The following is a 57,671-nucleotide window of genomic DNA, read 5'->3' as shown; positions in this document are numbered from 1 at the left end:
GAGCCGGGCCTTGGTGTCGGCGGTGTTGAGCGCGGCGGTCAGCTCGGGGGTGAGCTTGCCCTGTTCGGCGATCGAGGAGATGATCGCCTCGCGGCGGGCGTCGAGCTCACGGAGGTAGCCCAGCCGCTCGTCGAGCGCTCGCAACTTGGCATCGTCAAGGCTGCCGGTCACCTCCTTGCGGTACCGGGCGATGAACGGGACCGTCGACCCCTCGTCGAGCATCGCGACGGTCGCGATGACCTGATGCTCGCCGATCTGCAGTTCCTCGGCGATCCGGGCGGTGACGGGTTTGACACCGGGAACCGGGGAAGCCTGTTGGGTGGACGCACTGTTGCCTGTGGCGCTCGAACTCACCCGCGCCACACTACAGAAGCGCCACGACAACCGGCGGACTGCCACCACCGGCCTGTCGAGGCCTGGAAGTCACAGGCTTTCGATGACCTCACGGAACTCCGGCGAATGATAGAACGGCACGAACTGGCGTCTTAGGATCCCGTCGAGCAGGCCTCGCTCGTCGAGGTGAGCGATGATCGGCAGCCCGAATCGCATGCCTTCCTCGACCAGGTCGTCGCGTTCGATGCCCAGATCGGAGATCAGGTCGACCAGCGAGGTGTCGCCGTACTTGTCAAAGAAGTGGTCGACGCCCTCACCGAGCAGGGTCCGGAAATAGTCGGTGTCGCGGAACGCCTTCCAGAATTCGAACACCACGACCACGAAGTCCTCGACGTCGTCGGCGGTCACCAGTTCCCGGAAGCTCCCGACGGAGTCCTGGGACCGGTTGCGCCACAGTTCGTGGGCTGATCCCACCAGCGCGGTGTCCGGCTCCTCCCCCGCCGACCGCAAGACGAAGGCCGCGCCGGTGCGCGTCAGTTTCCCCACCCCGGACTCGATGACAGGCAGCACCGGCGTCGCCAGCCGCGCCAGGACTCCCGCCAGCATTCCCCGCATCCCCGGGTCGGACGATGATCGTCCATGCTCCACAGCGGAATCGACGGCGTGCGTGATGACTTCGACGCACACGTCGACGGTGACCGGGCTGTCGATGACCTCGCGCACGACCCGCCGCACCACGTCCATGTCGCCGATGGCCTGGGTCAGTTCGTCGAAGGTCTTGGTGTCGAGCACATCCGTCAGCCGCACATCGTCGTTGATCGAATGCCGGTACAGCCGTCCGGCGATCTCGCCGACCAGCTCCGGGATGGAACCCTCCAGCGGCATGTTGACGGCGAACTTGATCGCGGTGTCCTTGATCATCTGCGGGGTGACGACCTCACCCAGCGTCAGGTCGGACGCGTCGCGCAGCGCTTCGTCGACCTCGTCGACGATGAAGGCCTCGAAGTGTTCGGGGTCCAGCAGTATCCGTTTGCTGAACGCGACCTGGGCGTCGATGAGCCGCTCGGCGAGATCATCCGTCATGTGACCAGGGTGACATACCGGCCCGGACACCTCACGCCGGCGACACGTCGCGGCATGGCGGGTCAAACGCGCAACACGGTGGGGCCGAGCACCTCATAGCTCTTGGCCTCGGCGAAGCCCAGCTCGCTACCGGTGACGATGGCCTCGAAGTCCGGGACGTCGGCGAAGCGGCAGAAGTTGCTGAGCCCGAACTTCGAGTGCGCGGCCACCAGAATCGATCTGCGTGACACGGCGACGGCGGTGCTCTTGACCGCCGCCACCGCCGGGTCCGAGGTGGTCAGCCCGTTCTCCCGGGATATCGCGTTGGTGCCGATGAACGCGACATCGATCACCAGGCCGCGCAGCATCTCGACCGCCCAATGGTCGACGGTCGCCAGGGTGCGGCCGCGCATCCGGCCGCCCAGCAGCAGCACCGTCGCCGTCGAGCTGTGCGCCAGGGCCTCGGCGGCCAACAGCGACGAGGTGACCACCGTCAACCGCTGGTCGGCGAGTTGCTGCGCGATGAGGCGGGGTGTGAATCCTTCGTCCAGATAGACGGTTTCGGCACCGTGCAACAATCCGACGGCGGCGTGGGCGATGCGCTGCTTCTGTGCCAGATCGACCTGGCTGCGGAATTCCAGCCCCGATTCGAAGGCCGCGGTTTCCGCGGGCACCGCCCCGCCGTGCACACGCTTGAGGAGCCGTCGCGCGGCCAGCGCCTTCAGGTCACGGCGAATGGTCTCGCTCGCCACATCGAGTTCCTCGGCGAGCGAGACCACTTCCACCCGGCCTCGCGTGCGGGCCAATTCGACGATCCGGTGCTGTCGTGTCTCGGAATCCACCGACGTCACGGTACCCGCCGAACCCTCACCACACCCGACTGCTCACGTCGCGGACGGTCAGCCCCTCACTCGTCACCGCCCGCGAGAATTGCCTGGATCTCCTCCGGGCTCTGCGCCGAACGCAGCCTGGCGACGTCGTCCTTGTTGAGGAAGACCTGGGCGATCGTGTTGAGCAGCGCCAGATGGTCCTTGCCGGCACCGGCGATACCCACCACGAATTCGGCCTGCTTGCCGTTCCAGTCGACGGGCTCGTCGTAGCGGACGAACGACATCGCGGTCCGGTTGATCGCACCCTTGGCCTCGTTGGTGCCGTGCGGGATGGCCAGGCCGTTGCCCATGAACGTCGACACCGAACGCTCCCGTTCGTGCATCGCCGCCACGTACGATTCCTCCACCGCACCTGCCGCGACCAGGAGCCGTCCGGCCTCCTCGATGGCGTCGTCGAGGGTGGTCGAGGTTCCCTGCAGCACAATCGAGTTCAGCGACAGGATGTCGTTCTGCGTCGCCGTCGCCGTTGCCGCAGCCCCGGCCGACCCGGCCTTGGGCGCCTCGTGCTTGCCCGCGGTGTGCGCCGGTGCGGCCGATTCAGGTGCCGGCGCCTCCGAAGCCGCCTGTCCCCCGCCCGAATTGGTCTCCTTCAGCGTCTCGACGATCTCGTCGTACCGCGGGCTGCCCATGAAGTTGTCCACGGACACATGCATCGCCGACGGGGTGCGCTGTTTGGCGCGTTCGGTGAGGTCCCGGTGCGTCACCACCAGGTCGAAGGTGTCGGTGAGGTTGGAAATCGCCTTATTCACCACGGTGACGTCACCGAATCCGGCCTGCTGCACCTTCTTCCGCAGCACCGAGGCACCCATCGCCGACGATCCCATGCCGGCATCGCAGGCGAACACGATGTTCTTGATCGGGCCCGCCGCCGCACCACCGGTGAGCGACGCGGCCACCGAGGACTTCTTGCCCTTCATCGATTCCATCGACGCGGTGGCCGCCGACAGATCGCCGTCGTCGTCGCCCTTGTCGGTCTTGAGCAGGAGCGAGGCCACGGCGAACGAGACCGCGGTGGCGATGACCACCGACAACGTGACACCGAGGTAGCTGTCGCTCGCGGTCTGCGCGTACACCGAGATGATCGACCCGGGTGCGGCCGGCGCACGCAGACCTGAGTTGAAGATGACGTTGGTGAACACACCGGCCATGCCGCCGAGCAGGGTGGCCGCGAGCAGCTTCGGCTTCATCAGCACGTACGGAAAGTAGATCTCGTGGATACCGCCGAAGAAGTGGATGAGCGCCGCGCCGGGTGCCGACGACTTGGCCATACCTTTGCCGAACACCATGAACGCCAACAGAAGCCCGAGACCGGGGCCGGGGTTGGCCTCGAGCAGGAACAGGATCGACTTGCCGTCTTCGAGCGCCTGGTTGGTGCCGATCGGGGTGAGCACGCCATGGTTGATGGCGTTGTTGAGGAACAGGATCTTGGCGGGCTCGATGAGGATGGATGTGAGCGGCAGCAGATCGTGGTCGACGAGGAAGTCGACGGCGTCACCCGCCCAGTCGGTGAGGTGCTCGACGATCGGACCGATGCCGAAGAAGCCGATGATCGACAGGATCATGCCGCTGATACCGGCGGAGAAGTTGTCGACCAGCATCTCGAAGCCGGGTTTGATCTTGCCTTCCCACAGCTTGTCGAGGTGTTTGATGGTCCAGCCGCCGAGGGGTCCCATCATCATGGCACCGAGGAACATGGGAACCTCGGCGCCCGCGACGACGCCCATGGTGGCGATGGCGCCGACCACACCACCGCGGACGTCGTAGATCATCTTGCCGCCGGTGTAGCCGATGAGCAGGGGCAGCAGGTAGGTGATCATCGGGCTGACGATTCCGCCGTCGGAGAAGTCTCCCCAGCCGCCTATATGGGCGACCCAGCTGCCCGGCTTGTCCAGTGAGCTGAAGATGCCGGTGATCCAGCCTGTTTCGATGAACAGTGCGGTGAGCAGGCCCCAGGCGATGAACGCGCCGATATTGGGCATGACCATGTTCGACAGAGCCGTGCCGAGCTTCTGTACGCGGACACGCAGCCCGGGCCCCTTGGCGGGTTCCCGGGTTCCGGCGTCCTGGGACGTCGTGGTGGGTGCTGACACTTGATTCTCCTCCGATTCTTCCCGACGTGATACCAGTCACATACGACCAAGTATGCCCATATGCCGGGCATCAGGGCAAGCATTCGGGCATATCTGGGCGGTTATGCGAGTGGATTTATGCCCGTTCGAGGTTTACAGTGGTTGAGAACACATTCATGCATCCGCATGTCCAACACCTGCCAACACGAGAGGATCACCCCAGATGAAGGCACTGCGCTTCTACGCACCCGAGGACGTCCGGCTGGAAGATGTTCCCGAGCCCGGCTGCGCCCCCGACGAGGTCAAGATCAAGGTGCGCAACTGTTCCACCTGCGGCACGGACGTGAAGATCTTCTACAACGGTCACCAGAACCTGACACCGCCGCGCATCACCGGCCACGAGGTCGCCGGCGAGATCGTCGAGGTGGGCGCCGACGTCAACGCCACATACCGAAGCAATTGGCAGGTCGGAGACCGGGTGCAGGTGATCGCGGCTGTGCCGTGCGGTGACTGCCACGAATGCCGCAAGGGCTGGATGGCGGTGTGCCAGAACCAGACCTCGGTCGGCTACCAGTACGACGGCGGTTTCGCCGAGTACATGATCGTGCCCCGTCAGGTCCTCAAGGTCGACGGCCTCAACCGCATCCCCGACAATGTGGGCTTCGATGAGGCGTCGGCGGCAGAGCCCTTCGCCTGCGCCATCAACGCCCAGGAACTCCTCGGCATCGAGGAGGGCGACACCGTGGTGGTGTTCGGCGCCGGACCGATCGGCTGCATGCACATCCGCATCGCCCGCGGCGTCCACAAGGCCGGTCCGGTCTACCTCGTCGACGTCAACGCCGAACGCCTCCAGATGTCGGCCGACGCGGTGCAGCCCGACGAGATCATCAACGGCGCCGAAGTCGACGTCATCGAACGGGTCATGGAGCTGACCGGTGGCCGCGGAGCCGACGTGGTGATCACCGCGACGGCCGCGAATGTGGCTCAGGAACAGGCGATCTCGATGGCCGCCCGCAACGGCCGCATCTCCTTCTTCGGCGGCCTGCCCAAGACCGACCCCACCATCACCTGCGACTCCAACCTGGTTCACTACCGCCAACTGCACATCCACGGCGCCAACGGTTCGGCGCCCGAACACAACAAGCGGGCGCTGGAATACATCTCCACCGGTCAGGTGCCCGTCAAGGACCTCATCACCCGCCACATCCCCCTCGAGGACGTGCTCGATGCCTTCCAGATCGTCAAGAAGGGCGAGGCCATCAAGGTGACGGTGGAACCGTCGCACGCGTCCTGACGGATCCCGGACCAGGCGCTACTGGAGCGCCTGGTACACGCCACCATCGACGGGTAACGCGACCCCGGTGATGTACCGCGCCTGATCGGAACACAGGAACGCCGCCGCCGCACCGAAGTCCTCGGGCCTCCCGAGGACGCGGCTCGGTATCTGCGCGATCTCCTCGTCCAGTCCCTCGCCGTAGACGCCGCGCACCCGGCCGGTCTCATGAAGGCCCGGCTGGATCGAGTTGACGGTGATGCCGTCGGCGGCGACCTCGCGCGCAAGGGTTTTGAGAAAACCGGTGGCACCGGCGCGTGCGGTGTTCGACAGGATAAGGTTGGCGATCGGCTGGCGCACCGAGATCGACGTGATGGCGACGATCCGCCCCCAGCCGCCGCGCCGCATCGCCGGCACCGCTGCCGCGCACATGCGCACCACGCTCAACAGGTTGAGCTCCAATGCCTTCGGATAATCATCGAGCCGGGCAGTCGCGAAGGTGCCTGCCGGCGGGCCGGGTGCGTTGGTGACCAGAATGTCCAAGCCGCCCATCAACTCCACGGACTCGGTGACGAATCGCTCCCCCGCCATCGGATGGGTGAGATCGGTGACGATCCACCGTGTTCCGTTGCCCAGTCTGGCGGCCGCCTGTTCGGCCCGCCCGGCGTCGTGCCCGCAGATCGTCACCTCAGCTCCTTCGGCGACGAGGGCCTGGGCGGTGGCGAAGCCCAGACCACTGGTCGCCGATGCCACAGCAGCCCTCCGGCCGGTCAATCCGAGATCCATTCCGCCTCCCTGGAGAACACAACTTCTATAGTCGTTACAACATTAACGTCTTAGGAGTGTCTCATGTCCCAGAATCCGGAACTGCCCACCGCAGTCATCGCGTCGGGGGGGATCGTGCATGACTTCCCCGCCTCGTCGGCCGAGCTGGCCACAGTCCTCGCCGAATGCGGCTTCACCGACATCACCGTGACCGACGACGTCGACGCCCTGTTCTCCGGTCTCCCCGGGCGATCCGGCCGGCCGCTCGTGGTGATGAACATGCTGCGCTTCCGGATGGAACTCGATCGTTATGCGCACCTGCGTGACGAATGGGCACTGACGCTCAGCGCGAACGCCCGGACCGGCCTCACTGACCATGTCCGTGGCGGCGGCGGACTCCTGGCCATGCACGGTGCCGCCATTTGTTTCGATGATTGGCCGGAGTGGCGGGATCTCCTCGGCGGCAGGTGGGAATGGGACCGGTCATGCCACCCTCCCTACGGGCCGATGGCCGTCACCGTCCGCACCGACACTTCCCCGGTTGTCGCGGGCATCGGCGATTTCGACATCGACGACGAGGCCTACGGCTTCCTCGATCTCGCCACCGATGTGACAGGGCTGGCGTTCTCGGCACATGGCGGAGCCGAACACCCGCTGTTGTGGACCCGCCGGGTCGGGCGGGGCCGCGTCGCCTACGACGCCCTGGGGCACGATGTGGCCTCGCTCCGCCTTCCGCAACACCGCACCATCGTCTCCCGCGCCGCGCTGTGGGCCGCCGGAGCAGACTCGTCATTGCCTTCCTGACCAATAGGCGTTACCGTACTAACGTCGCTAAGTATGATCTGGCTCACACCCCAGTGACCCGTCGATTCCCTTCTCAGCTCAGGAGCACACCGATGATCAGTTCACAGACCCGCCTCTTCATCGACGGGACATGGGTGACACCCCAGTCGTCGCAGACGATTCCGGTCATCAGCCCGGTCACTGAGGAGGAGATCGCCACCATCCCCGACGGTGGTGCCGCCGATATCGACGCCGCGGTGGCCGCGGCCCGTGCGGCTTTCGACTCCGGGCCGTGGCCACGGATGTCGCACCGCGAGCGGGCCGAAATGCTCAAGCGGGTCGCCGACGAACTCGACAAGCGGACCGATGACATGGCCGAGGCGATGGTCGCCGAGATGGGTTCACCGATCACCCAGGCCAAGTTCGGCCAGGTGCCTGTCACTTCGGAACTGCTGCGGTACTACGCCGAGAATGTCGATTCCTACGAGTGGGAGACGCGCCGGCCCACCTACAACGCACTCAACGACGGTTTCGACGTGATGGTGCAGCAGGCGCCGTACGGCGTGGTTGCCGCCATTCCGCCGTGGAACGGCCCGCAGATCTGCGGGATGATGAAGTACGCCCCCGCCCTGCTCACCGGTTGCACGATTGTGGTCAAGCCGTCCCCGGAGGCAAGCCTGAACTACGTGGGCTTCGCCGAGGCATTCGAGGCCGCGGGCATTCCGAACGGCGTGTTCAACGTGGTCACCGGCGGCGTGGAGACCAGCAAGTATCTGGTATCTCACCCCGATGTCGACAAGGTGGCGTTCACCGGCAGCGTGGAGGTGGGCCGGTCGATCGGTGAGGCGTGCGCGACGCTGATGCGCCCGGTCACCCTGGAACTCGGTGGCAAATCCGCCGCGATCATCCGCGACGACGCCGACCTCGACGACGCGATCGAACGGCTCCTCGGCCAGATGTTCTTTGTCTCAGGCCAGGCCTGCAACGCGCCGAGCCGCATCCTCGCCTCGGCCAACCGCTACGAGGAGGTGGTGGACGCGTTCGTCACCGCCGTCGACAAACTGCCCCTGGGGCTGCCCACCGAGCCCGACACCGTCGTCGGGCCGATGGCCAACCAGGCGCAGAAGGAACGCGTGCAGCGCTACGTCGAGGTCGGTAAACAGGAGGGTGCCAAGGTCGCACTCGGCGGCGGCGTGCCCGAGGGGTTCGACAAGGGCTGGTTCGTCGACAAGACCGTGTTCCGTGATGTCGACAACTCCATGCGGATCGCGCAGGAGGAGATCTTCGGCCCGGTGCTGTGCATCATCAAGTACGAGGACGACGAGGACGCTCTGCGCATCGCCAACGATTCGTCCCTCGGTCTGGCCGGCAGTGTCTGGACCGCTGACGTGCAGAAGGGCTACGAGATGGCCGGCGCACTGCGCTCGGGTGCGCTCGGCGTGAACAACCACGGCTTCGACCCGGCCACTCCCCTTGCCGGACGCAAGAATTCGGGTATCGGCTGCGAACGCGGACTCGAAGCCGTCTACGACTACGTCACCCCACGCGCCATCCTGGTGCCGTCAGAGGCCGAGGTGTCGGCCCCGTACATCATCTGACGGTGCATCGAAGTGATTGCTGAACACACCATGGGATCGCAAGGAGAGCCGATGACAACGACCGAACACAGACATCTCTTGGTCGCCGGGCCACACGCACTGACACTGGTCGCAGGCGACGCCGGAACAGACCCCGCCGAAGACGGCGTGGTGGTCGACATCAGATACTGTGGAATCTGCGCGACCGATACCCACGGTTACCAAGCGGCCGTGCTACCGCAGGCGGTGTTCGGACACGAATGGACCGGCACCGTGTCGGCAGTCGGTTCCCAGGTCTCGCATGTCACCGTCGGGCAACGAGTCGCGGTTGCGGTCGGACCCGCATGCGGCACATGTAGTTACTGCGTGGCCGGGCATACCACACACTGCGAGGCCGTCCTCGCCGAAGCGATGGGCATAGCCGACGACGCACCATCGCACGGCGGATTCGCCACTCGCATCAGGGTTTCCGGCCGCCGGGTGATTGCGGTCCCCGACTCGATGGCCGATGTCGAGGCCGCGCTACTGGAACCGGCGGCCGTGGCGTTCCATGCGGTGCGTAGGGCCGAGATCCCCTTCGGCGCAATCGTGGTCGTCCAGGGAGCCGGTCCCATCGGTTTGCTGACGGCGCAATGCGCCCGAAACGCGGGTGCGTCGACGATCATCATCTCGGAGCCGACGCCGAAACGCCGGGAGTCGGCACGAGCACTGGGCTTCGACACCGTCGTCGCACCGGAGCGGCTCGCGGACACCCTCTCCGAAGCCACGTCCGGCCGAGGCGCCGATGTCGTGTTCGAATGTGCCGGCGTCGCATCGCTGCTGAGGCCGACGGCCGATCTCGTCCGGCGGGGTGGGCAACTCTCTCTCGTCGGATTCCCCGCGGACCTGTCGGAGGTCAGCTACTCGGATTGGCAGATCAGGGAACTCACAGTCGTCGTTCCCTCGCGTACGCACACGAGGATTTCGTCGGTGCGATCTCAGCCATTACGCAGAAGCGTCTAGACGTCCTCGCACTGCACACGGCGACGATCGGTCTCGGTGAGCTCGCCGCGATGTTCGAAGAACTCGACTCCGGGACCACCGAACACACCAAGGTCCTGGTCGATCCCCGTCGTTGACCTCACTCTGCCCGGTCGATCACGATCGACCGGGCAGAGTGCGCGCCCGGGGGCGTTCCTGTGCATATACGCCAACCCGTGGATTCACTTCTGAACCGCCCGAAGGGATTGCCGCCCCGTATCGGCGACCTACGCTCGGCCGAGCCTGAGCAAGTGAGCAGCGTTGGCGGTTGTGGTCTCGCGCAGGTCACCGAGGGCGTCGACTTCGGTCGCACCATCGGCATCCCAGCCGGCGAAGTTGGTTCCGAATACGAGCCGGTCGGTACCGACGGTGTCGATCAGCAACCGTAACGAGCCGGCGCTGTGCACATGGGTATCGAGCCACAGGCGACGTAGGTAAGACTCAATTCCGTTCTCCACCAGGAACTCCGGCACCCAGGCACGCGGTTTGGCGACAGCGCGGGCGAAGCGGCCCGCGACGAACGCCAGCGTCCCGCCACCGTGCGACAGGCAGACGTCCAGTGCCGGATGACGTTCGAGCACTCCACCGAACACCAGCGCCGCCACTGCCAGCGTCTCGTCGTACGAGAAGCCCAGCAACAGGTCCAGATCGAAACGGCGCAACCGGGTATCGTCGGGTGGTCCTTCCTGACCGACAGGTGACGGATGGATGAAGACCGGAACATCTAGTTCGACTGCCGCCGAGTAGAAGTCGTCGAGTTCGGGCGCATCCAGGGTGCGATCGCCGATATCGGTGTCGATGTAGGCAGCCACCAGACCCAGTTCCCGAACGGACCGTTCGAGTTCGGCGATCGCCGCCGGAACATCCTGCATCGGCAGCTGGGCCGCGCCGACAAGCCGTCCGGGATGACGTCCGGCGGCCTCGGCGATCGCATCGTTGTGCGCGCGTGCGTAGTCGGTCGCCGAGCGGGCATCCAGACGTGTGAAGTAGGTGATCGGGTTGGGTGAGATCATCTGCAGCCCAATGCCCGCCGCATCCATCGCGGCCACCCGCACCTCGGGGTCCATGAACGCCGAGCCCTCGTAGCGAACCCCGTTCAGCACATACTCGCCGACACGGAAAAACGGACTCCCGTCCTCGCGGTAACCGATCTCCGGCCCTGCCGCGCCCGCACATCCCAGGCTCATCGGCAGTACCGCGTGCGCGTGTACGTCGATGACGCCCGGCGAGCGGACGATCACGCGGTCGGCCGGCGACGGCACACCTGAACCCGCGCCGGTCATCTGACGATCCCACTCTCACCGACCCTGTCGCCGGCCGGATGGACCATGATCACTCTTATGCGCTGCCTCACACGTCGGTAGTCTACTAACGACGCTAGTCGATCTCAAGGCCGCCGACTTCGCCGGCCTGCCGACAGCACCGGGCCGGACTCCGCACGACCACAGCGCAATCGCTACCACCGTCGCCCCGGCCCGCCGACAACAGGAGGACCACGTGGATCGTGTCAGGGGCAAGGTCGCCTTCATCTCAGGAATCGCCCGTGGGCAGGGACGTTCGCACGCGGTCGCCCTCGCCAGAGAAGGAGCCGACATCATCGGCTTCGACCTCTGCGACGAACACGTCGGGTACCCACTCGCCCGCGAAGCCGATCTCGCCGAGACGGTCCGGCTCGTCGAGGAGGCGGGTGGCCGGATCGTCGCCGAACGCGCGGACTCCCGGGACCTCGATGCCGTCACCGCTGTCCTCAAGAAGGGCATCGAACGATTCGGCCGGGTCGACATCGCCGTCCCCAACGCTGGGGTCGTCAGCTACAACCCCATCTGGGAATGGTCCACAGAACAGTTCCGGAATGTCCTGGACACCAACCTTATCGGCGTGTGGCATGTCGTGAAGGCCGCGATGCCGCACATGGTCGAGGCGGGCAGCGGCGGTTCGTTCATCTTCACCGGTTCGGTCGCCAGCTTGAAAGGCTGTCCCAACACCGGCGCGTACGAGATCAGCAAGCATGGCGTCGTCGGGCTTATGCGCCTCGTGGCAATGGAAGGCGCAACGCACAACATCCGGTCAAACATCATCTGCCCCACCAACGTCCGAACCGGGATGATCGACAACGCGCAAACCATCGGCCTGTTCGTCCCCGACAACCCGCAGGCGACCCTGGACGACGCGGCACCGGCGTTCGCCACGATGAACATGCTGCCCATCCCCTGGGTCACCGCACAGGACATCAGCAACGGCGTGGTGTTCCTGGCCAGTGATGAGGCTCGCTACATCACCAGCGTCGTGCTCCCGATCGACGCGGGCTCGTCCGACACCATCTCGATGGGCGGATGAACTCGGGCATGACCAGCGCAACCATTTCCACGAACCGACAAAGGCAGGCACCGTGACCACAGCATCCATCGACATCGACGCGCCGCATCTTGATGCGGTCTACCTGGGCGGGAAATGGGTCAATCCCGTTGCCGGCGCCACCGTGGACGTCGTCATGCCTTCCACCGGGCGCGTCGTCGCCACCGCCGCGGACCCCGGCATCGAGGAAGCCGACGCGGCCGTTGCCGCGGCCCGCAAGGCATTTGACGAAGGCCCTTGGCCGCGAATGAGTGTCGATGAACGAATCGCTATGTGTACACGATTCGCCGAGGAACTCGAATCCCGCATGGACCAACTGAATCGGCTGTGGGCCATCGAGTCCGGATTCCCGGTCAGCCACGGCGAGATGATCAATACCGGAGCGGCGTCCGCGATCTGGCGTGCCGCTCTCGCCAACGCGCCGAAGGTACCGTGGAAGGAGAAACGCACCGGCGGCGGATCCGAGGTCGTGATCAGTCATGACCCCATCGGAGCGGTACTGGCGATCCTCACCTATAACGGCCCGGTACCCGAGATCGGCATGAAGATCATCCCGGGTCTGCTGGCGGGCTGTGTTTTCGTCGCCAAAGCCGCGCCCGACTCGCAGCTGACCGCACGGGTCATCGCCGAATGCGCCGAGGCCGCCGGCTTCCCGGCCGGTGTCGTGAACGTCATGCCCGCCGGCATGGAGACCAGTCGGCACCTCGTTGCGCATCCGGGTGTGGACATGGTGCACATGACCGGAGGGGTGAGCGTCGGTGTCGACGTGGTCACCCAGACCGCACCCCGGCTGGCCCGCACGGTCCTCGAACTCGGCGGCAAGTCGCCCGCGATCATTCTTCCCGACGCCGTACTCGATGAGGTGATCCCCACCCTGGTCCCGGCCGCGATCGGTGGCGTCGGCCAGATCTGTGTCGCCTTGAGCCGCATCCTGATTCCCCGGTCCAGGTACGACGAGATCGTCGCCCGGCTGGCCGTGGAATTCGCACAGTACAAGGTCGGCGACCCACTCGATCCCGCCACGGTCCTCGGCCCACTCGGCAATGAACGCGCACTGGTGCGCGTCGAATCAATGCTGGAACGCGCAATCGCGGACGGCGCGAACGTCGCCGCGGGTGGACGCAGGCCACCGGAGTTCAACGGTGAGGGCTTCTACTTCGAGCCGACACTGCTGCGTGACGTCGACCCGGACAGTTTCATCGCGCAGGAGGAGGTGTTCGGACCGATCATCGTCGCCATCGCCTACGACGACGTCGAGGACGCGATCACCATCGCCAACAACACCCGGTTCGGACTCGCGGCGTCGGTGTACTCGGCCGACGCCACGGCCGCATTCGCGGTCGCCCAATGCGTCGAGGCCGGCAACCTGGCGATCAACCTGGCCGGGGTCTGCCTGACGGAACCGTTCGGCGGGATCAAACAGTCGGGCTGGGGCCGTGAGGGCGGAATCGAGGGCATCCTCGAGTTCACCCACATCAGGCAGTTCCTGCTCAGCGGTGCGAGCCAGGCCAATCGCGAACGCTGAGATCGCACACTCCGCGGGGAGGTCCTGCTCGTGGTGCCGCCGGCACACGGCGTGGCGGCACCACGACGCACCTGTCGGAGCCTTGGCCTGGCAGAACACCCGGTTCCCCTATGCTGGATGTGCTTGTCGACACAGTCGGCACGCCTGGCACAACGGGAGGTCATACCTTGGCGCTGACAGCTATCGTCGAGCGGCTCCAGCATCTCGGCATGTCCGGATACGAGGCCAAAGCGTATGTCGCGCTTGTCGGCTCAGGGGTTCCGAGCAACGGATACGAGGTGGCCAAGAAGTCCGGGGTGCCACGCAGCACCGTGTACGAGACCCTCGGTAAGCTCGTCGCGCGTGGGGCCGCATTCGAGGTGAAGGCGTCCGGCGACGGCAGCACGGTCGAATACCTCCCACTCCCTCCCCGCGTCCTGGTCAATCGGCTGTCGAAGGAGTACGAGGAGTCCATCGCCGAGCTTGAGCGGATCCTCCCGACGGTCACCGCCACTCCCCAGGTGCGGCTCATCCACGATCTCGGCAACAAGTCGGCCCTGCTCGACTGTGCCCAGGACGTCATCAATGCTTCCAAGCACGAGCTGTTCATCTCAGCGTGGGGTACGGAATGGGATGAACTCGAGGACTCTCTGCTCGCCGCGGACCGGCGTTCGGTGGACATCTCGGCGCTCACCTTCGGAGAAGTCGGCACCCAGGTCGGCCACTGCTACCAGCACACCCGCTCCACACCCGAGGTGTCGTTGGCCAACCTCGGCTGCCGGATGTTCACCGTCGTCGGCGACCGCGAGGAGGCCGTCGTCGGCGGACTGACCGATGTCAACGCGTGGGGCGTGTACACCGACAACCCGGCCGTGGTGCTGCTCGCGATCGAGTACATCCGCCACGACATCGCCATCCAGCTGATGGGCGAGCACTTCGACTCCACCGAGGTCGACCGTTTCTGGAAGTCCGACCCCGACCTCGAACGCCTGCGGTCCGATCACGGGATCGCCGCCGAACTCATGCGCGCGGCGCACAGCGGGGGCAACCGGCCCGTCCCGGACGGCACTCCCCGGATCAGCCGGCGCGGTTCCGGTCGCTGACCGGCGTCCGACCCAGGATTCTCCCGAACTCACGTCCTCGTATTCGAGACGCCCATCACATACGTCGTGTAGCTTATAACTACTACGAGCGAATGGAGACGGCTCATGCGCGACGTCAAGGATTCCACGGTCCTGGTCACCGGCGGCGGCTCCGGGATCGGCGCGGGCGTGGCCCGGATGTTCATCGCCCTCGGAGCGCACGTCGTCATCGCCGGCAGACGGGAGGCGAAGATAACAGCTATCGCCGATGAACTCGGCGATAGCTGTCTGGCGGTCGTCGCCGACGTCACCAAGAGCGAGGACCGCGCAAAACTGGTCGAACGCACGCTGGGGCACGGCGACGGCAGGATCGACACCCTCGTCAACGCCGCCGGAAACATGTACCGCAGCACTCTCTCCGAGATCGATGCCCGGCAGATGCTTGACCTTTACGACGCGAACGTCGTCGGTCCGGTGATGCTCTCGCGTGAAGCTCTACCCGCACTGCGGGACGCGCGCGGATCGATCATCTTCTTCGGCTCGGTACACACTCAGCGCGGCTTCCCCGGCGCATCACCGTACGCCGCAACGAAGGGCGCACTCGAAACACTGACGGGTGTGCTGGCGGCCGAGCTCGGCCCGATCGGTGTGCGAGTCAACTGTATTCGTCCCGGCGGTGTGTACACCGAGATCAACGAGCGCGCAGGCCTCGGCACCGGGGACGAGGCGCGCGCCAGGCTCAACGCACTCGGGTCCGCGCACGCCCTCGGGCGCATCGGCACGACCGACGAGGTCGCCGAGTCCGTCATCCATCTTGCCACTGCGGAGTGGATCACCGGCACGGTACTGACCGTCGACGGCGGACTCGCTCTCGGTGTGACCAACGCCTGACCCGGTCCGGACAGCCCCGGACCCACCATTCACGAAATCTCTGGAGAACCCCATGACCACAACAATTCTCATTGAGGGCGGAACCGTCATCGACGGAATCACCGATACCCCGCGAGCCAACGAGAGCGTGCTCATCGACGACGGGGTGATCACCGCCATCGGAGCCCACGCGGATGCCCTCGCACACGGCAGAACCGACGTCGAACGTATTGTGGCCCAGGGCAGGACAGTCATGCCGGGGTTGATCGACGCGCACACGCACCTGTCGTTCGGCGAACCCACCGGCAACGACGAACTGTTCTTCCACCGGACCGAAGCCTTCAGCGCGATGCTGTCGGCGCGCAACGCACGCAAGGTTCTGCGTGCCGGGGTGACCAGCGTCCTCGACGCCGACTGTCTGTGGAACATCGGCGTGGAGCTGCGCGACGCCATCGAGGCAAACGTGGTCGAGGGGCCCCGGATGGCCGCCGGTGGCAATGCCCTGATGACAATGCTCGGCGGCACCGCCGGCCGGCTGATCGCCGACGAGGGCCGCACCGGGTACGCGACCGTCGTGCACAACCTCGAGGGAATCTCCCAGGAGGTCCGCCGCCAGGTCAAGTACGGCGTCGACTGGATCAAGGTGATGGTCACGGGCCTGATCCCCTCGGTCAAGGGGCCGGAGGTCAAGGTATGGAACAAGGCCGAGATGCGGGCCGTGGTCGACGCCGCACACGATCTCAGCACACCGGTGGTAGGCCACTGCCGGAACTCGTTGAGTACCAAGGAGGCCGCCGAGGCCGGCATGGACCTGATCTACCACGCGTCGTATATGGACGACGATGCGCTGGAGGCGGTCATCGCCAACGGGACCGCACTCTGTCCCACCTTTACCCTGCTGGGGAATCTGTACGACTACGGTGAGCGCGTCGGGACCAACCCGGATCTGCTCAACGTGTTCAAGGCGGAACTCGAGGTGACGGGACGGGCCATCGGCAAGGCGAAGGAGTCGGGTGTGCGCGTGATCGCCGGCTCCGAAACCGGGTTCGCCATAACACCGATCGGCGAGTGGCACGCCCGGGAACTGGAAATGCTCGTCGAGTACGCCGGTTTCACCCCGATGGAGGCCATCAAGGCGGCGACCTCGGAAGCTGCCTGGGTGATGAAGATGGACGGAAGGCTCGGTGCGGTGGCGCCAGGGTGTGCCGCCGACGTGATTGTCGTGGACGGGGATCCCCTGCGCGACATCAAGGTGCTGGCGCGCGAAGGTGCCATCACCGAGGTGATCAAGGCCGGTCGGCGCATCGATATCACCACTCCGATCCCCGATCGGGGACCCCGCCCGGGCGAGAAGGTCGCATTCCTGGCCACCTGTCCGCTTACCAGATCATTCGCCCTCGAGGACACCAACCTGGCCCCGAAAGACGTTCTCACCGACCAGGAATTGTCCGATCTCGCCAAGGCATGATCGCGCCTGCCCTGGTCCCCTCCTGCTCTGATCCCCTCCTGCCCTGATCTCACCGTGGGCTGATCACCGCAGCCGCCGATCGGCACGCTCAGTCCACGAGTGTGTCGATCAGCGGCTGCACCCGGAACTTCAGCGGCGTCGTCAGTGCCAGCGTTGTATTCGAATGCGCCACACCACGAATCGACACCACCCGCTGAATCAGCTCCTGCAGGCCCTCGTGGGTGCGGGTGGCCGCCTGCACCAGCAGATCCGCACTGCCCGTCGTGGCATGTACCTCGAGTACCTCGGGTATGTCGGCGAGACCGGCGACCACGCTGTCGAGGTGCCCCTGCTCCAGTTTCAGCGCGAGGAAGGCCCGCACGGTCACCCCGAGTGGCTCAAGATTGACCCGTGGCGCGAAACCATCGAGTACACCGGCGTTTTCAAGGCGCCTGAGCCGGGCCGCGACCGTGTTCCGGGCGACGGAGGTCCGTAGCGCCAGTTCCGCGATTCCCGCCCGTGCATTGCGCGACAGCAGATTCAGAAGTCTTACGTCGAGGTGATCGAGGGTGATCATTGTGGTGTACCGCCCGCCGGTTGGGGAATATCGATTGACCAGATTGCTCAGTTAGTTCCAAAGATGTTGACCTGCAATCCATATGAATCCACTCTAGCGGTACGTGGTGATCAATCACCGACTGATTCGTGTGACGAATTGAGGCCCCCGGATGACAGCCCTCCAAACCAACCTCCCCGCCCGGCCCGCGGACCTGAACGACAGGTACCGCACCGACAGCGGTCCGGTGCTCATCACCGGCGTGCAGGCGATCGCGCGGCTGCTCGTGGAGCAACATCAACGCGACCGCCGCGCCGACCGGCGGGTCGCGACGTTCGCGTCCGGATATCAGGGCAGCCCGCTCGCCGGTCTGGACAGACTGCTGGAAGGCCTGCCGGAGTTGACGACGGGTCACGAGGTCACCCTGGTCCCGGGCCTCAACGAGGAACTGGCGGCGACGTCGGTGTGGGGCAGCCAGATCGGCCTCCCCGGCGAGACCCGCTCCCATGACGGTGTGGTGGGCCTCTGGTACGGCAAGGGCCCCGGTCTCGATCGTGCGGCAGATGCAATCCGGCACGCGACGATGTACGGTGCCAACGCCTCCGGTGGTGTTCTCGCCCTCGTCGGGGACGATCCGGCCGCGAAATCCTCCAGCGTGCCCTGTGCCAGCGAGCGCTCGCTGGCCGCGCTCTCGATGCCGGTCTTCGTCCCGCGCAACGCAGAAGAGGTGGTGGCATTCGGGCTGCTGGGCATCGCGTTGTCGCGCGCATCGGGCTGCTGGTCATCGATGAAGATCACCGCCGACGTCGCCGACGGGCTCTGGACCCTGTCGCGTGACTTCACCGACATGACGATCACGGTTCCCGAAGTGGAATGGGAGGGACGGCCATGGGCGTATCGGCAGCGCCTGCTCCTCGCCCCACCCGACAGTCTCCTGGCCGAAGCCGATCTGTACGGACCGCGCTGGGCGATGGTCGAGGCGTTCAACGAGGCCAACGAGATCGATCGGCTGGAACTACCGGCCACGGAGGCGTGGCTCGGGATCGTCGCGGTCGGTCCCGCCTACGACGCCGTATGCGACGCGCTCGGGCAACTCGGCGTCGGCCCCGAACAACTCGGGTCCGCGGGCATCCGCATCCTGCGGGTCGGTATGCCGTACCCGTTGGGCGCGAGCAAGATCCGCGAACTGGCGAACGGCGTGGAGCAGGTACTGGTCGTCGAGGACAAGACCGGTTTCGTCGAGTCACAGACCCGGGACATCCTGTATCGTTCGCCGCAGCGGCCTCCGGTGCTGGGCAAACGCGACACCGACGGCCGGCCGTTGGTTCCCGCCGACGGCCAGGTGACACCGGAGCGCCTCCTGGGCCCGCTGCGCCGAATCCTCGGCGGCCAGGTCCCACTCGCGCCCTCCGGACCGAAACAGTTGCCGCTCACCGCATTGGGCACCAATCGCACCGCGTACTTCTGTTCCGGTTGTCCGCACAATCGCTCGACTGCGGTGCCCGACGGTTCGCTGGCCGCAGGCGGTATCGGCTGCCACACACTGGTCACCATGTCGGGCCGGACGGACTCACAGGTCACCGGACTGACCCAGATGGGCGGCGAGGGTGCGCAATGGATCGGGCAGGCACCATTCACCGACGTGCCGCACATCTTCCAGAACGTCGGCGACGGCACCTTCTTCCACTCAGGACAGCTGGCCGTTCAGGCGTGCGTGGCCGCCGGGGTCAACATCACCTACAAGATCCTCTACAACGAGGTGGTGGCGATGACCGGCGCGCAGCATGCCGAAGCCGCACTGCCCATCGCGAAACTGACCCACAAGCTCATGGCCGAAGGCGTCCGGAAGATCATCGTCTGTTCCGACGAGCCCCGGCGACACGACCGGTCCGCGATGGCACGCGACGTGGTCATCTGGCATCGCGATCGGCTCGACGAGGCTCAGCGGATCCTGCGCGACACCGACGGGGTCACTGTCCTCATCTACGACCAGCACTGCGCCGCCGACGCACGCCGGCAACGCAAACGTGGCACACTGCCCACCCGCCGTACTCGTGTGGTGATCAATGAGGCGGTGTGCGAGGGCTGCGGCGACTGCGGTGTCAAGAGCAACTGTCTGTCGGTGCAACCAGTGGACACCGAATTCGGCAGGAAGACCCGCATCGACCAATCATCCTGCAACACCGACTATTCGTGCCTCGACGGGGACTGCCCGTCCTTCGTGACGGTCGAGGTTGCCGATGACGGGGCGGGGCACCGGGCCGCGGTGCCGCAACCGCCGCGCATCGCGCATCCCGATCTGCCGGAGCCGGCTCCGACGCACAACATCTTCCTGGCCGGGATCGGTGGCACCGGCATCGTCACGGTCAACCAGATCCTGGGGGTGGCCGCGCTGCGCGCCGGTTTCCGGGTCGACGGCCTCGACCAGACCGGTCTGAGCCAGAAGGCCGGGCCGGTGACCTCCCACCTGCGGATCAGCGCACTGGCTCACGCCGATGTCGCGGTGCGCATATCCAACCATGTCAGTGCCGGTACGGCGGACTGCTTCCTGGCGTTCGACCTCCTCACCGCCGCGGTACCGAAGAACCTTGCCGCGGGGAGCACGGAGCGAACGGTCGCGGTGGTCTCCACCAGCACCACCCCCACCGGCGACATGGTGTACGACGCCACGGTCACCTACCCGGAAACCCCGAAGCTGCTGGGACGGGTGGGCACCCGCGCACGCATGGTGGTCGACGTCGATGCCCTCGGTGCGGCGGAACGACTGTTCGGAGACACCGCCCCGGCGAATCTGCTGCTGGTCGGAGCCGCCTACCAAAGCGGTGCGTTTCCCTTCGCCGCACGGCACATTCTGGAGGCGATCGAACTCAACGGTGTGGCCGTCGAGGCGAACAAGAAGGCGTTCGAGTGGGGACGCGTCGCCGTCGCCGACCCGGGTGCCTTCGCCGCACACACCACCACCGCCCCACCGGCTCAACGCGGCGACACGACGGTACCGGGGCAGGTGCTGGTCGGCGTCACGATCACCGGCGCGACCCGCGATCTCCTCGAGCGCCGGGCCGCGCAACTCACCGCATTCCAGGACGCCCGGCTCGCACGCGCCTATGTTGCCGCGGTGCAACGGGTCTGGGATGCCGAACAGCGTGTGGGTGATGACTGCACACTGAGTGCGGAGTTCGCCCGGAACCTGCACAAGCTGATGGCGTACAAGGACGAGTACGAGGTGGCCCGGATGCTCACCGATCCCGCGTTCGTGGCGTCGGTGGAGCAGGCAGTGCCCGGCGCCCACAACCTCACCTACCGGTTACACCCGCCCGCGCTGCGCGCGCTGGGCCGCAGGACCAAGGTCGGATTCGGTCCCCGCTCGCACGGTGCTCTGCGGTTGTTGGCCCGCGGACGCAGACTGCGCGGCACGGTGTTCGATCCGTTCGGCCACAGCCGCATGCGCCGCCTCGAGCGCAACCTGGCCGTACACTACCGCGACACCGTGCTCGGCCTTGCCGGCACGCTGACCACCGAGAACCACGATCACGCGGTCGCCGTCGCGAAGGCACCCGAGCTGATCAAAGGGTACGAGGAGGTCAAGCTGCGTACCGTGCGGCAGTATGTGGCGGCGCTGGCAGCGCTTGACGTGGACACCACCGCCATCGGCGCCTGACGATTCCGAATGATCTGGAGGTTTCGGTCGGTGAGCAACACGCACCCGCTCTCCCTGGCGGCGGCGACCATCCTCGACGCCGACCATGTCACAGCCGTGGACGTCGCAAGGGCGGCGGGATTCGACGCTCTCGGCCTACGGTGGGACGTCGCGGCCGACCGCGAAGTGTCGCCAGAGCGGCTGCGGCGTTCGATCGACGACGCGGGTCTGCGACTGCTCGATCTAGAGGTGGTCCGGCTCGATCCGAACACGCCTTTCGATGAACACCGGCGTCTCATCGAGATCGCGGCGCAGCTCCGTCCGGCCTGGCTGGTGACGGTCAGCCATCACCCCGACCCGTGCCGGACCCGCGACGAACTGCTCCTTCTCGCCGAGTCGATCGCACCCTTCGGCTGCTCGATCTCTCTGGAGTTCATGGCGTTCACCGCGATCGCGACCCTCGCGGAGGCGTTGTCCATCGCGGCGGCGGCGCGTGCCGACGGCGGTCACAACATCGGCGTCCTCGTCGACGCACTGCACCTGGATCGTTCGGGTGGGGCCCCCGCGGACCTGCGCGGAACCTCCGATGGTGACCTGTCGTATCTGCAGCTCTGTGACGTGCTGACCAAACCCTCACGAGCCCGGCACGATCCGGAGCAACTCGCCTTCGAGGCACGCAATCTGCGCCGGTTCCCAGGCGAGGGAACGCTGCCTCTGGCCGATCTCGTCGCACAGGTTCCGGCGGTGATGCCTCTCAGCGTCGAGGTGCAGTCTCGCCAGTGGGCCGGCCGGTCTCCCCTGGCCCGTGCCCACCACGCCATGACGACGATCCGCAGATTCGTCGAGTGACCAACACCCTCGATTGACGGCGTTAGTATTACACCGACTAATTCCGCGAGAAGGGTGTGAACACATGGCACTGGCAGTGGTGACCGGGGCAGGATCGGGAATCGGTGCGGCGATCGCCCACCACGCGGCCAAGGCGGGCTATGACGTGGCGGTCTGGGACCTCGACGCCGATGCGGCGTCGCGGGTGGCCGCCGGCATCGGCGACAACGCAACCGCCAGGCAGGTGAACATCGCCTCGGCCGAGTCGGTGACACAGGCCTTCGACGTCCTCCCTGAGCCACCCGCACTCCTGGTGAACAACGCGGGCATCGTCCGCTTCGGCCCTCTACTGGAACTGTCAGAGGCAGATTGGCGCGTGGTGCTCGACGTCAACCTGACCGGCACCTTCCTCGTCTCACGGGAAGCCGCGGCTCGCATGATCGCCGTGGGCGGTGGATCGATCGTCAACATCTCCTCGGTCAACGGCGTTTCCGCAGCTCCCAACGCCGGCGCCTACACCAGCACCAAGGGCGCGATCAATACCCTGACCGAGCAGATGGCACTCGAATGGGGCCCTCTCGGCGTCCGGGTCAACGCGGTCGCTCCCGGCCTGATCGATGCCGGCATGTCCGAACCGATCTACGCCGACCCGCAGGTGCGCAGCCTCCGGCAGAGCCGCGTTCCACTGGGCACCCTCGGCTCGGCCGAGGACATCGCGGGCGCCGTCATGTTCCTGGCCTCGGATACCGCCGGCTATGTCAACGGTCAGGTGCTCATCGTGGACGGCGGACTCACCAAGTCCGCAATGCTCGGCCTGGCTCGGCCACAGTCGGTGGACTCGGTAGGTGTCGATGAGGATTCGTGAATCCGGCCCTACGGCAATTGTTAGACGCTAGTCTATTAACTACTATCGTCGATCACTCCGATCGGCGGAGTTCCGGTCAAAGGAGTCTGGCCATGTCCGCACAGCTTCGGGGCCTCGAAGGCCTCAACGTATTCATCACCGGCGCCGCCAAAGGCCAGGGTTTCAACCACGCCAAGGCGTTTGCCGACGCCGGCGCCAATGTCGCATTGCTCGACATCACCGAACCCATCGCGAATGTCTACGATCTCGCAGATCAGGCCATGCTCGACGCGGCCGTCTCAGACATCCGGGGCCGTGGCGTGAAAGCCATCGCGCTGCCGTGCGACCTGCGCGATGAAGCGCAGGTGAAGGACGCGACCGCCAAGGCACTGGAGTTCTTCGGCGGACGCGTCGACGTCATCGTGAACAATGCCGGCGTCGCCGCTCTCGACACGATCCAGGACATGCGCAGCGACGTCCTCGACGCCGTGATCGATACCGTTGTCAAGGGGCACATGTATGTGGTGAAGTACCTGGCGCCCAACATGATCGAACGTCAATCGGGCAAAATCATCAACATCACCTCGGGTGTCACCGGGGCGGGCACATCCAATCTGTCGCACTACGTGGCCGCCAAGTACGCGCTCAACGGTCTCATCTCCGCGTGGGCGTTCGAGCTGGGTGAGTTCAACATCAACGTGAACGGGATCGCGCCCGCGACCATCCGCCCCGGTCTCGGGCAGGGTTCGGGCATGGTGGTCGGGCTGGCCAAGCAACTCGGCATGGACATGGACGAGGCGTACGAGAAGTTCTCTTCCGAAACCAACATGCCGGGCAAGAAGTGGCGGGCCGAGATGCAGGACATCACGGACGCGGTCCTCTTCCTCGCGTCGGAGAACGCGGACATGATCACCGGCGTACTCCTGCCAGTCGACTGCGGTCAGGCCGCCCGCTGACGTGCCACAGGGTGGTGACTGCGGTCAGTAGCGGTATCGTCTTGATCCGTGGGACTCAGTAGCGCTGACCGAATCGTCGCCGACCTGCGCACCTGGATAGGCGAGGCGCCACCGGGTACACAACTGCCGTCGAGCCGGGAACTCGCGGGGCGGTATTCCGCGAGCCCGGTGACGGTGCAGAAGGCGCTGCACACGCTGGCGGGGATGGGCCTGGTGGAGGCCCGCCCGGGTGCCGGGACATACGTCCGGCGCCGGCCAAACCGGCCCAAACAGCCCGACTTCAGTTGGCAGACACTCACCTTGGGCGCTCCCGCGGAGCGGATACCGACGTTGTCGACGCCGCTGCGCGACATCCCCGCGGACGCGATCGGCCTGCACTCGGGATACCCTGCCCGCGAGCTCCTGCCCGAGCGTGCGGTCCGGGCGGCACTGGTCCGGGCCTCGCGGAGCGAAGCGGCTCTGCGCAGGGCACCGGCAACCGGTCTGCCAGACCTCCAGACCTGGTTCGCCGCCGAACTCTCCGAGACGGCCGGCCCCGACGTCACTGCCGTGACCGGCCGCGACGTCATCGTCGTTCCCGGCAGCCAGAGCGGCGTATGTGCGATCCTGCGGTCCCTGGCCGGGCGCGGACAGCCGGTCGTCATGGAATCGCCGACGTATTGGGGTGCGACGGCCGCCGCCGCGCAAGCCGGTTCGACGACAGTCCCGATCCCGTCCCGGCCCGGCGGGCCCGATCCCGACGATCTGGCCAGGGCACTCGACGCGTCGGGCGCCTCCGTGTTCTACGCCCAGCCCAACTTCGCCAACCCGACGGGCGTGCAGTGGTCCGCCGAGGTCCGCGAGCGTGTCCTGCAGGTCCTGCGTACGCGGAACGCGTTCATGATCGAGGATGACTGGGCACACGATTTCGGTATCGACGGGCCCGCACTCCCGCTGGCGTCGACCGATGATTCCGGCGCTGTCATCTACGTGCGGTCACTGACGAAGAGCGTGTCGCCCGCGCTGCGGGTCGCGGCGATCATCGCGCGCGGGCCTGTACGCGAGCGAATCGCCGCCTACCACAGCGCCGACGCGATGTACGTCAGCCCGATCCTGCAGGCCGCCGTCCTGGACGTGGTGCTGTCCCCCGCCTGGCGCACTCACCGCAGGTACCTCACCGACGCGCTCCGGATCCGCCGCGACCTGTTGCTGGACTGTCTGCGCGACCACGCGCCCGACCTGACCGTCGACACTCCGCCACCCGGCGGGCTCAACGTCTGGGCGCGCCTGCCGCACACCGTCGACGCGGGTGTCCTGGTGCGGGAGTGCGAGCGTCGCGGTGTGATCATCGCCGCCGGCGACGAGTGGTTTCCCGCGGAGCCGTCCGGGCCGTTCGTCCGGCTCAACTTCGCCGCCCCCGATCCCGCGCAGGTGCCCGGTGCGACACAGATCATCGGCGCCGCGATCCGGGGACTGCTGCAACGCTAGGCCAAGTGCTATCGTAAATAGTGAAGCTTCCAAGTAGCACTACTCTCACTATCGGGTCACCGTTACCGTCGGTGACTGCGCTGCGCGCGACGAACACCGGCGGGTTGTGGTGGGGGTTCCTCGGTGTCGCCGCATTCTCGCTCACCGTGCCGTTGACCCGCGTCGTGGTCCAGTACGACGCCATGTCGCCGCTGTTCGTCGGCGCCGGACGTGCCGTACTCGCCGCCGCACTCGCGACACTGGCTCTGATGGCCACCAAGACCCCGATCCCCACTCTCACACAGTGGCGGCGCATCGCGGTGGTCGCCGGCGGTGTCGTGCTCGGGTTTCCGCTGATGACCACGTTCGCGCTGTCGACGGCTTCGGCGAGCCACGGTGCGGTGGTGATCGCGCTGCTTCCCGCCGCGACCGCGCTCGTGGCGGTGGCCCGTACCCATGAACGCCCACGCCGGAGGTTCTGGGCCTGCGCCACTCTCGGCGCCGTTGCGACCGTGGTTTTCGCGGTCGCCCACGGCGGTGCGGGCAACCTGCGGGTCGCGGACATGCTGCTGCTGGGCGCGGTGATCGCCGCGGCCGTCGGCTATGCCGAGGGCGGTCTGCTGGCCAAGGACATCGGTGCCTGGCAGACGATTTCGTGGGCTCTCGTCCTTGCCTCACCGGTGATGGTGACACTGACCGTATGGTCGGTGGTCGATCAGCCGCCGGCCGCGTCAGTCACGGAATGGACGGCTTTCTGCTATCTCGGCGCGGTGAGCATGTACCTCGGTTTCTTCGCCTGGTACCGCGGGCTGGCCATCGGTCCCATGACGCGGGTCAGCCAGATTCAACTCGTCCAGCCCGTGCTGAGCCTGGCGTGGGCCGCTCTGCTCCTGGGCGAGAATCTCTCGTGGGCCACCGCTCTCGGGGCACTCGTGGTGATCGGATTCGCCCTGGCCGCGGTGCGAGCACGGGTAACACCGGCACCGCGACCGCACGCGACAGAGGGCGACCGTCAGCTCACGATCCCGGACTGAAGCACCCCGGATCGTGACTGCCGCCCGGTCCAGTTGGCCAGTTGCTCGGTCAGTCCGGCCTCCTCCCGCGGCGGTACGACCGGCGCGAACGGTACGCCCGGGATCTCGCGGATCTCCGCGGGAATGAACAGTTGCGCGACAGCCAGCGCCGGGGCCACGATCGCCGGGTCTGCCTCGGGGTCCTGGCCGGTGGTCACGGCCAGGTCCCAGCCATGGACAAGAGCCTCGTTCACGTAGCCCCAGAGCGCGCCCGCGCCCGGAACGGTTCCCCAGGGCACGACCACGGTTTCGGTGAGCTTCTGGTCATCCGACCACAGGTCCAGGGTGCGTCGCACGGTCGCGGTGTAGTCGGCGACGTGCCAGGTGTCGGCGATCGGGTTGATCGTCAGGATGTCGATGCCGTCGGCGAGTCCCGCCGCCCGCTGCGCCGTCGCGATCAGGTGGGCGCACAGGGTCTTGACGTCGAACTCCGCGCATGGAGTCGGTCGGGTGAGCATGTCGTCGGTGACGTTCTGCATGAGGTCCGCGACCCACGCACTGGCGGCTGCGAATACGGGACGGGGATCGATGGGTTCGGTCATGATGGTTTCCTTTGCGTTGTCGGGCTGTGCCATTCGGCTGCGCTCTGCTGCCTGTTCCCAGTGAACCGCGGAAACATGACACCTTGTGTCATGTTTTTCCGGCACAATTGCCGATATGCGCGCCGACCGGCTCCTCGCGGTGTTGATGCTGCTCAAGGCCCGCGGACGGTTGACCGCGGGCCAGATCGCCGACGAACTGGAGGTGTCCGAACGGACGGTGCTGCGCGACATCGAGGCGCTGTCGCTGTCGGGGGTTCCGGTGTATGCCGAGCGGGGACGCAACGGCGGATTTGCGTTACTGCCCGGCTACCGCACCGACCTGTCCGGGCTGACCCTCGACGAGGCGACATCGTTGATTGCGAGCGGCGGCCGTGTCGACTCCCCCGCATTCGCCAGCGCCATCCGCAAGGTCTCGGCGTCGTTGCCGGATGCGTTCCGCACCTCGGCAGTACGTGCAGCACAGCGGATACTGGTGCGCCCGGAGGGCTTTGTCCGCCTCGAACAACCCCTCGACGCCCTGGGTCCGGTGCAGCAGGCGGTGTTCGACGGCCGGCGCATCCGGGTGAGGTATCGCCGTCGCGGCGCGAACGCACCCGCCGAACGGACACTCGACCCGATCGGGCTGATCGTCGCCGGCGGCACCTGGTACCTGGTGGCCGGGGCCACCGTTTCCGAAGGTCGGGTTCCGGCCGGTTCCGAACGCATGTACCGGCTGTCGAGGATCACCGACGTGGTCATCCTCGACGAGCCGGCACGCCGACCCGACGAGGTCGACCTGGAGGAGATCTGGCAACGGCACCGATCGGAGTTCCGGGCCGGGTTCACCACCGTGCCGGTCGTTGTCCGGTGCGCCGCGACGACGCTCAAACCACTGAGCGAGGCTGCGCAGGGCATCGTGGCATCGCGCGAGCTCGGCGGCGACCGGGTGGAGGTGACCTGCGAGTTCGTCGGCGAACAACACGCGATCAACGTACTGTGGGTGTTCGTCGCCGACCTCGAGGTGATCGGTCCGCCTGCAGTACGAGATGCGATCTCAGATCGCGTCGCCGCCATGGCTGCCCTGTACACCGGAGAGCCTCGACCGGCAGTGAACAAGTAGCCGTCCTCGGGCCCGCCGATGTCCGACTCTGCGACACTGGAGTCATGGCCAACGGCGGCGCTACCTCATCTTCGTCCGAACTGACCCTGTCGAGCCTCGGTGCGGCGAGCACCGTCACCGGGTCGAAGCACCTGCTCGAAGCCGGAGGGCGGCGGATCCTGGTGGACTGCGGCCTCTTTCAGGGTGTGAAGAACCTGCGCGAACTCAACTGGGCCCCGCTGCCCGTCGACGCGGCAAGTATCGATGCGGTGGTCATCACCCACGCGCACCTCGACCACACCGGATATCTGCCGCGCCTGGTTCACGACGGGTTCAGCGGCCCGATCTTCTGCACATCGGCGACGGCGTCGGTGAGCGACATCATCCTGCGGGACAGCGCCTACCTGCAGGAGAAGGACGCCGCGTTCCTCAATAAGCACAAGGCCACCAAACACGCGCCGGCGTTGCCACTGTATGACAGCAAGGATTGCGAACGCACCCTGCAGCGTTTCCGCCCGCAACCCTTCGGCAAGCGCATCTCGCTGGCGAAATCTGTTGGTACCAAAGGTGATCCGACTGTCACCTTCCGGAGGGCCGGACATATCCTGGGCGCGGCGACCGTCGAGGTGAGCTGGCACGGGCGACGGATCGTGTTCAGTGGTGACCTCGGCCGCTACGACGACCCGATCATGTTCGACCCCGAGCCGGTACCCGCGGCCGACTACCTGGTGATCGAGTCGACGTACGGTGACCGGCTGCACGAACCCTCCGATCCGCTCGACGTGTTGTCCGGGGTGATTGACCGGACAGTCGAGCGCGGGGGAACCGTCGTCGTGCCGGCCTTCGCGGTCGGCCGGGCGCAGACGCTGCTGTACTACCTGTGGCAGTTGCGTTGTGCCGGAAGGCTTGCCGACGTCCCGGTGTATCTCGACAGCCCGATGGCCATCAACGCCAGCGATCTGCTGCGCACCCACCACGCCGACCACCGACTGCATCCCGACGTGTACGAGGACATGTGCGCGATCGCCACCTACACCCGCGAGGTCGAGGAATCGATGCGTATCACCGCGGACCGCTCCCCCAAGATCGTCCTGTCCGCGAGCGGCATGGCCACCGGTGGGCGGGTGCTGCACCATCTCAAGGCGTTCGCTCCCGACCGTCGCAACACCATCATGATCACCGGGTATCAGTCACCCGGCACCCGTGGCCGGAGTATCGCCTCGGGTGCCCGCTACGTGAAGATCCACGGTGAATGGGTGCCTATCCATGCCGAGGTGGCCAACCTGCGGATGTTGTCGGCCCACGCCGACGCAGACGAACTGCTCCGGTGGGTGTCGGGGTTCGACACGCCACCGCGTCACACGTTCGTGGTGCACGGCGAACCACAGGCCGCCGACACCCTCCGGACCCGCCTCGATCGTGAACTCGGCTGGCCCGCGACCGTTCCCCGGCAGAATCAGCTGTTCGAGCTGTAGGACCAGCTGGGGCAGGTCAGGCGGGCATCACCTTGTCGAGTTCGTGGGCGATGTCGATGATGCAGGCCTGACGGATCTCGGGGGTGCGGACCTGCTGCGAGACGTGCTTGGCGATGACCCGCTTGATCTCGTCGTCGACCTGCGCGACGAACCGGATCACCTCGGCGCGTGTCCCATGGGAGGCGACACCTACCTGCACGTCCCGGGGGCGCGGGGTGTCGACGTCGATATGGATGGACAGCGGGTCCACGGCCCGCACCGTGAGGTCGAGTGGAACGACTCCGGTGACGTCGTAGCGCAGCCTGTCGAGCCTCAGATCCACCACCAGGTTGATCGACAGCGGCAGCCGCACCTTGAAGGTGATCAGTTCGTTGACGTACCGGGTGATCACCGGCCGACCGACGGACACGTTGGCCTTCACCTTGACCATGCCGCCGGGCCCGGTGGCCAGCGGACCTATCTCGAAGTCCTCCCCGGCCAACGGTGTGAACGCCGCGCCGATACGGTTCTCGGTCACGGCGATCTCAAAGAAGCGCCGCCCGAACTGCTCATAGGACAACTGCGTCGGCGTCGTATCGTCTCTTGACATCACGACGTACGGTACCGGAGTGTGCCCGGCCCACCGCAGGCAATCGGGTAAGCCGCGTCGCGGGTGGGCCGGTTCGCGTCGCGGGCACTGATCTGATGCGGCCAATTGGCACTATCGGTGGTCGGTACCGTCCGGTAGCGTCGCCTTCTGCTATTCCCTCCCGACCGGATGGCGCCCATCGGTGTGGAGTCGGGCCCGACGAGGGGAATCGACCAAATGTCCGCAACCGAAGTCCGGACCGACCACACCGGCGGCTCCGACGACCAGACACCTGCCGGAGCCGACGCCGACGCCCGCACCGACTCGACGGCCGATGCCCCACCGCGCCGGCGCCTCCTGTCTGTGGCAGGCTTCGAATTCACCGGCGTGGTGGTGGCCGTGGTCTTCGCGTGGCTGTCGGCCACCCCGTCGCTCCTGCCCCGGGGTCCGCTGTTCCAGGGCGTCGTCACCGGAGCGTCGGCGGCTGTGGGCTACAGCCTGGGTGTCTTCGCCGCCTGGGTGCTCCGGTACATGCTCTCGCACGAGACCCGGTGGTCCTCCCCCGGTCCCCGGGTCTGGCTGGTCACCGCGGTCATCGCGGTCATCGGCACTGCGGCGGTAGGTGTGTGGTTCTCCGACTGGCAGACCGAGATCCGGGACCTGATGGGCGTGGACCATCTCACCGGCTGGGCGTACCCGGTGATCGCCGTCGTCGCGATCATCGTCTCTGTCCTCCTGATGGCCGTCGGCCGTGGCTGGGCCGCGTTGGTCCGGTGGCTGGGCACATTCAGCCGACGCTTTCTGCCGCCGCGCGTGGCCCGCACCGTCGCCGCCGCGATCGTCGTCCTCATCACGGTGTTCCTCGTGAACGGGGTCCTCGTCGACTACTCGATGCGGGCTCTCAACGGCGCGTTCGCCGCCGCCAATGACGAAACACACGCCGACACCCGCCCGACCACCTCGCGGCTGCGTTCGGGCGGGCCGGAATCACTGGTGAACTGGGATTCCCTTGGCAGACAGGGCCGTACGTTCATCAGCAACAGTCCCACCACCGACGAGTTGGCCGCCTTCAACAAGGCACCCGCCGTCGAGCCGATCCGGGTGTTCGCCGGCCTCAACTCCGCCGACGACGTCTACGACCGTGCCGAGATCGCCGCCCGCGAACTCGAACGCACCGGCGGTCTCAGGCGTGCGGTGGTCGCCATCGCCTCGACCACCGGCAGCGGCTGGATCAACCGCGCCACCGTCGACTCCATCGAGTACATGTACAACGGCAACACCGCCACGGTGAGTATGCAGTATTCCTACTTGCCGAGTTGGCTGTCGTTCCTGTCCGACCAGGACAGGGCCCGTAAGGCCGGCCTGGCACTGTTCGAGGCCGTCGACGAACGCATCCGCGCGCTACCGCTGAACGAACGCCCCCGTGTCGTGGTGTTCGGTGAGAGCCTCGGATCGTTCGCCGGTGAGGCGGCATTCGGCACCATCCCGTCGATCACCGCCCGCGCCGACGGCGCGCTGTTCGTCGGCCCCACATTCAGCAACTCGGTATGGAACGACGCCACCGACCAGCGTGATACCGGAAGCCCGCAGTGGCTGCCTATCTACCGTGACGGCGCCAACGTCCGCTTTGTCGCCGATCCGGACGATCTGACCCGGCCCGACGCGGCCTGGGGTGACCGGCGCGTGGTCTATCTGCAACACGCCTCTGACCCGATCAGCTGGTGGTCGCCGCGGCTCATCCTCAACAAGCCCGACTGGCTCAAGGAGAGGCGCGGACGCGACGTGCTCGGATCCACCCGCTGGATCCCGTTCGTCACCTTCCTGCAGGTGTCCGCCGACATGGCTATCTCCACCGATGTGCCCGACGGCCACGGCCACCACTTTCTCGCCGCCATCCCCTACGCGTGGGCCGAGATCCTCCGGCCGCCCGGCTGGACCCAGGCCAAGACCGAGACACTGATACCGCTGCTGACACGCAGCTGAGGGCCGGCCGCCACCGGACCTGCCCCGACTTTTGCCTCGGCTGAGCATCCTGGCCTGGCTTTTACCGCTGTCCGCCATGCGAATGACGGCCCGTGAGCCACAATCGACCGATGCCCGGTGGACAGACTCCCGACGTCGTCGTAGCCCCTGACGTGCGCACGGGGCGGCCGGGAGAGCCTGGACGTTCGTACCGGATCGGTCACCTGGCCGCGCAACTGTGTCGCTTCGCGTGGATCGAGCTGCAGTGCTGCGCGTTCGCGATTGTGGTCCTGGCGGGTATCGCGGCGTCGACACTGTTGCGCGGGTACTGGGACGCGCCGATTCTGCGCTACGACGCGCTGCTCGTGTTTCTCGTCGCGGTGCAGGTGATGTTCCTGGTCACCAAACAAGAGACGTTCCGTGAGCTCCTGGTGATCTGTACATTCCACGCCGCCGGGCTCGCGCTGGAGATGTTCAAGGTGGCCGTCGGCTCCTGGGAGTACCCCGAGTCCGGGGTCGCGACGGTAGCCGGGGTGCCGTTGTATGCCGGATTCATGTACGCCGCCGTCGGCTCCTACATCTGCCAGGCATTCCGCCGGTTCGATCTCGGACTGACGCGCTACCGCATGGGGGTTGTCGGCGTGCTGGCCGTGCTGGCGTACCTGAATTTCTTCACGCACCACCTGATCGGAGACTTCCGTTTCCTCATCATGGCGGCGTTCGTGGTGGCCACCGCCTGGATGCGGGTGTGGTTCACGGTCGGCCGCGAACGGTACTGGATGCCGCTGCCACTGTCGTTCGTGCTGATCGGCCTGTTCCTGTGGATCGCCGAGAACATCGCCACCTACTTCGGGGCGTGGCAGTATCCGGGCCAGGAGACCGGTTGGCAGCTCGTCCATATCGGCAAGTTCAGTTCGTGGATACTCCTGGTGAGCCTCAGCTTCGTTCTGGTCACGGCGCTCATCCCCCGACGACACGCAGAATCAGGGGCCCTCCGCGGCCGTTGAACCTGTTGGCTCCGGAACGCTGTCCACAGCCGAGTAGTCGGCAACCTGCCCGCGTTTGGCGGCGCGGGCCATGCTCCACAGCATTCTGGGGACGCCGGCCGGCGGTAACGGAGCCGGCCAGGCACGTGGGCGGAGCAGGGCCTCGGTGCCGCCGTCGACGGTGATCACCGAACCGACCATGAAGTCGGCGGCCGGCGACAGCATCACCAGCACCCATGTCGCGATCTGCTCGGGTGTGCCGTACTCGCGGGCGGGCACCGGAAACGACCGCACCTGTTTCCCGGTGCCGCCGGCCAGTTGTGCGCGCAGCAGCGGTGTCAGCACGGGTCCGGGTGCCAGGATGTTCATCCTGATCCCGTCGCCGGCCCACTCCGCGGCGACGGCGTGCTCCCGGCACCAGCGGCTGACCGCCAGCTTCGACCCCGCGTAGGCCAGCGTCGCGGCGATCGGCTTGCGCCGCAGGAGCACCCGGGCCGCGCCGGTGGTGTCCCCGTCGGCCAGCCGCCGCAGGGCGGCACGGGGAACCAGCGGTGTGGCTGTGGTCGAGTTCGACCCGAACACCACCACTTTCGCCTTGTCGGCCGCGGCGAGAGCAGGGCGCAGACCGTCGAGCAGGCCGGTCACGCCGAGCAGGTTGACCTCCAGGATCGTCCGCTCCCGACCGGCGGTCGGTCCCATCCCCGCGGCGAGCACCGCGCCGTCGAGGACTCCACCACAGGCCGTGAGTACCTCCCGGACGGCCCGACTGCGACCTTCCCATGTCGACAGATCCGCGCACACCTGCGCATCGCGAAGGTCCAGTCCGATCACCCGATGCCCGTCGCCGGAAAGCCGTTGCGCGACAGCCGCGCCCATTCCCGACGCCGAGCCCGTCACGAGATAGGTCTTCATGACGGTCCACTCTGCCAGGGCCTACATCGCCCGGGCTACGGACCTATGGACCCGAGATCATCGTGTCCAGGTCACGCACCGAGGAGCGGTGCCATGGCCTTCTCGATCGAGCCGGACACGTATCGGCCGTACTTCTGCGTGATGTGGTTCTTGCCCGCGTACACGATCTGATCACCGATGATCGCGGGGCAGCTGTCGGCGCAGAACCAGGGCGTGACGTCGATGAAGGTTCCGCCGACATCCTTCGCGGCACGCGACCAGCCGGTCTGATCCGGCACCGCCTGCTCCGGATCCGAGGCACACTCGACGAGGTTGGACGGATTGCTCGCCACACACTCGGCCGGCGGCGTCGCCGGATGCGGCGTGTTGCCCAGCATGACCACCTTGGTGTTCTTCGGGAACTGCGTGGCCGTCTTCACCAGTCCGTCGCGCCACACCTGCGGGGTTTCCTTCTTGCCCGGGCCGAGGTTTCCGCCGTACCAGCCGGCGAGGACGACGATGCCCGGCTGTTCGCGCTCGATCACGCCCGCACGCCACTTCTGCCATTCGGTGCATTCGGTGAAGGTGCGTCCGCGCTGCCATTGGTAGTAGGTCAGCGTGGCCGGCCCGCAGTTGTTCTTGGTGAGCATGACCACTTTCCAGGCCTTCCGCTTACCGATGAGGTCGAAGGCGCCGTACCACATCGCGGCGGCCGAATCCCCGACCACGAAGATCTCGCGCTCGCTCTTGAGATCTCCGAGTGTGCACGGGCCGAGATCGTCGAGCTTGGTCTGTTCGATCGTCGGCGTGCAGCGCGGCAGGGCCCATGCCTTCTGATCGTCGCCGCTGGCCGCGACGAGATCCGACTTGCGCACCTTCGTGGGGAGGTCTTTGAGCGTCGTCGCCGCTGTGACCGCCTTCAGGACATCGGCTTCGGTGACGGGCTCATCGATCGCCCAGTTGGTCACCTGACCGGAGTCCCATCCCTGGGCGTCGGGTTTCTCAGCCTGGCAGGCCGTCAACATCAACGTCGCGGCGACACCAGCCGCAGCCGCCGCGGCCATCTTGCGGGTCAGTTTCTTTGCCGATACCACTTGGGGTCCTTCCAGGTACTTACACAGGCCGACAACATCAACCATCCGAGGAACTGATGGTCAGAGGAGGTTTTGGATCAGGGGAACCTCGATCGCCCACCTGTATCGCTCGAACGCCGTAACCGCGAACACGAGCGCGATGCCCGCCGGAATGATCGCCAGGCTCGCCCACGGCCGGGCAGCGAGGAAGCGTGAGCGCCGGATCGGATCCTCGAACAGGTGGTACATCGCCATGGAACCGGCGACGGTACCGAGCAACAGGAGAACCTGCGTCAGGGCCGAGAAATCGACACCGTAGCGTGCGGCGACGACCGCGCAGATCGGCCAGTGCACCAGGTACAGCGAATACGAGATGTCGCCGACGTATCGCGGAATCGTCATCCCGAGGACCGTCGCGGGACCGGTCCGCCCCGGTACGGTTCCGGCGACGATCACCGCTGCCGCGCCGAGCACGGGCACCGCCGCGATCGCACCCGGAAATCCGTCCTCGGACATCGTGACCACGGACACCGCGACAGCGACCATTCCCGCCCAGCCGATCGCGGCCGCGATCGGCGCCGCGAGTCTGCGCGCCGCATACGGTTCGGCCACGGCGACGAGGCACCCGATCGCCAGCTCCCAGAACCGGGTGAACGGTGAATAGAAGGCGGCGGTGGCATTGTCGGCGGTCAGCACGATCGAGTGGGCGTAGCTCGCGACGGCCACCACCGCGAGCACCGTCAGGAGCGCCGGACGCAGCGCGAACCTCGCCACCTTGGCCACCACGACCATGCTCAGCGCCATCACGACGGGCCACACCAGGTAGAACTGTTCCTCCACGGCGAGCGACCAATAGTGCTGCAACGGTGAGGGATCCGCGCCGAGCATCGCGTATTCACTGCCCGTGGCGATGAAATGCATGTTGGCCAGGAACAGCGATGCCGCCGTCGCGTCCGGCAATACCCGCGCACCACGCAGGAAGTTCGTCAGCTCGAACACCGCGATGACCGTGAGGACGATGATCAGCGTGGCGGCCGGAACGATGCGCCGGGCACGTTTGGCGTAGAAGTCCAGGAATCGGACCCCACCTCGCTGCTCTCCGTCGCGCAGCAGCATGCGGGTGATGACATAGCCGGAGATCACGAAGAAGACGTCGACGCCGACGAATCCGCCACCGAAGCCCGTGACTCCCAGGTGGTTCAGGATGACGACCAGCACCGCGACCGCGCGCAGCCCCTGCACGTCGAGCCGCTTCGATACGGAATGACCACGACGCACCTGTTCGTCGCTCGGCGTGTCCACTACAGCCGCCATCAATGCCCCAACCCTCAACTCCGCCAACGATCCACGCACACCGACACAGGCAGACCCCTGGGCATGTGCTGTTGGATCGCCGACAACAAACTGAACGTTCACACCGTAGCTCATCGTATTAGGTAAGGCGAACCTACTGTCTAGTTTGTCAGATTGTAGGCACTTCACATCCGGCGGTGTCCCGCCACCGAAACCGGGATACGGCCGCCGTCCGACAGCCGAATGACGCCCCGGCCCGGCCTGTCGGAGCGCGCAGCGCAGTGGCTACAGGTGGTCGGCGAGTTGCTCTTCGAGGTCGCTCAGGGTGGCGGGGTTCCGGACGGTGGCGGCGACGCGACCTCCGGAGAACAGCAACAGCGTGGGCAGCGAGGAGATGCCGTACGTGGTGACCAACCCCGCCTCATGATCGGCGTTGACGGTCCGCACGTCGACCTTCTCACCGTGCGCGGCGGCGAACGCCTCCAGGACCGGCGCGAACCGGGTGTACCGCCCACACCAGCCGGCCCAGAAGTCGACGAGCACCAGCTTGTCACTGCGCAGTACTTCCCCGATCGCAGAATTGGTCAGTGCCCGGATCTCCACCTACCCAGCCTCTCAGATCGATGACGGAAACCTCGGCCCGGCCTGGTCCGTTTCGGGTGGGATTCGGACGGTCGATGCGAATGAGCGTTGTCGCACGTCCGTGAAAGAGTGAGATCCGTGGCAACTACGAGCAGCTTCCAGGACCCCGTCGATCTCAAGCGGCATTACGGCCTATGGAACTCCCCACGGCATTTCTGCTGGAATCACGCGATTCCTGAGGCACAGAGTGACGACGTCGACGCGCTTGCCGAGTATTGGGTGGAACTCCGCGACGGTGTCAGGGAGCGCCGTATCGCACGGAAAGTCAACATCGCCGCGCGCCAGGGAGTGATTGCCGAGAAGGTCAAGGGTCTGTGGATCCCGAGGTACTACGCAGTCAAGGATGGGCGTGTGGGGGTGGTCAAGCCGATCAAAGGCACTGTGGCGAATGTCGACGGCATCGAGTGCCCGGGCCAGGCGGCAACGTACGGAAAACGGCCGGCGCCTGAACGCCTGGTGGAACGAGACGGGCAGCGCCAGATTCAGCGATGATGACTGCCCTCTTGTCACCATCGATCTGGACGCCGACGGCGAGTCCACATTCGGCGACGAACGATCGCCGGTACCCGAGACCGAAGTAGAGCCCGACGTGGAGGCAAGCCACACCGTCAGTGCGGCGGGCGCGGGCTTCGGCGACCCGGATAGCAATCGCCTCGTTGAAGCCGCTGCGGTTGGAACAGTGACCGACTACCTGGAGGCCCGCGGCTACGACATCACGGATGTCGGAAGCAAGAATCTTGGCTGGGACCTGACCTGCGTCGGCAACGACGGCGACATCCGCCGCGTTGAGGTTAAGGGGGTCTCGGGCGTCACGCCGACGGTGCTGCTCACCGCAAATGAGTACCGATCCGCACGCGAGGCCGATGGCTGGGAACTCGCAGTCGTAACGATGGCGCTCGAACCCCCGTGTCTCGCCCTCTACGCCGCGACTGATGCCGTTGCTGCTGCGACACCGATGGTCTACCGCGTCACTCTATGAACGGAGATGCGTCACATTTGGCAGAGGTAGACGCAAGCCATTGCCGGTGGCAGTTTACGCGGAGCTTCGGTAGCCATGAGGTGAGCCCTCCAGGGGACTTACCTTCGACTCGTTGCTCGAAGCCCGCATAATCACCGAGGATTGCAGGATCAGCCGAAACGAAAATGACTATATCGGGTCCCGCTTAACAGCGTACGACGAATAATTACTCATGTGAATCGCCTGCAGGCCTCCGACAACGCTGTAGGGAATAAGGTAGTAGCGGAGCCCACCATCAATGATGAAAAATTCGTCAATCTCACCGGGTTCGTATGGCTGCCGCTCGCGTCCGGATGTCGATATATAAACCTTCCAAGAATCCCTTTGTCTTGCGGTACTAGTTCTTACCTGCACCCGTCGCACACTTCCGTCCCGCAATACGAGCAGGTCGTAGCGGCATGGCTCAAGAGGCCAGGACACGTCACACCCGATGAGCGTGAACCACGCTGCAGCCATCATTGGCCCCGCCCGGCTCAAGCGAGCTATGTCCGGAACTGGCAAATTTTCGTCGCGACTGACGCACTCGATCAAATGAGAGACATCGATACCAAGCCGCATCGCATGGCCTTTGGCCGCACTAAGCTGTGGCCCTACCTCAAGCCCGAGCACTTCAGCCACGGCAACCCAACTGTCAGCGCGCGCAACCGCTGTGCGCAACTCTGATTCCGTCCAACGTCGTTGACCACGAAAGTGCCCATGGTCAATACCCAGCGAGTCTGCGTGCGAACGAACCGACCGGATGGCTCCCGACGACGTAGCGGTCAAGCCCAACTCGCGCATCACACCTCGCCACGATGAAGAGTTACCTATCGCCCTGGCGAGTGCTTGGTCCGAGTATGTCCGCTCACGAGGCATTCTTGGAGGATACGAGGAGCCTACGACATTGAAGAACCCGGAAGGTGGGGAAATCATCTGGCGACGTCTCCGCCGACGATTCGAAGTAGGCAGCGTTTCCAGGTTCGATCAGCTCGGAGAATGGCGCGGGCGATACGCCTGTGCTGCGACGGCGCTACTCGTCCTCGTTGCAGGCAGCCTCGCAATGCGGATCGTTAACACCGTTGTGGCGCACCTCGATAGTGCGGAGCACAGCCCCTTTGGGGCAGTAGATCGTCACACCCAGACGGATGGTTCTCATCATCCTCGAGATCGCCGCCGCTCACCTCGCGGTACCGCCAGGTACACCCGCTCACCCACTCAAACAGCGGCCTTGCTGCCACCGCCCACGCCCCGCCCCCTACATCGCCGCCAACGACGAACAGTGCGATGATATCGGGGCCGAACCCCCATTCCGCCGGGTTCTCGAAAACACTGCGCCTTGGTATCGACGCCCTCGGCTTCGAGGGAAGCCGGGATCTCGTCAATCATCGCGGCTTGCTCGACGGTGAGATGGTCGGTCCGCCCGAGTGCCTCCACGAGCACGTTCCCAGGGATCGGCGATTCGACATCCTCAGACATAGCATATGTCTGGCACAAACGACGATGACCAGCATATTAGTGCTGGTCATAACGTCGGGCTGACAGGATTTGAACCTGCGACCACCTGACCCCCAGTCAGGTGCGCTACCAAGCTGCGCCACAGCCCGTTGCCATCGTTCTCACGAGGCCTTTAAGACCTTAGCCCACCACCCCGGCAAACGACTAATCGCCTGGTCAGAGCCTTCGGCCAGACTCCTCACCGACGGTCCGCGTCGATGTCGGTGAGGATCCGGTCCGCACTCTCCTGGACGTTCTGGACGGCGAACTCTCGGGCCGTTGTCAGCCATCATCGACGCCCCCGTTCGGGTCCCTGGAATCCATGAGCTACTTCTTGCGGCGCTGTTCGCGCTTGTCGCGGACGCGGACATTGATCCGCACCGGTGAGCCGTCGAAGTTGAACTCCTCACGCAGACGGCGCTCCAGGAAGCGGCGGTAGCCGGCCTCCAAGAAGCCGGTGGTGAAGAGTACGAACGTCGGCGGTCGGGTCGCGGCCTGGGTGGCGAACAGCACGCGCGGCTGGCGGCCACCACGCAACGGCGGCGGGGTGGCGGCGATGACGTCCTTGAGCCAGTTGTTGAGCTGACCGGTCGATACCCGCTTGTCCCACGACTCGAGCGCACCCTCGATCGCCGGGACTAGCTTCTGCACGGCGCGGCCGGTGCTCGCGGAGATGTTCACCCGACGCGCCCACGGCACCCGGGCGAGTTCGCGGTCGATCTCCTTGTCGAGCTGATAGCGCCGGTCCTCGTCGACGAGGTCCCACTTGTTGAACGCGATGACCAGGGCGCGGCCGCTCTCGATGATCATCGACAGCACCCGCAGATCCTGCTCGGTGATCGGCTCGGACGCATCGATCAGCAGGATCGCGACCTCTGCCGCGTCAAGCGCCGAGCGGGTACGCAGCGACGCGTAGTACTCATGACCGGACGCGGTGCGCACCTTGCGGCGCAGACCGGCGGTGTCGATGAATTGCCATGTCTTGCCGCCCAGTTCGATGAGCTCATCCACCGGGTCGACGGTGGTGCCGGCCACATTGTCGACCACCGAACGCTCGGATCCTGCGAGTTTGTTCAGCAGCGAGCTCTTACCCACGTTGGGTTTACCGACGAGCGCGATGCGTCGCGGACCACCCAAAGCCGTTCCCTCGCGCGGGGTTTCGGGCAGCACCTCGAGGATCTTGTCGAGGATGTCACCTGCGCCGCGGCCGTGCGCGGCGGACACCGGATGCGGCTCCCCCAGCCCCAGCGACCACAGCGCGGCGGCTTCGGCTTCCTGCCGTTCGCTGTCGATCTTGTTGGCCACCAGGATGACCGGCGTCTTGGATCGGCGCAGCACCTTGGCGACGGCCTCGTCGGTGGCGGTGGCACCGACCGTGGCATCGACCACGACGACGATCGCGTCGGCGGTCTTCATCGCGAGCTCGGCCTGCGCGGCCACGGCCTGCTGCAGGCCCTTGGCGTCCGGTTCCCAGCCGCCGGTGTCGACGACGGTGAACCGTTTACCCGACCAGCTCGCCGCGTACGACACCCGGTCACGGGTGACGCCGGGGATATCCTCGACGACGGCTTCACGCCGCCCGAGGATACGGTTCACCAGCGTCGACTTGCCGACGTTGGGGCGTCCCACGATGGCGACGACCGGCACCGGACCGCCGACGCCGGGCTCCGCTGCGTCGACGAATTCGCTTAGGTTCCAATCACTTTCGTCCGACCAAGTGCCGTCTCCCGCGATGGGGAGATCGGTGTCGAGGTTGTCGGTCACTGCTGAGCTCCGATCCGCTGTTGAACCAGGCGGGTCAGTTCGTCGAGCACCTGGTCGAGGGTGAGGTCGCTGGTGTCCACCAGGACCGCGTCGTCGGCCGCCCGCAGCGGAGACACCGCGCGGGTCGAGTCGAGATGGTCGCGCCGGTTGACCGACGCCAGCACCTCGTCGTAATCGCTGGGCTGCCCGAGGTCCAGGTTCTGCAGGTGCCGCCGCTGGGCACGCGCATCGGCGGTGGCGGTGAGAAACACCTTCAGTCCGGCGTCCGGGAACACCACGGTTCCCACGTCACGACCCTCGATCACCACGAACCGACCCTGTGACACCTTCCGTTGCAGCGCAACCAGTTTGGTACGCACCTCCGGCACCGCGGACACCGCGGACACCGCCGCGGATACCTCTGCGGTGCGGATCCGGTCCGAGACGTCCGTGCCGCTGAGGAACACCCGGTTGGTCCCATCAGCGTCGACGATCACATCGACGTCGACATCGCCCATGACCGCCGCGATCGCCGCCGGATCATCGAGCGCCACACCACGATCGAGTACCGCGAGGGTGACCGCCCGGTACATCGCACCGGTGTCGAGGCACTGCGCACCCACCTCGTTGGCGAGAAGCTTGGACACCGTGGACTTTCCGGTGCCGGCCGGGCCGTCGATGGCGACGACCCGGGTCGATCCGGTCGCCAGACCGTCGACCGGGCTCTCCTGGGCGGCGCTCACAGGCCGACCGCCTTGTACAGGCCGCCGATCTCGTCGCGGCCGAGAACCCGCAGGCTGCCGGGACGCTGGTCGCCGAGCGCGACCTCACCGACATGGGTGCGCAGCAGTCGGCGCACCGGGAATCCGACCTGCTCCATGAGGCGGCGGACGATGCGGTTGCGGCCCTCGTGTAGCACGATCTCCACCAGCGACGCCCCGTTGTTGACGTCGACGATGGTGAACGAATCAACCTTCACGGGCCCGTCGTCGAGTTCGACACCGGCGCGCAGGGTGCGGGCCAGGGTGCGCGGCACCTCGCCCTTCACCGTCGCCATGTACGTCTTGGGCACCTCGTACGACGGGTGCATCAGCCGGTGCGCGAGCTCGCCGTCGTTGGTGAGCAACAGCAGCCCCTCGGTGTCGGCGTCGAGACGCCCGACATGGAACATGCGCTGACCGGCCATCACCCGCTCGGCGATGATGTCGCCGATGCACGGGCGACCCTGGTCGTCGGCCATCGTCGACTGCCAGCCCCGCGGCTTGTTCAGCGCCAGGTACTGCTTGGCCTCGTCGATGATGACGCGGGCGCCGTCGACGCGGACGACCGCGGTGTTGGGGTCGATCCGCAGGCCCTGCTCGATGACGATCTCACCGTCGACACTGACCCGGCCCGCGGCGATGAGTTCCTCGGCGCCACGGCGCGACGCGACACCGGCCTGCGCGAGGACCTTCTGCAGCCGGACACCGTCTGCCGTATACGACGCACCGCCGTCTCCGCCGATCTCCGAACTCTGGTGACGCGCCGGGCGGGCGTTGTTCAGGCGCACCTTGCCCGACGCGACGTCGGGCTTCGAGGTTCCCTTGCGGTGGGTCTTCTTGGCGGGTTTGGGGGCGTCGGACCAGTTCTTGCCGCCCTTGGCCGGCTGCGAACCTGCCTTGCCCGACTTGGACTGGCCGGACTTGCGTCCCCCACGCGCGGGTTGCCCTCCGGCGGACGATGATGTGGAACGACCAGCGCGTTTACGCGGGCCCGGTGTGCCGTCTCGGCTAGCGGATGCCATGTGAATCTCTCATTCTGTGGGCGACGAGACATCGTCGTCCGGTGTTTTCTCTCCTGACGAGTGTGACCCCTTGGCATCGAGTTTGGCGAATCGTGGATCGGTGAGCAGCTCGTCGTCGAGCGAATCGATCACGTCCACGTCCGGCAACAGCGGTGCCAGATCGGGCAGTTCGGTGAGCGAGGCCAGCCCCAGCCGTTCCAGGAACATCTCCGTCGTCCCGTAGGTGGTGGCCGACGTGGTGGGGTCTGTGCCGACCTCGCTGATCAGCCCGCGAGCCACCAGGGTGCGGACCACACCGTCGACGTTCACGCCGCGGATCGCGCTCACCCTGGCCCGGCTGACCGGCTGCCGGTAGGCGATCACCGCGAGCGTCTCCAGCGCCGCCCGGGTCAGCTTGGACCGCGCCCCGTCGAGCAGCAGCCGTTCGACGTAGGGCGCGTAGTCGGCGCGGCTGTAGAACCGCCAGCCGTCACCGGCGAAACGCAGGTCGAAACCGCTGCGCGCCACCCCGTAGTCGGCGGACATCTGTTGCAGCAGCGGCCCCACCCGGGCCGCGTCCTCGTCGACGGCCCGGGCCAGGTCCGCGGTCGGTGCGGGGGTGTCCACCACCAGCAGGATCGCCTCCAGCGCGGCCCGCAGCTCCGCGTCGTCGAGCCGCACCTCGGCCTCCTCGACGACGTCGAGGTCGACCCCCAGATCCAGTGCCCCGGCGTCCTCCCCCGAGGTCTCGGTGACGGTCCCGTCGGCCTCAATCACGTCGACTTCGGTCCCGTCTGCTTCGGCAGCAATACCGGCTTCGTCCGCGTCGCTCACTCGTAGTCTTCCTCTCCCCGACTGAGATTCACCTCGTCCGGCGCGCGCTCACCGGTCCAGCTCACCTTGAGTTCGCCGAGCGCCTCCGGCTGTTCGAAGGCGATCGCGCGCTCCCGGAACAGCTCCAGCAACCCCAGGAACCGGCCGATCACCTCATACGGGTTGTCACAACTGGCCACGATCTCCCGGAAACTCAGCCACGCGCCCGGGTCGGCGATCAGCATCGCCATCACCAGCCGCGCCTGCGCCGGCACCGACACCTTGGGCACGTGCAGGTGCCCAAGTCCGACGGTCGGTGTGGGCCGAGGCGCCAGACCGGCCGCGGCGATCTCGGCGAAACGCGCGGCGTCGACGCCGAGGGTGACCTCCGGCAACAGCCCGGTGAACCGCTCCTCCAACGACACTGCCCGCGGATAGCGTTGCAGCGCAGCCGCTTCGAGTTCACCAAACAGTTCGGCCACCTGCTTGTAGGCGCGGTACTGCAGCAGCCGTGCGAACAGCAGGTCACGTGCTTCGAGCAGCGCCAGATCCTCGGCGTCCTCGACCTCCCCGGCCGGCAGCAGCCGCGCGGCCTTCAGATCCAGGAGCGTGGCCGCCACCACCAGGAACTCGGTGGTCTGCTCCAGCGTCAGCTCTTCGCCGAGCTTGCGGGTATAGGCGATGAAGTCGTCGGTGACCGCGTGCAGCGCCACCTCCGTGACATCGAGGCGATGCTGACTGATCAGGTTCAGCAGCAGGTCGAACGGTCCCTCGAAGTTGGACAGTCGTACCTGAAATCCCTGCTTGCCACTGCCGGCGTCGGCGACCTCGGCGGCCTCAGACGACACCGGCATCACGCGCGATCACCTCACGTGCCAGCGACCGATATGCCAGCGCGCCTGCAGATTTGGGCGCCCATGAGATGATCGGCTCACCGGCCACACTGGTCTCCGGGAACCGGACCGTCCGGTTGATGACACTGTCGAACACGACATCACCGAACACCTCGACAACCCGCTCCATCACCTCACGCGAATGCAGCGTGCGCGAATCGAACATCGTCACCAGGATGCCGCTGAGCTTGAGCTTGGGGTTGAGGCGGTCGCGCACCTTGTTGACGGTGTCGTTGAGCAGTGCCAGCCCGCGCAGGCTGAAGTAAGCGCATTCCATCGGGATCAGCACGCTGTCGGCGCAGGCCAGCGCGTTGACGGTGAGCAGACCCAGCGACGGCTGGCAGTCGATGAGCACGAAGTCGTAGCGGTCCAGCACCGGATGCAACGCCCGGGCGAGGGACTGTTCGCGGCCCACCTCGGTGACCAACTGGATCTCGGCCGCCGACAGATCGATGTTGCTGGGCAACAGGTCAAGCCCTTCAACCCGGGTGCGCATCAGCACCTCGTCGATCGGCATGGTCGGCGGTACCAGCAGGTTGTGCACGGTGGCGTCGAGTTCGTGATGGGGTACCCCGAGTCCCGCGGACAGCGCACCCTGTGGGTCGAGGTCGACGAGCAGCACCCGGCGGCCGCATTCGGCCAGTGCGGCACCCAGATTGATCGTGGTGGTGGTCTTGCCGACGCCGCCCTTCTGGTTGCAGACCGCGATCACCGTCGCCGGACCATGCTTGTCGAGCGGTGCGGGATCGGGGATCTGCCGATACGGCCGACCGGTGGGACCGAGCGGAACCTCCTCGGGTTCCTCCGCTTCCGCCGGGGCTGTCACCTCCGCATCACCTGTGGCCGCGGAGTCGGCGGCGATGAGCGAATCGAGCGTGGGTGGGTCCGGCTCGGGTTGCGGTTGGGGTGCGGACGGCTCCGGTGCGGGCACCGACGGCGATGAGGCTCCGTCCGGGTCCCCGCTGTCAATTGTCACGTCCCCCGCGCTCCCTTCGTCGGTTGACTCGGCCTGGCGAGACATCAATGATCTGGCAGTTCCGATTGCCCAGCCTAATGGGTTCACGACGTTCGATCATCGCGCATCGCCGACAACCGTCGTGATCCCCGGTCACAGATCACCGGGCCCGGGGATGTGCCGTCGCATACACCTCGCGCATCGTGTTGACCGTCACCAGCGTGTACACCTGCGTGGTGGTGACCGAGGCGTGACCGAGCAACTCCTGCACCACCCGCACATCGGCACCCCCGTCGAGCAGGTGGGTCGCGAAGCTGTGCCGCAGTGTGTGCGGCGATACCGTTTCGCCGATCCCCGCCCGCTCCGCCGCCGACGCGAGCACCTGCCAGGCGCTCTGCCGTGACAGCCGCCCACCGCGTGCGTTGAGGAACACCCCGGGACCGACGGACCCGCGAGAACCCGCGGCCAGCGCCGGACGTCCCCGCACCAGGTAGGCGTCGAGCGCATCGGCTGCCGGCCCGCCGATCGGCACGATGCGTTCCTTGCCGCCTTTGCCCCGCAGCCGGACGGCCTTGGAGTCGGTGTCGAGGTCGTCGATATCGAGCCCGATCGCCTCGGAGATCCGGGCCCCGCAGCTGTAGAGCAATTCCAGCAGCGCCCGGTCGCGCAGTGAGCGCGGGGTGTCGTCGGCGCCGACGGCATCGAGGATCGCCGCAACCTGATCGATGGGCAGCGACTTGGGCAGCCTGCGGGGCGCGCGGGGCGGGGTGACCTCGTGAGCGACGTCGACCTCCACCCAGCCCTCGGCGACAGCGAATTTGTGCAGCCCACGGACCGCCACCAACGTGCGGGCGATGGAACTGTCGGCGAGCGGCGCCACCGAACGCTCGGAGTCGCCGCGGCGTAGCTCCACGAGGAACTCCCGCACGTCCTCGCAGGTGACGTCCGGCAGCCGGTCGATCCGCCTGTCCGTGAGGTAGCCGGCATAGCGGGTGAGATCGCGCCGGTAGGAACTGACGGTGTTGGCCGCCGCACCCCGCTCGACCGTCAGGTGATCGAGGTAGCGGCCCACATCGTCGGTCAGGCTCATGGCCGTCAGGCGTCGCCGTGCTTACGCGATTGCAGCGCGGTGGGCTGGTCGATCCAGTCGGCGGACGGATCCCGCAGTGCCAGGCCGTTGGTGATCGCCGCCGACGCGGCCAGGATCCCGGCAACAGCGGTGGCGTTGACGATCTCACCGGCCATGACACGTGTGACCGCCTCATCGAGAACGACCCATTCGACCGCCATGTCGGCCTCTTCGTCGTGCCGTTCCGCCGGGTTCAGGGCGTGCAGCGATTGCGCCAAATACACCCTCAGCGCCTCGTCGGTGAACCCGGGCGAGAGCGCCAGGTCGGCCAGCACCCGCCACGAGTCGGCGGCCAGGTCCACCTCTTCGGCGAGCTCTCGCCGTGCGGCGTCCAGCGGATCCTCGTCCGGGCCGCCGTCGAGCAACCCGGCGGGCAGTTCCAGCAACCGACGACCGATCGGGTGGCGGTACTGGCGCACCATCGCCACCCGGCCGGCATCGTCGAGCGCGACCACCGCGACCGCACCGTGGTGCTCGACGACCTCACGTTCGGCGACACGCCCGCCGGGCATCTGGACCTGGTCGAGGCGCAGCGCGAGGATCGCGCCGTCGTAGACGGTCCGCGAGTCACGCACCACGAAATCGTGCGATCCGGGCCCGCTCACGCGTCGGCGTCCCCGGATGCGGTCGCGGGCGCGTCCTGTTCGGCCTGCTCCCGCTCGCCCGCGTCGTACTCCCCCAGGTCAACCGGAAGGCGCTCTGCCGCCTTGTATTTGAGGGCGGCCTCGATCAGGGAACGGAACAACGGGTGCGGGCGGGTCGGGCGGCTCTTGAGCTCCGGATGGGCCTGCGTGGCCACCAGGAACGGATGCTGCGATCGCGGGTACTCCACGAACTCCACGAGATGACCGTCGGGCGAGGTCCCCGAGAACACCAGACCCGACTCGGCGATCTTGTCGCGGTAGGCGTTGTTGACCTCGAAACGGTGCCGGTGCCGTTCGGTGACGTCAAGGCTTCCGTACGACTCGGCGGTGACCGTGCCGCGCAGCAGCGTGGCCGGGTACGAGCCAAGACGCATCGTGCCGCCCAGATCGGCCTCGCCGGCGACGATCTCCTCCTGATCGGCCATGGTGGAGATCACCGGATGCTTGGTGTCCGGGTCGAACTCGGTGGAGCTGGCATCTTCGAGGCCCACCGAACGGGCCGCCTCGATCACCACGCACTGCAGGCCCAGGCACAGGCCCAGCAGCGGGATACGGTTGCGCCGGCTGTAGGCGATGGCCCCGAGCTTGCCCTCGATGCCGCGGATACCGAAGCCGCCCGGGACCAGGATCCCGTCGACGTCACCGAGCGCGGCCTGTGCGCCTTCCGGTGTGGCGCAGTTGTCGGACGGCACCCACTTGATCTCGGTCTTGGCGCGGTTGGCGAACCCGCCCGCGCGGATCGCCTCGGTCACCGACAGGTACGCGTCGGGCAGATCGACATACTTGCCGACGAGCGCGATCCGCACGGTCTCCCGGGGTTCGTGGACCCGCTTGAGCAGCTCGCCCCACACTGTCCAGTCGACGTCGCGGAACGGCAGATCGAGCTTGCGCACCACGTAGGCGTCGAGGCCCTCGGCGTGCAGCACCTTGGGAATGTCGTAGATCGACGGCGCGTCGGGTGTGGAGATGCAGCCCTCGACGTCGACGTCGCACATCAGCGCGATCTTGGCCTTGAGCCCCTCCGGAACGTCCCGGTCGCAGCGCAGGATGAGCGCATCGGGCTGGATGCCGACGTTGCGCAGCGCGGCCACCGAATGCTGGGTGGGTTTGGTCTTGAGCTCCCCCGACGGTGCCAGGTACGGAACCAGCGACACGTGCAGAAAGAACACGTTGTCGCGACCGACGTCGTGCCGGATCTGGCGGGCCGCCTCGATGAACGGCAGCGACTCGATGTCGCCGACGGTGCCGCCGATCTCGGTGATCACCACGTCGGGTGCGTCACCGTTCTCGTCGGGGGCGCGCATCGCGAGGACCCGTGACTTGAGTTCGTCGGTGATGTGCGGGATGACCTGCACCGTCTCACCGAGGTACTCGCCACGCCGTTCCTTGGCGATGACCGTCGAATATACCTGCCCGGTGGTCACATTCGCCGACTGCGACAGGTTCCGGTCGAGGAACCGCTCGTAGTGGCCCACGTCGAGGTCGGTCTCGGCGCCGTCCTCGGTGACGAAGACCTCGCCGTGCTGGAACGGGTTCATCGTTCCGGGGTCGACGTTGAGATACGGGTCCAGTTTCTGCATCGTCACCCGCAGACCGCGGGCGGTCAGCAATTGACCGAGGCTGGAAGCGGTGAGTCCCTTACCGAGTGATGAGGCGACACCACCCGTCACAAAGATATGTTTGGTGCCTGCGTGCACGTGGCGCAGTGGTCGCAATGCGTCTCCCGTCAGGATGAATCAGGCTCGAAACCTGCTTACCTACGGGACTTCACAGTAGCACCAGTACGGACCCCCGGGCTCCACTCGGCGACAGCGCGGCGTGGCGCGGCCCGCACCGGCGAATCGCACCGGTGCGACGGCCGTCGCTATCGGGCGCCGACGGTGATCGCGACCGCACCCGGGCCGGTGCCGTACGCGCCGGTGCGCGCCTTTCCCTCCTCCGCCAGTGCGAGGACCGTGGTGATCTGCCCGGTCGGGACGTCGGCATTGTCGACGGTCGAGATCGCGTTGCCCAGGGCAGGATCCGAACGCACGATCGCGATGGGCGATCCGCCCCTCGCCGAGCCGATGCGCCCGACGAGCGCCCCGCCCTGTCCGCGTGCGGCCATGGCGGCGGCGAGCCTGCCGACCAGTTGCCCCTTGGCCCCGGAATCCTTGTCGTAGACGCCGCCGGAGATCACCAGCACCAGATCGGCCGGTGTGATCGCGTTGTCGACGTAGCTGATGAAACCCGCTTCCCGGAGCACCTCCAGCCCCGTGCGCGAATCGCTTGTCGCAACCGCGCGGGTGTCGGCCGAATGCAAGGTCAGTGTGCCCAGCAGGTCACCGACCCGCGACCCCGAGTCGACGAAGTCGGCGCGCAGCTGGGCACCCGCGGGGATCGTCTGATCGACGATGGAGCGCAGCTTGGCCGCCTCGGTGTCGCCGACGAGCTGGTCGGAGATCTGGATCTGACCCGCGAACGAGGCACCCGCCGCCGACACCGACTCCTTGAGCGCGTCGACGTCGGAATCGACGACACCCGGGACGGTCACCACCAGCACCGAATGACCTTTGAGGGTCCCGGTGATGAGGCGTTTGGCCATCGCCCGGTCGAAGCTGTCGGCGGAGTTGAGCTTCTCGTTCAGTTGGTCGCGTTCGTCCTCGAGGTCCCCGATCCGGTCACGTTTGGTGCCGGTCAGCGAGTTGACCTGGTCACCGACGAAACCCGACCCGAGGAACAGTCCGAGCGCGAGTGCGAGGAACACCGCAACCAGGGAGATCGCGTGCTGACGCAGTGAGATCATGCGCTAGCGGTTCCAGACCCCTCGCGCCCACTCGACCAGTTGGTCCCACTGCGCGACGGTCCAGTCCCAGACCTCGCCGCCCGCACTGGACAGGACGACGGCGGCGATGATCGCGATGAGCGCTGCCAGCACCACGAACGCGATCGCGGTGCCCGACACACGGCTGCGGTACAGCGTCGCAACGGCTTTCGCGTCGACGAGCTTTGCGCCGAGCTTCATCCGGGTCAGGAACGTCGACGGGTTGCTCTCCCGCCGCGAACGGTCGAAGAAGTCGTCGAGGTCACCGCCGCAGCCCGCGGTGACGATCAGGTCGGCGCCGTGGTGGTCGGCCAGCAACAGCCCCAGGTCGGCGGCCGAGCCGATCGCGGGGAACGTGGTGGCACCGATGCCGAGATCCTGAATGCGCTCCAGACCGGGTGCGTGACCGTCGGTGTCGGCGGGGAGCACCAATTGCGCACCCGACTTGAGCGTCTGGGTTTTGAGTTCGTCGGGGTCGGCGACGATGATCGCCGGCTTGTAACCCGCCTTGACCAGTGCGTCGGCACCCACGCCGACGCCGATGAGCACCGGTTGATACTCCTTGATGAACGGCTTGAGCGAGCGCAGGTCCGCGGCGTGGTCGGGTCCGTCGGCGACGACGACCACGTGCCGGCCCATGAGGTCCACATCGATCTCGGGGACACCCACCCCGTCGATCAGCAGCGGCGATTCGCTGCGGATGAACTCAATGGTGTTGCCCGAGAAGGCCTCCAGGTGGTCGACCATTCCCGACTTCGCGTCGATCATCATGTCGGCGATCTCGGTCTCATCGAGCTGGGTGCCGTGCGCCAGCCGTTTGTCGCCGATGTACAGGTGGTCGTCGTCGACGCGGAGTTTGGCGCCGTCCTTGACCCGTTTGAACACCTCGGGACCGGTGTTGTCGAGCAGCACGATCCCGGACGCCACCAACACCTCGGGTCCGAGGTTCGGGTAACGCCCGCTGATGGATTCGGAGGCGTTGACCACCGCCACGACTCCGGCCGCGACGAGGCGGTCGGCGGTGGCGCGGTCGAGGTCGACCTCGTCAAGGATGGCGATATCGCCGGGGCCGACGCGGCTGAGCAGCCGCCGGGTGTTCGTGTCGATCCTGGCGATTCCGGTCACACCAGGAAGAGCATCTGTGGGTCGCGTGAGCAGAGCAGGCATCTTCATGTGGGCAATGATTGCCCCGCACGGCGTGTCGATTGCCCCGCACGGCGTGTCATCCGGGGAGGCGCGCCGTAACTTCTACAACTTTTGTCACATCAACAACATCTGTTGCGCTGTGGCCGATATGTCGTGGGTGCTATCCGGCGCGTTCCTGCCCGCCCTCGCCGTCGGCTGCCCGCTCGGCCTCAGCCGTCGCGAGCAGTTCCTCGGCGTGCGCCCGGCCCGTGTCCGAGTCGCCGAGTCCGGCGAGCATCCGCGCCAGTTCCGCCACGCGTTCGGCGCGGTCGAGGGTGCGCACGGTGCTGGTGACCTTGCCGGGCCTGCCGGTCTTTCCCGTCCCGGCCGACCGGACCTGCTTGCCGATGACCAGGTGGTTGTCGGCGAACGCGGCCACCTGCGGCAGGTGGGTCACCACGATCACCTGGTGCGCCCGCGCCAAGCGCGACAGTCTACGGCCGATCTCGACAGCCGCGGCACCGCCGACCCCGGCGTCGACCTCATCGAACACCATGATGGATCCGCTCGTCGGCTCGGCCAGCACCACCTCCAGGGCCAGCATCACCCGCGACAGCTCACCGCCCGACGCCGACCTGGCGATCGGCAGGGGCTGCGCGTCGCGGTGCGCCACCAGAGAGAACTCGACCCGGTCGGTGCCGTAGGGGCCGGCGTGGAGCAGTTCACCCCCGCAGTCGACGGCGAGCCGGTCGTCGGCGGATGCCTTGTCGGCGGTCACGGCCACGACGATGGCCGATTCCCCCATCGCGAGTCCGGCGAGTTCCCGGGATACCTTCTTGCCCATCGAATCCGCCGCCTTGACCCGGATCCCGGTGAGCTTGGTGGCGCTCTGGGCCACCTTGTCGGCGGCCGCGGCAAGCGCGGCCTCGAGTTCTTCGATCGAGCCGGCCGGGTCCTCGATCTCGGCGAGCCGGGCCTGCGCCTGGTCCCGCCACTCGATCACGCCGTCGATGTCGGGCGCGTACTTGCGGACCAGTGACTTCAGCTCGGCCTGCCTGGTGAGCAGTTGGTCGAGTGAATCGGCGTCAGTAGGCAGATCCGACAGGAAAGCGGTCAGCTCGGCTCCCACGTCGGTGACCACGGTCAGCGCCTCAGCCACCCGTGGCAGCAGACCGCGCAGCGTCTCGTCGGTCGAGGACGCCAGCAACGACCGCACCTGGCCGAGGCCGTCGATCACCGACTGTCCCTCGTCGGCGACGATGCCGTGCGCGGTCGCGGCGGTGGTGCGGATCATCTCCAGATCTGTCAGGCGCCGGATCGTGGCCGTGAGGTCGGAATCCTCACCCGGCGACGGATTCACGGCGTCGATCTCGCCGATGCCGAACCGGAGCCGGTCGGCTTCCTGTGCGAGTTCGCGCATGTTGCTGCGCCGCTGGTCGAGTTCGTCGAGTATCCGGGTCCAGCTCTCGCGTGCCGACCGGTAGCCGGCGAGCGCCTTGGTAGCCGGCGCACCGGCGAAGGTGTCGAGCGCACTGCGCTGATGTTCGGGTTTGAGCAGCCGCAGCTGGTCGTTCTGCCCGTGAATGGTGAGCAGGCTGGTGGTGATCTGGCCGAGCACCCCGACCGGCACGGAACGGCCGCCGACGTGCGCCCGCGATCGGCCGTCGGTGGTGACGGTGCGCACCGCGATCACCGAATCGTCGTCGTCGATCTCCCCACCGGCCGACGACACCAACTCGACCACGTCCCCGGCCGCCTCGGGCAGTCGGAATCGACCTTCGATGATCGCCTTGGCGCTGCCGGTCCGCACCCGGCCGGCGTCGGCCCGGGCCCCCGACAGCAGGTGCAGGCTCGTGACGATCATCGTCTTGCCCGCGCCGGTCTCGCCGGTGAGCACGGTGAATCCCGGATGCAACCGGGCCGACGCGCGCTCGATCACGCCGAGGCCTTCGATGGTCAGCTCTTCGAGCATGCCTATCCTCGTCCCCCTCGCCAGCCGGTGACCGGCAGTTTGAACTTTGTGACCAGACGGTCCGCGAACGGCTCGGAATCGATGCGCACCCACTTCAGCGATCTGGCGCTGCGCACGATCTCGATCCGTGCCCCGGGCGGAACCTGCATCTGCCTGCGGCCGTCGCAGAGGACGATGGCGGACCGGCCGCCGCTGTCGATCTCCAGCGCGATCCGCGATCGCGGGCTGGTGACCATCGGCCGGGCGAACAGGGCATGCGCGTTGTTCGGCACCACCAGGATCGCCTCCAGATCGGGCCACATCACCGGACCACCGGCGGAGAACGCGTACGCGGTGGATCCGGTAGGTGTCGCAACCAGCACACCGTCGGCCCCGAACGCGGATACCGGGCGGCCGTCGACCTCGGTGACCAATTCCAGGACGCCGTGATTGGTCCGGTTCTGCAGCGCGACCTCGTTGAGCGCCCAGCTCTGCCCCAGGATCTGCTCCGGATGTGCGGGATCGGTGAGGGTGACATCGAGCGTCATCCGGTCCTCGACGCGGTAGTCGCGATTGACCAGTTGGGTCATCACCTCGTCGATGCGGTTGGCCTCGGCTTCGGCGAGAAAACCGATCCTGCCGAGGTTGATCCCGAGGACGGGGACGTCGGCGCCGTAGGCCAGCTCGGCGGCCCGCAGGAAGGTGCCGTCGCCGCCGAGGACGATCACGACCTCGCATCCGGCTGCCGCACCCGCATCGCCGCTGGTCACCTCGACCTCCGCCCCGGCCTCGCGCAGATCCGCGGGATCGACCGGGTAGCTTTCGGGCAGTTCCGGTCCGAGTTCGACGACGCCCGTCGGAAAGTCGACACCGGGCACGAAACTGCGGGTGTCGTGGTCGATCACCCGCAGCGTCACCCCACCGGCGGCGCAGTGGCGGGCGATCGCGGCCGTGGTTTCGGTGACGATCGCGCGTCCCGTGTGTGCGACCACCAGGAATTCCCGATGGTTACCACCGCGCCTGTCACCGTCCACTGCTGTCCTTCCGTTCACCGCTCCGTGCGGTTGCTCGCGGCCTGTCCGGCCGTCGAAGATCGGCCCACGCCCGGCGTGGTCCGCGGCCTCGCGCGGGTCTCGATCAGCGAGGACCGGCTTCGACCGCGGCCGTGATCATGGCCATGATCTCAGGCTCGACGGGCAGCGCGCTCACCGGAGCGCTCCGGTCATCGACCTTATCTGTCGCCGACGACATGTACGTGGAGCGGGTTGACTCCGAATCGGCCGGCTCAGATGGGCGGGTCTCCGGTTTGTGCAGCCAGATGAAGTACTCGACATTCCCCGCGGGTCCGGGCAACGGGCTGGCAACGACGCCCCTGGTCTCGAGTCCGAGCGCCGCGGCGTCACCGGCAACCTCCGCGACCGCCTCGATCCGCAGGGCGGGATCGCGCACCACACCACCGGCACCGACCCGGTCCTTCCCCACCTGGAACTGCGGTTTGACCATCGGCAACAGGTCACCGCCCGGTTCGACGCAGTCGGCGAGGGCCGCGAGCACCAGCGACAGGGAGATGAACGACAGGTCGGCCACCACCAGGTCGACGCGGCCACCGATCTGGTCGGGCGACAGACTGCGCACGTTGGTTCTGTCGTGCACGTCCACCCGCTCGTCGTTCTGCAGCCGCCAGATGAGCTGGCCGTAGCCGACGTCCACGGCCACCACCTGACGGGCGTCACGCCGCAACAGCACATCGGTGAAGCCGCCCGTCGAGGCCCCGGCATCGAGACAGCGCCGGCCGGCTACGGTCAGCCCCGAGTCCGCGAACGCGTCGAGGGCCCCGACCAGTTTGTGCGCTCCGCGGGAGGCCCAATCGTCGGACGGCGCGTCGACGACGACGATCGGGGTGTCCCGGGCGACATTGGTGGCGGGTTTGGCCGCGACCACCCCGTTGACCTTGACCGTGCCGGCCTCGATGAACTCACGCGCCTGCTCGCGCGAGCGGGCCAGGCCGCGGCGCACGAGTTCGGCGTCCAGTCGGGCACGCGCGGCCATTCAGCTCCACCTCATGGGCGTTCGACGCCTTCGAGCGCCTCAGTCAGTTCGTCGTGGGCGCGTTCGAGCAGCGCGCTCTGCTTTGCGAGCCCGACAAGGTCGAACCCGTCGCTCCCGGCCTGTTGCAGCTCGTCAACCTGTGCCAACAGGTGACGCACCGTGCCCACGACGGCGTGCTCGGTGGAATCTGCGGCAAAGGAGTCAGGGAGTTCGGTCATCGTGAGTTCACGTTAGCCCACACCGGCCAGCCCGAGCTGAGCGAGCAACGCGCCCACCGTGTCGTCGGCGCCGGTGACGGTGAGCACCCCGTGGTCGATGGTTTCGCTCGACGCCCACACCGCGGCCGCCAGCGCCGGCAACAGGCTCTCCGCGGGGGCGCCCGTGGTCGCGACGGAAACCGCATCACCGTCGATCTCGATCTGCCAACCGTCGTGCGGGGCGATCCGGACCAGGTCGGCCGACAAATACAGCCCACGCAGGTCGGCAACCACGTACGTAGGACGCTGTTCGGGCGGTGCCGCCAGGAGATCCCGGGCGGTGCTGACGCCGGTGAGCACGAGCACGCTGTCGAGTCCGACAGTGTGCGCCCCTTCGATGTCGGTGTCGAGACGGTCACCCACCACGAGCGGCTTGTTCACGCCGCTACGGCGGATCGCGTCGACCATCAGCGGCGCGGCGGGTTTGCCCGCGACCAGCGGAGTCTGCCCGGTCGCATTGGCGACCGCGGCGACCAGCGAGCCGTTGCCCACCAGCAGCCCGCGTTCCGACGGCAAGGTGGCATCGATGTTGGTGGCCACCCACAGTGCCCCGGCCCGGATCGCGAGGGCCGCCTCCGACAGCTCCGCCCAACCGATGTGTGCTGAATACCCTTGGATGACCGCGTCGGGCTTGTCGTCGGCGCTACGGGCGACACCGATCCCCACCTCGCGGACCTCCTGCGCAAGGCCCTCCGACCCCACGACAAGGGCGCGAGATCCCGGTTCCAGGTGTTCGGCGAGCAGCTGCGCACCACTCTGCGCACTCGTCACGACCTGCTCGGGTCCCGCCTCGAAGCCGAGTTCGTTGAGGTGATCGGCCACGTCGGTGGGCCGGCGACTGGCGTTGTTGGTCACGAAGAACTGCGGGATCTCGGCTCGGTCGAGAGTTTCGCGAGCACCGATGATCGGCGCGTGACCGCCGAAGACGGTGCCGTCGAGGTCGAGCAGCAACGCCTCGTACGACGCCATGATCGTGCCGGCCTCGGGTTCACGTACCTTCGGGACCTCCGTACCATCGCGCTCCGGGATCTCGTCGACGGTGGGCGCTTCCGGTTCAGGCGCGGGCTCCACCTGTGGTTCGGTCGCGGTTTCCAGTTCCTCAGGGGCCGCAACTGCCACCGGCTCGTCGGCAACCACGTCGTCGGCCGGCTCCCTGACCTTTTCCTCCTCGGCCACAACAGCATCAACAGCGGACACAGACGTGACAGTTGGTTCAGACGCGGCGGCGGGTTCGGGTGTCGCAATAGGCTCAGACGTGGCCGGGTTCTCCTCCTCCGCGCCCGATCCGGGGGCGACGGTCTCGTCGAAATCCGGGTCGGTGAGTTCGACCAGCCGAAGCTCCGCGTCGGTCACGTCATCGACGTCCGCCGAGGATGCGTTCATGAACCATGTGATCGCGTCCGCGCGGCGCCCCGCGGCCAACAGCGCCGAAGCATAGGCATAGAACAGACGCGCAGGACCGGTACCTGTCTGCCCTACCGCCAGATTCTCCAGCTGCAGGGTGACGAGGGCCTTCTCCGGTTCGCCGAGGTCGATGCGGGCACCGGCCTCTACGATCCGCATCTCTGTGGCCTCTTCGCCGGTCAGCGCGCGCCCTTCGGCGCTGCGGGCGATCTCGATGGCCCGATCGGCACGACCGAGTCCCCGCTCGGAGTCCGCGATCAGCGGCAGCAGGGCCGAGCTACCGGTGATCCGCTTGGCGGTGCGCAACTCCGACACCGCTTCCTGCCATTCGCCCGCGTTGTAGGCGGCGATGCCGGCGGTCTCCCGGACGAGTCCGATCCGGCCACCGCGACGACGCGCGGCTCGGGCGTGCTCCAACGCCAGCGCCGGGTCCTCTTCGAGAAGCCGGGTCACCATCACGAGGTGGCGGGCGACGCTCTCCGCGTTGGCCTTGTCGAGCGAGAGCAGATCCCGCCGCACCGAGGCTTCGAGATCGCCGGCGCTCACATCATCGGGCAGGGCGGGGTCGTCAGACCTCTCGGTGGCTGCGGCGGAGCGTTTGGTGCCGTTGCGCGAGTTCCTGCCTCGGGAATTGCCGCCTCGATCGTCGCGACGGTGGGGCCTGCGGTCACTCATGGTTGCTAATCTATGCCTTCTCGACGTCCGGCCCCACATGAGGGCATGGAAATGCTTCGGGCCCCGTCACCGAGGGTGACGGGGCCCGAAGGGGTTT

Annotated in this window: 50 protein-coding genes and 1 tRNA gene (1 of these 51 running past the window's edge); 21 read left to right on the top strand and 30 right to left on the bottom strand. The window is 66.7% G+C overall.

Annotation, left to right across the window (positions count from 1 at the left end; translation table 11 throughout):
* From GOAMR_RS03850 to GOAMR_RS03835, 4 genes are all read right to left on the bottom strand, one after another.
* Window positions 1–354, bottom strand: partial view of a Tex family protein gene (locus tag GOAMR_RS03850; RefSeq protein ID WP_050942584.1) — the start only. The gene continues 2,112 nt to the left of window position 1, outside the view; the window shows 354 of its 2,466 coding nt (coding positions 1–354); it begins with the start codon at window positions 352–354; its stop codon lies beyond the left edge, outside the window.
* A 69-nt stretch (window positions 355–423) separates the two neighbouring features.
* On the bottom strand, window positions 424–1,416 hold the full coding sequence (locus tag GOAMR_RS03845) for a hypothetical protein (protein WP_005182923.1): 993 nt from the start codon (window positions 1,414–1,416) through the stop codon (window positions 424–426).
* A 62-nt stretch (window positions 1,417–1,478) separates the two neighbouring features.
* Entirely contained in the window at window positions 1,479–2,237 is a 759-nt protein-coding gene (locus tag GOAMR_RS03840) for a DeoR/GlpR family DNA-binding transcription regulator (protein ID WP_040514301.1), read from the bottom strand.
* A 65-nt stretch (window positions 2,238–2,302) separates the two neighbouring features.
* Complete coding sequence (locus GOAMR_RS03835; RefSeq protein WP_138943583.1) at window positions 2,303–4,270, bottom strand: PTS mannitol transporter subunit IICBA; 1,968 nt, start codon at window positions 4,268–4,270, stop codon at window positions 2,303–2,305.
* Between the two features lie 307 nt (window positions 4,271–4,577).
* On the opposite strand from GOAMR_RS03835, the gene GOAMR_RS03830 reads away from it, so the two are divergent.
* Window positions 4,578–5,648: a zinc-dependent dehydrogenase gene (locus GOAMR_RS03830; protein ID WP_005182919.1), complete on the top strand. Its 1,071-nt coding sequence runs from the start codon at window positions 4,578–4,580 to the stop codon at window positions 5,646–5,648.
* A gap of 18 nt (window positions 5,649–5,666) precedes the next feature.
* Here GOAMR_RS03830 and GOAMR_RS03825 read toward each other — a convergent pair whose 3' ends face one another.
* Complete coding sequence (locus GOAMR_RS03825) at window positions 5,667–6,413, bottom strand: SDR family oxidoreductase (RefSeq protein WP_005182918.1); 747 nt, start codon at window positions 6,411–6,413, stop codon at window positions 5,667–5,669.
* A gap of 63 nt (window positions 6,414–6,476) precedes the next feature.
* Here GOAMR_RS03825 and GOAMR_RS03820 point away from each other — a divergent pair, with 63 nt between their 5' ends.
* The 3 genes from GOAMR_RS03820 to GOAMR_RS03810 all read left to right on the top strand — a co-directional run bounded on the left by GOAMR_RS03820 (window position 6,477) and on the right by GOAMR_RS03810 (window position 9,754).
* Complete coding sequence (locus GOAMR_RS03820; protein WP_005182916.1) at window positions 6,477–7,196, top strand: ThuA domain-containing protein; 720 nt, start codon at window positions 6,477–6,479, stop codon at window positions 7,194–7,196.
* 92 nt (window positions 7,197–7,288) lie between these two features.
* Window positions 7,289–8,773: an aldehyde dehydrogenase gene (locus tag GOAMR_RS03815; protein ID WP_005182914.1), complete on the top strand. Its 1,485-nt coding sequence runs from the start codon at window positions 7,289–7,291 to the stop codon at window positions 8,771–8,773.
* A gap of 51 nt (window positions 8,774–8,824) precedes the next feature.
* Window positions 8,825–9,754: a zinc-dependent alcohol dehydrogenase gene (locus GOAMR_RS03810; RefSeq protein ID WP_005182913.1), complete on the top strand. Its 930-nt coding sequence runs from the start codon at window positions 8,825–8,827 to the stop codon at window positions 9,752–9,754.
* Window positions 9,755–9,999: 245 nt separating this feature from the next.
* Here the strand turns inward: GOAMR_RS03810 and GOAMR_RS03805 are convergent, their stop codons facing one another.
* Window positions 10,000–11,055, bottom strand: coding sequence for an amidohydrolase family protein (locus GOAMR_RS03805; RefSeq protein WP_005182911.1), 1,056 nt, complete (start codon window positions 11,053–11,055; stop codon window positions 10,000–10,002).
* A gap of 214 nt (window positions 11,056–11,269) precedes the next feature.
* On the opposite strand from GOAMR_RS03805, the gene GOAMR_RS03800 reads away from it, so the two are divergent.
* The 5 genes from GOAMR_RS03800 to GOAMR_RS03780 all read left to right on the top strand — a co-directional run bounded on the left by GOAMR_RS03800 (window position 11,270) and on the right by GOAMR_RS03780 (window position 17,051).
* Window positions 11,270–12,109 carry a mycofactocin-coupled SDR family oxidoreductase gene (locus GOAMR_RS03800; RefSeq protein WP_005182910.1) on the top strand — a complete coding sequence of 280 codons (840 nt, stop codon included), beginning with the start codon at window positions 11,270–11,272 and terminating at the stop codon, window positions 12,107–12,109.
* Between the two features lie 52 nt (window positions 12,110–12,161).
* The gene (locus GOAMR_RS03795) at window positions 12,162–13,652 is read left to right on the top strand and encodes an aldehyde dehydrogenase family protein (protein ID WP_005182909.1); all 1,491 of its coding nucleotides are present in this window, start codon (window positions 12,162–12,164) and stop codon (window positions 13,650–13,652) included.
* A 167-nt stretch (window positions 13,653–13,819) separates the two neighbouring features.
* A complete protein-coding gene (locus GOAMR_RS03790) occupies window positions 13,820–14,734 on the top strand; it encodes a TrmB family transcriptional regulator (RefSeq protein ID WP_005182908.1) in 915 nt (304 codons plus the stop codon).
* Between the two features lie 105 nt (window positions 14,735–14,839).
* On the top strand, window positions 14,840–15,604 hold the full coding sequence (locus GOAMR_RS03785; protein ID WP_005182906.1) for an SDR family NAD(P)-dependent oxidoreductase: 765 nt from the start codon (window positions 14,840–14,842) through the stop codon (window positions 15,602–15,604).
* 52 nt (window positions 15,605–15,656) lie between these two features.
* Complete coding sequence (locus GOAMR_RS03780) at window positions 15,657–17,051, top strand: metal-dependent hydrolase family protein (RefSeq protein WP_005182905.1); 1,395 nt, start codon at window positions 15,657–15,659, stop codon at window positions 17,049–17,051.
* Window positions 17,052–17,139: 88 nt separating this feature from the next.
* Here GOAMR_RS03780 and GOAMR_RS03775 read toward each other — a convergent pair whose 3' ends face one another.
* Window positions 17,140–17,607 carry an Lrp/AsnC family transcriptional regulator gene (locus GOAMR_RS03775; RefSeq protein WP_005182902.1) on the bottom strand — a complete coding sequence of 156 codons (468 nt, stop codon included), beginning with the start codon at window positions 17,605–17,607 and terminating at the stop codon, window positions 17,140–17,142.
* Window positions 17,608–17,758: 151 nt separating this feature from the next.
* Here GOAMR_RS03775 and GOAMR_RS03770 point away from each other — a divergent pair, with 151 nt between their 5' ends.
* The 6 genes from GOAMR_RS03770 (at window position 17,759) to GOAMR_RS03745 (ending at window position 26,331) form a co-directional block, all read left to right on the top strand.
* Window positions 17,759–21,244, top strand: a complete 3,486-nt coding sequence (locus GOAMR_RS03770) for an indolepyruvate ferredoxin oxidoreductase family protein (protein WP_005182900.1) — start codon at window positions 17,759–17,761, stop codon at window positions 21,242–21,244.
* A gap of 30 nt (window positions 21,245–21,274) precedes the next feature.
* A complete protein-coding gene (locus GOAMR_RS03765; RefSeq protein WP_005182898.1) occupies window positions 21,275–22,072 on the top strand; it encodes a sugar phosphate isomerase/epimerase family protein in 798 nt (265 codons plus the stop codon).
* A gap of 64 nt (window positions 22,073–22,136) precedes the next feature.
* A complete protein-coding gene (locus GOAMR_RS03760) occupies window positions 22,137–22,916 on the top strand; it encodes an SDR family NAD(P)-dependent oxidoreductase (protein WP_005182895.1) in 780 nt (259 codons plus the stop codon).
* 92 nt (window positions 22,917–23,008) lie between these two features.
* Window positions 23,009–23,851 (top strand): SDR family NAD(P)-dependent oxidoreductase, encoded by an 843-nt coding sequence (locus GOAMR_RS03755; protein WP_005182893.1) that lies wholly within the window; start codon window positions 23,009–23,011, stop codon window positions 23,849–23,851.
* Window positions 23,852–23,899: 48 nt separating this feature from the next.
* Complete coding sequence (locus tag GOAMR_RS03750; RefSeq protein WP_085949030.1) at window positions 23,900–25,318, top strand: aminotransferase-like domain-containing protein; 1,419 nt, start codon at window positions 23,900–23,902, stop codon at window positions 25,316–25,318.
* Between the two features lie 71 nt (window positions 25,319–25,389).
* Window positions 25,390–26,331, top strand: coding sequence for a DMT family transporter (locus GOAMR_RS03745; protein ID WP_005182890.1), 942 nt, complete (start codon window positions 25,390–25,392; stop codon window positions 26,329–26,331).
* Here GOAMR_RS03745 and GOAMR_RS03740 read toward each other — a convergent pair.
* Window positions 26,310–26,912 (bottom strand): TIGR03086 family metal-binding protein, encoded by a 603-nt coding sequence (locus tag GOAMR_RS03740; RefSeq protein ID WP_005182888.1) that lies wholly within the window; start codon window positions 26,910–26,912, stop codon window positions 26,310–26,312. The genes GOAMR_RS03745 and GOAMR_RS03740 overlap by 22 nt on opposite strands.
* 115 nt (window positions 26,913–27,027) lie before the next feature.
* On the opposite strand from GOAMR_RS03740, the gene GOAMR_RS03735 reads away from it, so the two are divergent.
* Together GOAMR_RS03735 and GOAMR_RS03730 are read left to right on the top strand one after the other, a co-directional pair.
* The gene (locus GOAMR_RS03735) at window positions 27,028–28,011 is read left to right on the top strand and encodes a helix-turn-helix transcriptional regulator (RefSeq protein ID WP_005182887.1); all 984 of its coding nucleotides are present in this window, start codon (window positions 27,028–27,030) and stop codon (window positions 28,009–28,011) included.
* Between the two features lie 44 nt (window positions 28,012–28,055).
* The gene (locus tag GOAMR_RS03730; protein ID WP_005182885.1) at window positions 28,056–29,465 is read left to right on the top strand and encodes an MBL fold metallo-hydrolase RNA specificity domain-containing protein; all 1,410 of its coding nucleotides are present in this window, start codon (window positions 28,056–28,058) and stop codon (window positions 29,463–29,465) included.
* A 16-nt stretch (window positions 29,466–29,481) separates the two neighbouring features.
* Here GOAMR_RS03730 and GOAMR_RS03725 read toward each other — a convergent pair whose 3' ends face one another.
* Entirely contained in the window at window positions 29,482–30,054 is a 573-nt protein-coding gene (locus GOAMR_RS03725) for a hypothetical protein (protein WP_040514284.1), read from the bottom strand.
* 216 nt (window positions 30,055–30,270) lie between these two features.
* On the opposite strand from GOAMR_RS03725, the gene GOAMR_RS03720 reads away from it, so the two are divergent.
* Complete coding sequence (locus GOAMR_RS03720; RefSeq protein ID WP_005182881.1) at window positions 30,271–32,016, top strand: alpha/beta hydrolase; 1,746 nt, start codon at window positions 30,271–30,273, stop codon at window positions 32,014–32,016.
* A gap of 110 nt (window positions 32,017–32,126) precedes the next feature.
* On the top strand, window positions 32,127–33,002 hold the full coding sequence (locus GOAMR_RS03715) for a DUF817 domain-containing protein (protein ID WP_005182879.1): 876 nt from the start codon (window positions 32,127–32,129) through the stop codon (window positions 33,000–33,002).
* Here GOAMR_RS03715 and GOAMR_RS03710 read toward each other — a convergent pair.
* The 4 genes from GOAMR_RS03710 to GOAMR_RS03695 form a co-directional block, all read right to left on the bottom strand.
* The gene (locus GOAMR_RS03710; protein WP_005182877.1) at window positions 32,979–33,893 is read right to left on the bottom strand and encodes an SDR family oxidoreductase; all 915 of its coding nucleotides are present in this window, start codon (window positions 33,891–33,893) and stop codon (window positions 32,979–32,981) included. The genes GOAMR_RS03715 and GOAMR_RS03710 overlap by 24 nt on opposite strands.
* A gap of 71 nt (window positions 33,894–33,964) precedes the next feature.
* Complete coding sequence (locus GOAMR_RS03705) at window positions 33,965–34,966, bottom strand: SGNH hydrolase domain-containing protein (protein WP_244427249.1); 1,002 nt, start codon at window positions 34,964–34,966, stop codon at window positions 33,965–33,967.
* Window positions 34,967–35,026: 60 nt separating this feature from the next.
* On the bottom strand, window positions 35,027–36,259 hold the full coding sequence (locus GOAMR_RS03700) for an acyltransferase family protein (RefSeq protein WP_040514282.1): 1,233 nt from the start codon (window positions 36,257–36,259) through the stop codon (window positions 35,027–35,029).
* Between the two features lie 264 nt (window positions 36,260–36,523).
* Window positions 36,524–36,841: a thioredoxin family protein gene (locus tag GOAMR_RS03695; protein ID WP_005182874.1), complete on the bottom strand. Its 318-nt coding sequence runs from the start codon at window positions 36,839–36,841 to the stop codon at window positions 36,524–36,526.
* A gap of 117 nt (window positions 36,842–36,958) precedes the next feature.
* Between GOAMR_RS03695 and GOAMR_RS25030 the strand changes: the two genes are divergently transcribed.
* Window positions 36,959–37,372: a hypothetical protein gene (locus GOAMR_RS25030; protein ID WP_040514279.1), complete on the top strand. Its 414-nt coding sequence runs from the start codon at window positions 36,959–36,961 to the stop codon at window positions 37,370–37,372.
* Window positions 37,269–37,859, top strand: coding sequence for a protein NO VEIN domain-containing protein (locus tag GOAMR_RS24005; RefSeq protein ID WP_005182873.1), 591 nt, complete (start codon window positions 37,269–37,271; stop codon window positions 37,857–37,859). Before GOAMR_RS25030 ends, GOAMR_RS24005 begins: the two co-directional genes overlap by 104 nt.
* A 1,548-nt stretch (window positions 37,860–39,407) precedes the next feature.
* Here GOAMR_RS24005 and GOAMR_RS03680 read toward each other — a convergent pair.
* The 17 genes from GOAMR_RS03680 to GOAMR_RS03600 form a co-directional block, all read right to left on the bottom strand.
* A tRNA-Pro gene (locus GOAMR_RS03680) sits at window positions 39,408–39,481 on the bottom strand.
* Between the two features lie 217 nt (window positions 39,482–39,698).
* The gene (gene der / locus GOAMR_RS03675; RefSeq protein ID WP_005182870.1) at window positions 39,699–41,135 is read right to left on the bottom strand and encodes a ribosome biogenesis GTPase Der; all 1,437 of its coding nucleotides are present in this window, start codon (window positions 41,133–41,135) and stop codon (window positions 39,699–39,701) included.
* The gene (gene cmk / locus GOAMR_RS03670; RefSeq protein WP_040514289.1) at window positions 41,132–41,824 is read right to left on the bottom strand and encodes a (d)CMP kinase; all 693 of its coding nucleotides are present in this window, start codon (window positions 41,822–41,824) and stop codon (window positions 41,132–41,134) included. Before cmk ends, der begins: the two co-directional genes overlap by 4 nt.
* Before the next feature lie 29 nt (window positions 41,825–41,853).
* On the bottom strand, window positions 41,854–42,897 hold the full coding sequence (locus GOAMR_RS03665; RefSeq protein WP_005182861.1) for a pseudouridine synthase: 1,044 nt from the start codon (window positions 42,895–42,897) through the stop codon (window positions 41,854–41,856).
* 9 nt (window positions 42,898–42,906) lie between these two features.
* Window positions 42,907–43,710, bottom strand: coding sequence for an SMC-Scp complex subunit ScpB (gene scpB / locus GOAMR_RS03660; protein ID WP_005182860.1), 804 nt, complete (start codon window positions 43,708–43,710; stop codon window positions 42,907–42,909).
* The gene (locus GOAMR_RS03655) at window positions 43,707–44,543 is read right to left on the bottom strand and encodes a segregation and condensation protein A (RefSeq protein ID WP_005182859.1); all 837 of its coding nucleotides are present in this window, start codon (window positions 44,541–44,543) and stop codon (window positions 43,707–43,709) included. The genes scpB and GOAMR_RS03655 overlap by 4 nt, the downstream gene beginning before the upstream one ends.
* Window positions 44,527–45,558: a ParA family protein gene (locus tag GOAMR_RS03650; protein ID WP_005182858.1), complete on the bottom strand. Its 1,032-nt coding sequence runs from the start codon at window positions 45,556–45,558 to the stop codon at window positions 44,527–44,529. Before GOAMR_RS03650 ends, GOAMR_RS03655 begins: the two co-directional genes overlap by 17 nt.
* A gap of 139 nt (window positions 45,559–45,697) precedes the next feature.
* Complete coding sequence (gene xerD / locus GOAMR_RS03645; protein WP_005182857.1) at window positions 45,698–46,627, bottom strand: site-specific tyrosine recombinase XerD; 930 nt, start codon at window positions 46,625–46,627, stop codon at window positions 45,698–45,700.
* A gap of 5 nt (window positions 46,628–46,632) precedes the next feature.
* Window positions 46,633–47,271 carry an NUDIX domain-containing protein gene (locus GOAMR_RS03640; protein ID WP_005182856.1) on the bottom strand — a complete coding sequence of 213 codons (639 nt, stop codon included), beginning with the start codon at window positions 47,269–47,271 and terminating at the stop codon, window positions 46,633–46,635.
* The gene (gene pyrG, locus GOAMR_RS03635; RefSeq protein ID WP_005182855.1) at window positions 47,268–49,025 is read right to left on the bottom strand and encodes a CTP synthase; all 1,758 of its coding nucleotides are present in this window, start codon (window positions 49,023–49,025) and stop codon (window positions 47,268–47,270) included. The genes GOAMR_RS03640 and pyrG overlap by 4 nt, the downstream gene beginning before the upstream one ends.
* Window positions 49,026–49,174: 149 nt before the next feature.
* Window positions 49,175–50,095: a copper transporter gene (locus tag GOAMR_RS03630; protein WP_005182854.1), complete on the bottom strand. Its 921-nt coding sequence runs from the start codon at window positions 50,093–50,095 to the stop codon at window positions 49,175–49,177.
* A gap of 3 nt (window positions 50,096–50,098) precedes the next feature.
* The gene (gene steA / locus GOAMR_RS03625) at window positions 50,099–51,280 is read right to left on the bottom strand and encodes a putative cytokinetic ring protein SteA (protein ID WP_170319106.1); all 1,182 of its coding nucleotides are present in this window, start codon (window positions 51,278–51,280) and stop codon (window positions 50,099–50,101) included.
* A gap of 139 nt (window positions 51,281–51,419) precedes the next feature.
* Window positions 51,420–53,210, bottom strand: a complete 1,791-nt coding sequence (recN, locus tag GOAMR_RS03620; RefSeq protein ID WP_005182851.1) for a DNA repair protein RecN — start codon at window positions 53,208–53,210, stop codon at window positions 51,420–51,422.
* 2 nt (window positions 53,211–53,212) lie between these two features.
* Window positions 53,213–54,223 carry an NAD kinase gene (locus tag GOAMR_RS03615; RefSeq protein WP_005182849.1) on the bottom strand — a complete coding sequence of 337 codons (1,011 nt, stop codon included), beginning with the start codon at window positions 54,221–54,223 and terminating at the stop codon, window positions 53,213–53,215.
* Between the two features lie 103 nt (window positions 54,224–54,326).
* Complete coding sequence (locus GOAMR_RS03610; RefSeq protein ID WP_005182847.1) at window positions 54,327–55,238, bottom strand: TlyA family RNA methyltransferase; 912 nt, start codon at window positions 55,236–55,238, stop codon at window positions 54,327–54,329.
* An 11-nt stretch (window positions 55,239–55,249) separates the two neighbouring features.
* Complete coding sequence (locus tag GOAMR_RS03605) at window positions 55,250–55,456, bottom strand: hypothetical protein (protein WP_005182844.1); 207 nt, start codon at window positions 55,454–55,456, stop codon at window positions 55,250–55,252.
* Between the two features lie 12 nt (window positions 55,457–55,468).
* On the bottom strand, window positions 55,469–57,574 hold the full coding sequence (locus GOAMR_RS03600) for an HAD-IIA family hydrolase (protein ID WP_005182842.1): 2,106 nt from the start codon (window positions 57,572–57,574) through the stop codon (window positions 55,469–55,471).
* Window positions 57,575–57,671 lie beyond the last annotated feature (97 nt).

It is taken from the genome of Gordonia amarae NBRC 15530, from assembly GCF_000241345.1.
In the GTDB taxonomy this organism is placed as follows: domain Bacteria; phylum Actinomycetota; class Actinomycetes; order Mycobacteriales; family Mycobacteriaceae; genus Gordonia; species Gordonia amarae.
Note: the sequence above shows the minus strand (reverse complement) of the source record. Positions and strands in the feature narration are given on the sequence as shown.

Bases quoted from the DNA above. Each gene is read 5' to 3' on its own strand.
- GOAMR_RS03835 (WP_138943583.1), bottom strand. From the start codon at position 4,270: ATGGTCATGCCCAATATCGGCGCGTTCATCGCCTGGGGCCTGCTCACC.
- xerD (WP_005182857.1), bottom strand. From the start codon at position 46,627: ATGAGCCTGACCGACGATGTGGGCCGCTACCTCGATCACCTGACGGTC.
- GOAMR_RS24005 (WP_005182873.1), top strand. From the start codon at position 37,269: ATGTCGACGGCATCGAGTGCCCGGGCCAGGCGGCAACGTACGGAAAAC.
- GOAMR_RS03605 (WP_005182844.1), bottom strand. From the start codon at position 55,456: ATGACCGAACTCCCTGACTCCTTTGCCGCAGATTCCACCGAGCACGCC.
- GOAMR_RS03825 (WP_005182918.1), bottom strand. From the start codon at position 6,413: ATGGATCTCGGATTGACCGGCCGGAGGGCTGCTGTGGCATCGGCGACC.
- GOAMR_RS03720 (WP_005182881.1), top strand. From the start codon at position 30,271: ATGTCCGCAACCGAAGTCCGGACCGACCACACCGGCGGCTCCGACGAC.
- GOAMR_RS03810 (WP_005182913.1), top strand. From the start codon at position 8,825: ATGACAACGACCGAACACAGACATCTCTTGGTCGCCGGGCCACACGCA.
- GOAMR_RS03610 (WP_005182847.1), bottom strand. From the start codon at position 55,238: ATGGCCGCGCGTGCCCGACTGGACGCCGAACTCGTGCGCCGCGGCCTG.
- GOAMR_RS03715 (WP_005182879.1), top strand. From the start codon at position 32,127: ATGCCCGGTGGACAGACTCCCGACGTCGTCGTAGCCCCTGACGTGCGC.
- GOAMR_RS03805 (WP_005182911.1), bottom strand. From the start codon at position 11,055: ATGACCGGCGCGGGTTCAGGTGTGCCGTCGCCGGCCGACCGCGTGATC.
- GOAMR_RS03740 (WP_005182888.1), bottom strand. From the start codon at position 26,912: ATGACCGAACCCATCGATCCCCGTCCCGTATTCGCAGCCGCCAGTGCG.
- GOAMR_RS03755 (WP_005182893.1), top strand. From the start codon at position 23,009: ATGTCCGCACAGCTTCGGGGCCTCGAAGGCCTCAACGTATTCATCACC.
- steA (WP_170319106.1), bottom strand. From the start codon at position 51,280: ATGCCTGCTCTGCTCACGCGACCCACAGATGCTCTTCCTGGTGTGACC.
- GOAMR_RS03780 (WP_005182905.1), top strand. From the start codon at position 15,657: ATGACCACAACAATTCTCATTGAGGGCGGAACCGTCATCGACGGAATC.
- GOAMR_RS03630 (WP_005182854.1), bottom strand. From the start codon at position 50,095: ATGATCTCACTGCGTCAGCACGCGATCTCCCTGGTTGCGGTGTTCCTC.
- GOAMR_RS03775 (WP_005182902.1), bottom strand. From the start codon at position 17,607: ATGATCACCCTCGATCACCTCGACGTAAGACTTCTGAATCTGCTGTCG.
- GOAMR_RS03845 (WP_005182923.1), bottom strand. From the start codon at position 1,416: ATGACGGATGATCTCGCCGAGCGGCTCATCGACGCCCAGGTCGCGTTC.
- GOAMR_RS03830 (WP_005182919.1), top strand. From the start codon at position 4,578: ATGAAGGCACTGCGCTTCTACGCACCCGAGGACGTCCGGCTGGAAGAT.
- GOAMR_RS03760 (WP_005182895.1), top strand. From the start codon at position 22,137: ATGGCACTGGCAGTGGTGACCGGGGCAGGATCGGGAATCGGTGCGGCG.
- GOAMR_RS03665 (WP_005182861.1), bottom strand. From the start codon at position 42,897: ATGGCATCCGCTAGCCGAGACGGCACACCGGGCCCGCGTAAACGCGCT.
- GOAMR_RS03815 (WP_005182914.1), top strand. From the start codon at position 7,289: ATGATCAGTTCACAGACCCGCCTCTTCATCGACGGGACATGGGTGACA.
- GOAMR_RS03700 (WP_040514282.1), bottom strand. From the start codon at position 36,259: ATGGCGGCTGTAGTGGACACGCCGAGCGACGAACAGGTGCGTCGTGGT.
- GOAMR_RS03710 (WP_005182877.1), bottom strand. From the start codon at position 33,893: ATGAAGACCTATCTCGTGACGGGCTCGGCGTCGGGAATGGGCGCGGCT.
- GOAMR_RS03600 (WP_005182842.1), bottom strand. From the start codon at position 57,574: ATGAGTGACCGCAGGCCCCACCGTCGCGACGATCGAGGCGGCAATTCC.
- GOAMR_RS03725 (WP_040514284.1), bottom strand. From the start codon at position 30,054: ATGTCAAGAGACGATACGACGCCGACGCAGTTGTCCTATGAGCAGTTC.
- GOAMR_RS03785 (WP_005182906.1), top strand. From the start codon at position 14,840: ATGCGCGACGTCAAGGATTCCACGGTCCTGGTCACCGGCGGCGGCTCC.
- GOAMR_RS03820 (WP_005182916.1), top strand. From the start codon at position 6,477: ATGTCCCAGAATCCGGAACTGCCCACCGCAGTCATCGCGTCGGGGGGG.
- GOAMR_RS03730 (WP_005182885.1), top strand. From the start codon at position 28,056: ATGGCCAACGGCGGCGCTACCTCATCTTCGTCCGAACTGACCCTGTCG.
- GOAMR_RS03770 (WP_005182900.1), top strand. From the start codon at position 17,759: ATGACAGCCCTCCAAACCAACCTCCCCGCCCGGCCCGCGGACCTGAAC.
- recN (WP_005182851.1), bottom strand. From the start codon at position 53,210: ATGCTCGAAGAGCTGACCATCGAAGGCCTCGGCGTGATCGAGCGCGCG.
- GOAMR_RS03735 (WP_005182887.1), top strand. From the start codon at position 27,028: ATGCGCGCCGACCGGCTCCTCGCGGTGTTGATGCTGCTCAAGGCCCGC.
- GOAMR_RS03655 (WP_005182859.1), bottom strand. From the start codon at position 44,543: ATGCCGGTGTCGTCTGAGGCCGCCGAGGTCGCCGACGCCGGCAGTGGC.